The 52,189-nt window shown below is 64.9% G+C and carries 48 protein-coding genes and 1 pseudogene (1 of these 49 cut by a window edge); 34 read left to right on the top strand and 15 right to left on the bottom strand.

From position 1 onward, the window contains the following. Positions 1–77: 77 nt before the first annotated feature. From LB572_RS18220 to LB572_RS18210, 3 genes are all read right to left on the bottom strand, one after another. Positions 78–542, bottom strand: a complete 465-nt coding sequence (locus tag LB572_RS18220) for an endonuclease domain-containing protein (protein WP_224668666.1) — start codon at positions 540–542, stop codon at positions 78–80. A gap of 47 nt (positions 543–589) precedes the next feature. Next, a complete protein-coding gene (locus LB572_RS18215) occupies positions 590–2,086 on the bottom strand; it encodes an FAD-linked oxidase C-terminal domain-containing protein (protein WP_140802183.1) in 1,497 nt (498 codons plus the stop codon). Positions 2,087–2,373: 287 nt separating this feature from the next. Next, on the bottom strand, positions 2,374–3,696 hold the full coding sequence (locus LB572_RS18210) for a DUF3422 family protein (RefSeq protein WP_224668665.1): 1,323 nt from the start codon (positions 3,694–3,696) through the stop codon (positions 2,374–2,376). Positions 3,697–3,904: 208 nt separating this feature from the next. On the opposite strand from LB572_RS18210, the gene LB572_RS18205 reads away from it, so the two are divergent. The 3 genes from LB572_RS18205 (at position 3,905) to LB572_RS18195 (ending at position 6,690) form a co-directional block, all read left to right on the top strand. Next, positions 3,905–4,702 carry an FCD domain-containing protein gene (locus LB572_RS18205; RefSeq protein WP_224668664.1) on the top strand — a complete coding sequence of 266 codons (798 nt, stop codon included), beginning with the start codon at positions 3,905–3,907 and terminating at the stop codon, positions 4,700–4,702. Positions 4,703–4,719: 17 nt separating this feature from the next. Further along, complete coding sequence (locus LB572_RS18200) at positions 4,720–5,859, top strand: alpha-hydroxy acid oxidase (protein WP_318014046.1); 1,140 nt, start codon at positions 4,720–4,722, stop codon at positions 5,857–5,859. 63 nt (positions 5,860–5,922) lie between these two features. After that, positions 5,923–6,690 carry a metallophosphoesterase family protein gene (locus LB572_RS18195; RefSeq protein WP_224668662.1) on the top strand — a complete coding sequence of 256 codons (768 nt, stop codon included), beginning with the start codon at positions 5,923–5,925 and terminating at the stop codon, positions 6,688–6,690. Between the two features lie 39 nt (positions 6,691–6,729). Here the strand turns inward: LB572_RS18195 and LB572_RS34435 are convergent, their stop codons facing one another. Beyond that, on the bottom strand, positions 6,730–6,861 hold the full coding sequence (locus LB572_RS34435; RefSeq protein WP_263498119.1) for a hypothetical protein: 132 nt from the start codon (positions 6,859–6,861) through the stop codon (positions 6,730–6,732). 291 nt (positions 6,862–7,152) lie between these two features. Next, positions 7,153–7,851: a type 1 glutamine amidotransferase gene (locus LB572_RS18190; RefSeq protein ID WP_224668661.1), complete on the bottom strand. Its 699-nt coding sequence runs from the start codon at positions 7,849–7,851 to the stop codon at positions 7,153–7,155. A gap of 85 nt (positions 7,852–7,936) precedes the next feature. Here LB572_RS18190 and LB572_RS18185 point away from each other — a divergent pair, with 85 nt between their 5' ends. The 4 genes from LB572_RS18185 to LB572_RS18170 all read left to right on the top strand — a co-directional run bounded on the left by LB572_RS18185 (position 7,937) and on the right by LB572_RS18170 (position 12,167). Next, a complete protein-coding gene (locus LB572_RS18185) occupies positions 7,937–8,584 on the top strand; it encodes a hypothetical protein (RefSeq protein ID WP_224668660.1) in 648 nt (215 codons plus the stop codon). A 133-nt stretch (positions 8,585–8,717) separates the two neighbouring features. Continuing rightward, positions 8,718–9,452, top strand: coding sequence for a 16S rRNA (uracil(1498)-N(3))-methyltransferase (locus LB572_RS18180; RefSeq protein WP_224668659.1), 735 nt, complete (start codon positions 8,718–8,720; stop codon positions 9,450–9,452). A 206-nt stretch (positions 9,453–9,658) separates the two neighbouring features. Then, complete coding sequence (locus tag LB572_RS18175) at positions 9,659–11,032, top strand: glutamate--cysteine ligase (RefSeq protein ID WP_224668658.1); 1,374 nt, start codon at positions 9,659–9,661, stop codon at positions 11,030–11,032. 103 nt (positions 11,033–11,135) lie between these two features. After that, positions 11,136–12,167 (top strand): DUF937 domain-containing protein, encoded by a 1,032-nt coding sequence (locus LB572_RS18170; protein WP_224668657.1) that lies wholly within the window; start codon positions 11,136–11,138, stop codon positions 12,165–12,167. A 300-nt stretch (positions 12,168–12,467) separates the two neighbouring features. Here the strand turns inward: LB572_RS18170 and LB572_RS18165 are convergent, their stop codons facing one another. After that, the gene (locus LB572_RS18165; RefSeq protein WP_041010015.1) at positions 12,468–12,758 is read right to left on the bottom strand and encodes a DUF1127 domain-containing protein; all 291 of its coding nucleotides are present in this window, start codon (positions 12,756–12,758) and stop codon (positions 12,468–12,470) included. A gap of 236 nt (positions 12,759–12,994) precedes the next feature. Between LB572_RS18165 and LB572_RS18160 the strand changes: the two genes are divergently transcribed. Further along, a complete protein-coding gene (locus LB572_RS18160) occupies positions 12,995–13,951 on the top strand; it encodes a LysR substrate-binding domain-containing protein (RefSeq protein ID WP_140802193.1) in 957 nt (318 codons plus the stop codon). 103 nt (positions 13,952–14,054) lie between these two features. Here the strand turns inward: LB572_RS18160 and LB572_RS18155 are convergent, their stop codons facing one another. After that, positions 14,055–16,265 carry an EAL domain-containing protein gene (locus LB572_RS18155; protein ID WP_224668656.1) on the bottom strand — a complete coding sequence of 737 codons (2,211 nt, stop codon included), beginning with the start codon at positions 16,263–16,265 and terminating at the stop codon, positions 14,055–14,057. A gap of 120 nt (positions 16,266–16,385) precedes the next feature. Between LB572_RS18155 and xseA the strand changes: the two genes are divergently transcribed. Both xseA and LB572_RS18145 read left to right on the top strand, forming a co-directional pair. Continuing rightward, entirely contained in the window at positions 16,386–17,951 is a 1,566-nt protein-coding gene (xseA, locus tag LB572_RS18150) for an exodeoxyribonuclease VII large subunit (protein WP_224668655.1), read from the top strand. 7 nt (positions 17,952–17,958) lie between these two features. Next, positions 17,959–19,077: a P1 family peptidase gene (locus tag LB572_RS18145; RefSeq protein WP_140802196.1), complete on the top strand. Its 1,119-nt coding sequence runs from the start codon at positions 17,959–17,961 to the stop codon at positions 19,075–19,077. 29 nt (positions 19,078–19,106) lie between these two features. Here LB572_RS18145 and LB572_RS18140 read toward each other — a convergent pair whose 3' ends face one another. Both LB572_RS18140 and LB572_RS18135 read right to left on the bottom strand, forming a co-directional pair. Then, positions 19,107–19,358, bottom strand: coding sequence for a DUF768 domain-containing protein (locus tag LB572_RS18140; RefSeq protein WP_140802197.1), 252 nt, complete (start codon positions 19,356–19,358; stop codon positions 19,107–19,109). 380 nt (positions 19,359–19,738) lie between these two features. Continuing rightward, positions 19,739–20,410 carry a FadR/GntR family transcriptional regulator gene (locus LB572_RS18135; protein WP_140802199.1) on the bottom strand — a complete coding sequence of 224 codons (672 nt, stop codon included), beginning with the start codon at positions 20,408–20,410 and terminating at the stop codon, positions 19,739–19,741. A gap of 224 nt (positions 20,411–20,634) precedes the next feature. Between LB572_RS18135 and LB572_RS18130 the strand changes: the two genes are divergently transcribed. The 11 genes from LB572_RS18130 to LB572_RS18080 all read left to right on the top strand — a co-directional run bounded on the left by LB572_RS18130 (position 20,635) and on the right by LB572_RS18080 (position 34,387). Beyond that, positions 20,635–21,513: a fumarylacetoacetate hydrolase family protein gene (locus tag LB572_RS18130; protein WP_224668654.1), complete on the top strand. Its 879-nt coding sequence runs from the start codon at positions 20,635–20,637 to the stop codon at positions 21,511–21,513. Continuing rightward, positions 21,510–22,289: an alpha/beta fold hydrolase gene (locus tag LB572_RS18125; protein ID WP_224668653.1), complete on the top strand. Its 780-nt coding sequence runs from the start codon at positions 21,510–21,512 to the stop codon at positions 22,287–22,289. Before LB572_RS18130 ends, LB572_RS18125 begins: the two co-directional genes overlap by 4 nt. A gap of 52 nt (positions 22,290–22,341) precedes the next feature. Beyond that, positions 22,342–23,682 (top strand): metal-dependent hydrolase family protein, encoded by a 1,341-nt coding sequence (locus tag LB572_RS18120; RefSeq protein WP_224668652.1) that lies wholly within the window; start codon positions 22,342–22,344, stop codon positions 23,680–23,682. Then, positions 23,679–24,728, top strand: a complete 1,050-nt coding sequence (locus LB572_RS18115; protein ID WP_224668651.1) for a branched-chain amino acid ABC transporter permease — start codon at positions 23,679–23,681, stop codon at positions 24,726–24,728. The genes LB572_RS18120 and LB572_RS18115 overlap by 4 nt, the downstream gene beginning before the upstream one ends. Then, positions 24,725–25,753, top strand: coding sequence for a branched-chain amino acid ABC transporter permease (locus LB572_RS18110; protein WP_224668650.1), 1,029 nt, complete (start codon positions 24,725–24,727; stop codon positions 25,751–25,753). The genes LB572_RS18115 and LB572_RS18110 overlap by 4 nt, the downstream gene beginning before the upstream one ends. A gap of 51 nt (positions 25,754–25,804) precedes the next feature. Continuing rightward, positions 25,805–27,046, top strand: a complete 1,242-nt coding sequence (locus LB572_RS18105) for an ABC transporter substrate-binding protein (RefSeq protein ID WP_140802205.1) — start codon at positions 25,805–25,807, stop codon at positions 27,044–27,046. 23 nt (positions 27,047–27,069) lie between these two features. Next, a complete protein-coding gene (locus tag LB572_RS18100) occupies positions 27,070–27,855 on the top strand; it encodes an ABC transporter ATP-binding protein (RefSeq protein ID WP_140802206.1) in 786 nt (261 codons plus the stop codon). Next, positions 27,848–30,067, top strand: a complete 2,220-nt coding sequence (locus LB572_RS18095) for an ABC transporter permease (protein WP_224668649.1) — start codon at positions 27,848–27,850, stop codon at positions 30,065–30,067. Before LB572_RS18100 ends, LB572_RS18095 begins: the two co-directional genes overlap by 8 nt. A gap of 89 nt (positions 30,068–30,156) precedes the next feature. Beyond that, positions 30,157–32,343 carry a flotillin family protein gene (locus LB572_RS18090; RefSeq protein ID WP_224668648.1) on the top strand — a complete coding sequence of 729 codons (2,187 nt, stop codon included), beginning with the start codon at positions 30,157–30,159 and terminating at the stop codon, positions 32,341–32,343. Between the two features lie 66 nt (positions 32,344–32,409). Then, on the top strand, positions 32,410–32,847 hold the full coding sequence (locus LB572_RS18085; RefSeq protein WP_224668647.1) for an SRPBCC family protein: 438 nt from the start codon (positions 32,410–32,412) through the stop codon (positions 32,845–32,847). 10 nt (positions 32,848–32,857) lie between these two features. Beyond that, positions 32,858–34,387 (top strand): SRPBCC family protein, encoded by a 1,530-nt coding sequence (locus tag LB572_RS18080; RefSeq protein WP_224668646.1) that lies wholly within the window; start codon positions 32,858–32,860, stop codon positions 34,385–34,387. A gap of 8 nt (positions 34,388–34,395) precedes the next feature. Here LB572_RS18080 and LB572_RS18075 read toward each other — a convergent pair whose 3' ends face one another. Next, on the bottom strand, positions 34,396–35,283 hold the full coding sequence (locus LB572_RS18075; RefSeq protein ID WP_224668645.1) for a polysaccharide deacetylase family protein: 888 nt from the start codon (positions 35,281–35,283) through the stop codon (positions 34,396–34,398). 45 nt (positions 35,284–35,328) lie between these two features. Here LB572_RS18075 and LB572_RS34730 point away from each other — a divergent pair. The 4 genes and pseudogenes from LB572_RS34730 to LB572_RS18060 form a co-directional block, all read left to right on the top strand. Next, positions 35,329–35,808, top strand: a pseudogene (locus LB572_RS34730) (SDR family NAD(P)-dependent oxidoreductase); the annotation flags it as partial. Between the two features lie 28 nt (positions 35,809–35,836). Then, positions 35,837–36,124, top strand: coding sequence for an SDR family NAD(P)-dependent oxidoreductase (locus LB572_RS34725; RefSeq protein ID WP_412033574.1), 288 nt, complete (start codon positions 35,837–35,839; stop codon positions 36,122–36,124). Continuing rightward, positions 36,121–36,855: an SDR family oxidoreductase gene (locus LB572_RS34720; RefSeq protein ID WP_224668644.1), complete on the top strand. Its 735-nt coding sequence runs from the start codon at positions 36,121–36,123 to the stop codon at positions 36,853–36,855. The genes LB572_RS34725 and LB572_RS34720 overlap by 4 nt, the downstream gene beginning before the upstream one ends. Next, positions 36,852–37,760: a MurR/RpiR family transcriptional regulator gene (locus tag LB572_RS18060; RefSeq protein ID WP_140802214.1), complete on the top strand. Its 909-nt coding sequence runs from the start codon at positions 36,852–36,854 to the stop codon at positions 37,758–37,760. The genes LB572_RS34720 and LB572_RS18060 overlap by 4 nt, the downstream gene beginning before the upstream one ends. Positions 37,761–37,856: 96 nt before the next feature. Here LB572_RS18060 and LB572_RS18055 read toward each other — a convergent pair whose 3' ends face one another. Beyond that, the gene (locus tag LB572_RS18055; protein WP_224668643.1) at positions 37,857–39,164 is read right to left on the bottom strand and encodes a glutamine synthetase family protein; all 1,308 of its coding nucleotides are present in this window, start codon (positions 39,162–39,164) and stop codon (positions 37,857–37,859) included. Next, positions 39,161–40,009, bottom strand: coding sequence for a MurR/RpiR family transcriptional regulator (locus LB572_RS18050; protein ID WP_140802216.1), 849 nt, complete (start codon positions 40,007–40,009; stop codon positions 39,161–39,163). Before LB572_RS18050 ends, LB572_RS18055 begins: the two co-directional genes overlap by 4 nt. Positions 40,010–40,068: 59 nt before the next feature. Between LB572_RS18050 and LB572_RS18045 the strand changes: the two genes are divergently transcribed. The 9 genes from LB572_RS18045 to LB572_RS18005 are packed head-to-tail and all read left to right on the top strand — an operon-like array spanning position 40,069 to position 49,786. Then, positions 40,069–40,887, top strand: a complete 819-nt coding sequence (locus LB572_RS18045) for an N-formylglutamate amidohydrolase (RefSeq protein WP_224668672.1) — start codon at positions 40,069–40,071, stop codon at positions 40,885–40,887. Between the two features lie 3 nt (positions 40,888–40,890). Next, a complete protein-coding gene (locus tag LB572_RS18040) occupies positions 40,891–41,538 on the top strand; it encodes an isochorismatase family cysteine hydrolase (RefSeq protein ID WP_224668642.1) in 648 nt (215 codons plus the stop codon). After that, the gene (locus LB572_RS18035) at positions 41,535–42,845 is read left to right on the top strand and encodes a M20 family metallopeptidase (protein ID WP_224668641.1); all 1,311 of its coding nucleotides are present in this window, start codon (positions 41,535–41,537) and stop codon (positions 42,843–42,845) included. The genes LB572_RS18040 and LB572_RS18035 overlap by 4 nt, the downstream gene beginning before the upstream one ends. Positions 42,846–42,894: 49 nt before the next feature. Continuing rightward, positions 42,895–44,127, top strand: coding sequence for an ABC transporter substrate-binding protein (locus tag LB572_RS18030; protein WP_224668640.1), 1,233 nt, complete (start codon positions 42,895–42,897; stop codon positions 44,125–44,127). 9 nt (positions 44,128–44,136) lie between these two features. Next, positions 44,137–44,871, top strand: a complete 735-nt coding sequence (locus tag LB572_RS18025) for an ABC transporter ATP-binding protein (RefSeq protein WP_224668639.1) — start codon at positions 44,137–44,139, stop codon at positions 44,869–44,871. Beyond that, positions 44,868–45,593 (top strand): ABC transporter ATP-binding protein, encoded by a 726-nt coding sequence (locus tag LB572_RS18020; RefSeq protein WP_224668638.1) that lies wholly within the window; start codon positions 44,868–44,870, stop codon positions 45,591–45,593. Before LB572_RS18025 ends, LB572_RS18020 begins: the two co-directional genes overlap by 4 nt. Beyond that, positions 45,593–46,456 carry a branched-chain amino acid ABC transporter permease gene (locus tag LB572_RS18015; protein ID WP_224668637.1) on the top strand — a complete coding sequence of 288 codons (864 nt, stop codon included), beginning with the start codon at positions 45,593–45,595 and terminating at the stop codon, positions 46,454–46,456. The genes LB572_RS18020 and LB572_RS18015 overlap by 1 nt, the downstream gene beginning before the upstream one ends. After that, positions 46,456–47,433, top strand: coding sequence for a branched-chain amino acid ABC transporter permease (locus LB572_RS18010; RefSeq protein ID WP_224668636.1), 978 nt, complete (start codon positions 46,456–46,458; stop codon positions 47,431–47,433). Before LB572_RS18015 ends, LB572_RS18010 begins: the two co-directional genes overlap by 1 nt. A gap of 19 nt (positions 47,434–47,452) precedes the next feature. Continuing rightward, complete coding sequence (locus LB572_RS18005) at positions 47,453–49,786, top strand: penicillin acylase family protein (RefSeq protein ID WP_224668635.1); 2,334 nt, start codon at positions 47,453–47,455, stop codon at positions 49,784–49,786. A gap of 81 nt (positions 49,787–49,867) precedes the next feature. Here LB572_RS18005 and LB572_RS18000 read toward each other — a convergent pair whose 3' ends face one another. The 3 genes in view from LB572_RS18000 to LB572_RS17990 are tightly spaced (at most 8 nt apart) and all read right to left on the bottom strand, a layout consistent with a single transcriptional unit that may run on beyond the window. Further along, the gene (locus LB572_RS18000; RefSeq protein WP_224668634.1) at positions 49,868–50,644 is read right to left on the bottom strand and encodes an SDR family NAD(P)-dependent oxidoreductase; all 777 of its coding nucleotides are present in this window, start codon (positions 50,642–50,644) and stop codon (positions 49,868–49,870) included. A gap of 8 nt (positions 50,645–50,652) precedes the next feature. Further along, positions 50,653–52,170 carry a sugar ABC transporter ATP-binding protein gene (locus LB572_RS17995; RefSeq protein WP_412033571.1) on the bottom strand — a complete coding sequence of 506 codons (1,518 nt, stop codon included), beginning with the start codon at positions 52,168–52,170 and terminating at the stop codon, positions 50,653–50,655. Further along, on the bottom strand, positions 52,167–52,189 hold the 3' portion of the coding sequence (locus LB572_RS17990; protein WP_224668633.1) for an SMP-30/gluconolactonase/LRE family protein. Its footprint extends 1,093 nt past the window's final position; the window shows 23 of its 1,116 coding nt (coding positions 1,094–1,116); its start codon lies off the right edge, out of view — the gene reads right to left on this strand; its stop codon occupies positions 52,167–52,169. Before LB572_RS17990 ends, LB572_RS17995 begins: the two co-directional genes overlap by 4 nt.

Genomic DNA, 52,189 nt, shown 5'->3' with positions numbered 1-52,189 from the left:
GGCTCGTAGAGGGTGACGCCGGTGAGGCGCGAGAGGTCGAGCGTGTGCTCGGTCTGCAGCGGACGGCCGGGGGGCCATCATAGAGCGCTGTCTCCGATCTTCTTAGCCGCAAATACAGACCTGAGGTCGGCAGCAGCCACATCTTCAGCAAGCCGCCCTTCAAGTGCGGCAAGTATCGTCTCGCAAACATTCCTCGTGTTCTTCAAAACATCAAAATTCCAGAACCGCAAAACCGAAAAGCCTTCACCACGCATGAATTCGTCGCGTCGCCTGTCATATGGACTGTCCGCATGCTGGCTGCCATCCAGCTCCACGATCAGTTTTTTGCTCCTGCAGGCGAAATCCCCGAAATACGGGCCGATGGGCATCTGGCGAACGAATTTGTAGCCGCCCAGTTTCTTCGCCTTGAGCTCGTTCCAGAGGGTCGCTTCCGCTTGATTGTCACCGTGGCGAAGCTCGCGGGCACGAGCAATTTTTTCTGGCGAGCGGCGGCTTGGCGGAGAGGGCGTTCCCCTCTCCGTCTCGGGCTTCGCCCGAGCCACCTCTCCCCCGCTTTGCGGGGGCGAGGAACTTTTGTCCCACGTCCCCATCAAAACCTCGGAATATCCGGAAACGCCACCTGTCCCCGATGCACATGCATCCTTCCCAGCTCCGCACACCGGCGCAATTGCGGAAAAACCTTGCCGGGGTTGAGCAGGTGGTTGGGATCGAAGGCGCATTTGACGCGCATCTGCTGATCGAGGTCGATCTGGTTGAACATTTCCGGCATCAGGTCGCGCTTCTCGACGCCGACGCCGTGCTCGCCGGTCAGAACGCCGCCGACCTCGACGCAAAGCCGTAATATGTCGGCGCCGAAGCTTTCGGCCTTGTCGAGCTCGCCCGGCACGTTGGCGTCGTAGAGGATCAGCGGGTGCAGGTTGCCGTCGCCGGCGTGGAAGACATTGGCGACGCCGAGGCCGTATTTCTCGGAAAGATCGCGCATGCCGGCGAGCACGCGCGGCAGTTCCTTGCGCGGGATGGTGCCGTCCATGCAGTAATAGTCCGGCGAGATGCGGCCGACCGCCGGAAAGGCGGCCTTGCGGCCGGCCCAGAAGCTCAACCGCTCCTGCTCCGACTGCGAGATGCGGCAGGTGGTCGAGCCGTTCCTATAGGCGATCGCCTCGACGAGGCCGATCAGGTGGTCGACCTCGACGCCCGGACCGTCGAGCTCGACGATGAGCAGCGCCTCGACATCGAGCGGGTAGCCGGCATGGACGAAATCCTCCGCGGCGTGGATCGCCGGGCGGTCCATCATCTCCATGCCGCCAGGAATGATGCCGGCGCCGATGATGTCGGCGACGCATTGGCCGCCCTCTTCGCTGGTCGGGAAGCCGATCAAGAGCGCGCGCGCCGTCTCAGGCTTCTTCAGGATGCGCACCGTCACCTCGGTGACGACGCCGAGCAGGCCTTCGGAGCCGGTCATCACGCCGAGCAAATCGTAGCCTTCCTGGTCGAGATGGCTGCCACCGAGCCGAACCACCTCGCCATTCATCAGCACCATCTCGATGCCCAGCACATTGTTGGCGGTCAGACCGTATTTCAGGCAGTGCACGCCGCCGGAATTCTCCGCGACATTGCCGCCGATCGAGCAGGCGATCTGGGAGGATGGATCGGGGGCGTAATAAAAGCCCTCCTGCTCGACGGCTGTGGTGATCCCGAGATTGGTGACGCCGGGCTGGGCGACGACGATGCGGTTCGGATAGTCGATCGCCAGAATGCGGTTGAAGCGGCTCATGACCAGCAGCACCGCATCCTCGAGCGGCAGCGCGCCGCCCGAGAGCGAGGTGCCGGAGCCGCGCGGCACGACGCGGATGTTGCGCTCGTTACAGTATTTCAGCACGCGCGAGACCTGAGCCACCGTTTCCGGCAGCACCACGACCAGCGGCAGTTGCCGGTAGGCGGTCAGGCCGTCGCTCTCGAAGGCACGCATCTCATTGGCCGCGTCGACGACCCCCTCGCCCGGCACGATGATGCGCATGTCGGCGACGATCTCGGCGCGCCGGCGCATCGTCTCGGCATCTGGCTTGGGCATGGCTAGGCCGGACATCGGGCATCTCGCTTGACTGGTCAAAATCTTTTACCAGCCTGGCGGTTTTGTTGCAAACGCTGCTTTCGCCAGATGCGCCGGCGAGCGTAGTGCCAAGCTTCCGCAGCGGCAATCTGCCGCTGGCGCTCGAATCTCCCCCCTTGAGGGGGAGATGGCCGCGAAGCGGTCAGAGGGGGTCGTCTAACGTAGATCGCCGACTCCGCCTGGCGTAAAGGAAGGCGCTGGAGCTTCACGCGCAGCGACCCCCTCTGTCGCCTTCGGCGACATCTCCCCCTCGAGGGGGGAGATTACTCGCCCGGATGCTTCGCCGGCTCGGAATGCATCTTCCGCACCCGGCGCACGCCCCACCATACAAGCAGGATGGCGACCGGGACGGACGCGGCGGTGACGACTTCGGGCGCGAAAGCGTGACCGAAGATCGAGGCGCCCTTGGCGACATAGCCGATCAGGCCCACGACATAATAGGACACGGCGGCCACGGACAGCCCTTCGACGGTCTGCTGCAGGCGCAGTTGCAGCCGGGCGCGGTTGTTCATCGAGGCGAGCAGGTCGCGGTTCTGCTTCTCGACCTCGACGTCGACCCAGGTGCGCAAAAGCGTGGTGGCGCGGGTGAGTTTGCGCGAGAGGTTGGCCTGGCGCTCCTCGACCGAACGGCAGGTGCGCATGGCCGGCGCCATGCGCCGCAAGAGGAAGCCCGCCCAGGTGTCAAAACCCTGCACCGGCTCTTCATCCAGCGCTTCGAGCCTTTCGGTGACGATGCCGTCATAGGCGCGGCTGGCGCCGAAGCGATAGAGGCTGGATGCGGCGTCGGCCTCGAGCTCGGCGGCGAGCTCGGTGAGGTCGGCGAGCAGCGTCTGGCTGTCTCGGGTTTCAATCGCCTTCATTTCCAGCGTGGTCTGCGCCAGGCGGTCCTCGATGCGACGGGCGCGCCCGGACAGCGTCAACGCCATCGGCAGGCCAAGCATGGCCAGCGTGCGATAGGTCTCGATGTCGATCAGCCGCTGCGACAGAGCGCCGGTGCTGGCCGGCGTCAGGCCGCGATCGAGCACCAGCATGCGGGTCAGGCCGTCGCCGTCCTGGCGGAAATCGGTGATGATGGCGGCAGCGCCCCGCTCGACCAGCGAATAGCACAGGCTGGTCGGATCGAAGCCGGCGACCAGCTTTTCGCTCGCCTGCGTCCATTTGCGGATTTCGAGGCGGATGCCGGAAATCACCGTGCCGGACGGCGAGAAGCCATTGCCGAAGGGCGAATCCTCCTGGCCCCGGCCGTTTTCGGCCAGCGGGCCTTCCCACAGATAGGTCGAGAATTCCGTATGCCGTTCCCAGCGCAGCGTGCCCTTGCCCCACTTCATGGCATGATGGCGCGCGTAGCGCTCGGGCGCGGCAATGCCCAGTCGCCGCGATAGTTCCGAGAGCACGGCATGGTCGACCGCGGCGCCGCCCTCGGTCATGAAGGAAAGCTGGATCAGCACCCGCGGCTTGTCGATCAACGGATGCGGGCGGGCATGGACCTCGCCCAGCGCGCCAGGTCGCCCCTCATGCGCCGGGAAGCCCATGACACTGCCTTGGGCGCGCGGCTGGAATTCGAGCTTGGACGTCTCGTCCGACACGGCTGGTCCCCCTGATTTCGACCCATCGTGCAATCCGGTCGTCTTGCGGCAATCGGCGGGACGCGTAAACAGCAAATATTGGCGTCCGGCGGCGATGACGCGCGGCAGGCAATGCCCCCGGACTGGGCTAATTGGATAAATAATTTGACCAGTTGGCGAGGGACGCTTTAATCTGGGTTACTTCCATCCCGTTTATCCAGGCGTCCCTTTGAGCGACATTTTCTCCAGGATCGAGCATTCGCGCACCGCCGACGAGGTGGTGCAGCAGATCGAGAGCCTGATCCTGGAAGGCGTGCTGCGCACCGGCGACCGGCTGCCCGGCGAACGCGAGCTCGCACGCCAGTTCGACGTGTCGCGGCCGATCCTGCGCGATGCGCTGAAGGCGCTGGAAGGCCGGGGACTGCTGACGACCAAGGCTGGCGGCGGCACGCATGTCGCCGACGTCATCGGGCAACTCTTCACCAAGCCGGTGACGGACCTGATCTCCACGCACCGCAAGGCGGTGACCGACTATCTGGAATACCGGCGCGAGATCGAGGCGGTGGCGGCCGAATATGCGGCGCGACGGGCGACGCCGGAGGATCTGGCCCTGCTCGACCGCATCATGGCGCGCATGGACGAAGCGCACCGTACAGGCGATTTCGACGACGAGGCGGAAATCGACGTCGAGTTCCATCATGCGGTGTGCGAATGCGCGCACAACATCATCCTCCTGCACACACTGCGTTCCTGCTATCGGCTGCTGTCGGAGGGCGTCTTCCAGAACAGGCTTCTGGTGTTCAGCGTGCCCGGCGCGCGCGAGGCGCTGCTCGAGCAGCACCGGGCGATCCATGCCGCGATCAAGGCGGCCGACCCGATCGCGGCGCGCAAGGCTGCGATGGACCACATCACCTATGTCGAACGCTCGATGGCGGAAGCCGAGCGCAGCGGCGACTGGCAGCGCGTGTCCAGGCTGCGCCTCAGACAACGCTCGGACGACATCGAACCCACACGCAAACGCTCCTAGCCATCAGCGGGGAATCCATCATGAGCGAAATCCTCACCATCGCCGACCTCAAGGACCTGGCACGCCGCAGGGTGCCGAAGATGTTCTTCGACTACGCCGATTCCGGCGCCTGGACGGAGAGCACCTACCGCGCCAACGAAGAGGATTTCGGCAAGATCAAGTTCCGCCAGCGCGTGCTGGTCGACATGAGCAACCGCTCGCTGGAATCGACCATGATCGGCGAGAAGGTGGCGATGCCGGTGGCGCTCGCGCCGACCGGGCTGACCGGCATGCAGCATGCCGACGGCGAGATGCTGGCGGCGCGGGCGGCGGAAGAGTTCGGCGTGCCGTTCACGCTGTCCACCATGAGCATCTGCTCGATCGAAGATGTCGCCTCGGCGACCAAAAAGCCGTTCTGGTTCCAGCTCTATGTGCTGCGCGACAAGGATTTCGTGCTCAACCTCATCGACCGCGCCAAGGCGGCGAAATGCTCGGCGCTGGTGCTGACGCTCGACCTGCAGATCCTGGGCCAACGCCACAAGGACCTGCGCAACGGCCTTTCGGCGCCGCCCAAGATGACGCTTGCCAACATCGTCGACCTGGCGCTGAAGCCGCGCTGGTGCCTGGGGATCGCCGGCACGCCGCGCCGCACCTTCCGCAACATCGTCGGCCACGCCAAGGGCGTCGGCGACGTCTCTTCGCTGTCATCCTGGACGACGGAGCAGTTCGATCCGCAGCTGTCGTGGAAGGATGTCGCCTGGATCAAGGAGCGCTGGGGCGGCAAGCTGATCCTGAAAGGCATCCTCGACAAGGAGGACGCGCTGATGGCGGCGAAGACCGGAGCGGACGCGATCGTGGTCTCCAATCATGGCGGGCGTCAGCTCGACGGCGCCGCCTCGTCGATCTCGGTGCTGGAAGAAATCGCCGATGCTGTCGGCGACAGGATCGAGGTGCATATGGATGGCGGCATCCGCTCCGGCCAGGACGTGCTCAAGGCGCTCTGCCTCGGCGCCAAGGGCACCTATATCGGCAGGCCGTTCCTCTATGGCCTCGGCGCGATGGGCAAGGACGGCGTCACCAAGGCGCTCGAAATCATCCGCAAGGAAATGGACATCACGCTGGCGCTCTGCGGCAAGCGCCTCGTCACCGACATGGGCAAGGAGCAGTTGCGCCGCTAGGGGCTTGTTCACCTGCCTGCGCTAGCTTCGCCCCGATATCCCGCACGGGGGAAGAGACCCGCCTTGACCGAAACCGGCATCCATTATCTCGACGCAAGCGGGCCGGAAGGCGTGCGGCTTTACGCTATCGGCGATGTGCATGGGCGCCATGACCTGCTCGCCGCCATGCACCGGCGTATCGAGAGCGAACTGGAATATGCGCCTGGGTCCGACTGGCGCATCATCCATCTCGGCGACTATGTCGATCGCGGTCCCGATTCAAAAAGCGTCATCGACTTCCTGATCGAGGCGCAGAAACGCGATCCGCGCAACGTCATGCTCGCCGGCAACCACGACATCGGCATGCTCGAATTCCTTGCCAACGGCGAGCCGGACGGCCTGTTCCTGAATTATGGCGGCGTCCAGACGGCGCAGTCCTATGGCGTGGATCTTCTGCGCGACGGCCATTGGTTCGGCAAGGCGGACGCGATCGCACGGGGACATATGGCCCTGGTGAAAGCGGTGCCGCGCAGCCATGTCGATTTCCTGCAATCGCTGGCTTTTTCGGTCAGTTTCGGCGACTTCTTCTTCTGCCATGCCGGGATCAGGCCGGGCGTGCCGCTCGACCGTCAGAGCCGGCAGGACCTGATCTGGATCCGTGACGCCTTCCACGACTATCCGGGGCTGTTTTCAAAGGTGATCGTGCATGGGCACACGCCCGTTGCCGAAGCGGACGTGAGGGCCAACCGCGTCAATGTCGACACGCTCGCCTGGAAATCCGGAACGCTGAGCGCGCTCGCCGTCAATGGCGGCGACAAACGCATCCTGACCGTCCAGGGCAAAGCGCTTTAGGCGCGCCCGGCGCAGGCCTGTTCCGATTTTTGATTGGGTTTAGTCCAGCGAGGCGGTGACGCCGTAGCCGTCGACGGCCCGGTGATTGGTCGCTGCGTCGGCGGCATAAATGCCCAGGCCGCAGAGCACGATGGCAGACAGCATGACAAAAGACAGGAGAGCTGCTTTCATGGACGTCATCTCTGGTTAAGCTTTCTGCATCTGGGCACGAGGCGGTTACCAATGCGTTGAAACGATAAAATGCGTCTCAATGTTTCGACGATTTCGCGCTTCTAAGCAGATTCTGTATCGCCGGTGTGTCGGCTAGATCACACAAAAGGTTCATGGCGGTTGCATCGCCGATACAAGGCGCGCCCTCTTAGGCGAGCGGCCGGACACAAACCAAGGATGAAGAGCGTTTTCCCCAGGCGGAAACGAAGAGGCGTGCCAAATATGCCACGCTGTGCTCGGTTGGCCGGGTAATCAGATGGTCGCCACCCAGGCGCGCGCAATCGCCAGCCCGGCGGCGTCGGCGTCGGCGCCATTGCGGGCGAGCTCGTCGTCGAGGCGGTCGTTCCAGTCGGGATGGCGCGCGGCGATCGTCGCCGCGAAGGACGTGCTCCAGTCGCGCACCATCGGGGTATCCGCCTCGAAATGGAACTGGAAGCCATAGACGGCTCGGCCGAGGCGGAAGGCCTGGTTTTCGGCGACCGCGCTGCCGGCCAGCCGCACGGCCTTTTCCGGCAGGCCGAACGTGTCGTCATGCCATTCGAAGATCGGGAATTTCTCGGGCAGCGCCGCCAGGACCGCGTCCGATTTGGCGGCCGGCGTCAGTGACACCTTGTGCCAGCCGAACTCGGTGGCGCCGCCGATCTGGTTGGTGCCGCCGAAGGCCCGCGCCACGAGCTGGCTGCCAAGGCATATGCCGAGAACCGAGCGATCCTTGTCGGCGAAATCGCGCGTCAGGTCGAGTAAATGGGGGAAGTAGGGGCAGATTTGATCGTCGAGCGCATTCTGGGCGCCGCCCAGCATGACCATGGCGTCGTGCCCGCTGCTGTCCTGCGGCAGCGCTTCGCCGTTGTAGGGCTTGCGCAGATCGATGTCCGCGCCGGCTTCCACCAGGGCAGCACCGATCTGGCCGAGGCCCTCATTGTCGAAATTCTGGACGACCAAAACCCGCATCGAAACCCTGCTGACATGAAAATGCTGGGTCGAGCGATATCATGCGGCCCGTGTTTCAGCCAAGATGCGCCGCGGAGAGAAAGCTATGCCACTGCAGAACCGGGTCGATCCCTTCGGCGCCATCCATACCGTGCCGGAACGCGGCCTGTTCACCGGCAATCGCGGCATCATCCATGATCCGGAGACCAGGACGCTGCTGAGGAAGCGCTGGGCCTTGCCGGCCTGGATCATCTGCGTGTGCCAGTTCCGCAATGTGCGGCGCGAGCCGATGGGCCGCAACCGGCCAGGAGGAAAAGCCGGCTGGACCGAGCTGTTCTTCCTCGACGAGGTGACGGCATTGGCCGCGGGCCATCGGCCCTGCTTCTTCTGCCAGCGCGAACATGCGACCGATTTCGTCGGCCGCTTCGGTTTGGCTTTTGGCTTCGATGAGCCGCGCGCGCCGATGGTCGACAAGCGGCTGCACAAGGAACGGATGGCTTCGGGCGGACAGCCGCCCCTCGTCACCGTGCCGGAGCTTGGCGGCCTGCCCGATGGAACGATGATCGCGCAAGGCGACGTTGCCTATGCGCTGCGAGCCGGCACGGCACGCAAATGGTCATTCGCGGGCTATGCAGAACCCATTGCCTTCGATCGCCTTGCCGGCTGGCCGATGCGCCTGCTGACGCCGGCGACCACCATTGCAGTATTGCGGCAAGGCTTCGCGCCGGTCTGGCATCCGACCGCCGATACTTGACGACGCAGCCGGCCTCGCTCATTGGTCGGCAGATATTCGTGGGACATCCCACGAATATCTGCCTAGATTGCCTTGTTTTTCGCAGGTTCTGATCGCAAAACCGCGGGACACTTTTGCGGAACCTGCTTGGGCCATGCGCGCCAACTATAAAATGCAGCGGCTGTTCGTGCCGGACGATCTTGGAAGCGGCCTCGAATTCAACGCCGGCCAGCAGCAGAGCCATTATCTCGCCCATGTGCTGCGGCTCGCCGAAGGCGCCGAAATTCTGCTTTTCAACGGCCGCGACGGCGAATGGTCGGCTTCGATCGCCGCGAAGTCCAAGAAGGCGGTCCGGCTGAAGGTGCTGGAGCTGCAGCGGCCGCAGCCGCCGCTGCCCGATCTCGTCTATTGCTTCGCGCCGCTGAAGCAAGGCCGGCTCGATTACCTTGTGCAGAAAGCGGTCGAGATGGGCGCCGGCATCCTGCAGCCGGTCATCACCCAGCACACGCAAGTGGCAAAGCCCGGCATCGACCGGCTGCGCGCCAATGTCGTCGAGGCGGCCGAGCAATGCGGCATCCTGGCGGTGCCGGAAGTGCGCGAGGCGGAGAAGCTGGAACGGCTGCTTGCCAATTGGGACGAGGAGCGGCGGCTGATCTTCTGCGACGAGGATGCCTCGACCAACAATCCGCTGCCGGCCTTGCAAGCGGTCAAAGAGAAGAAACTTGCGCTTCTGGTCGGTCCGGAAGGCGGGTTCTCCGAGGACGAGCGCAAGATGCTGAGGGCCTTGCCTTTCGTCACCGCCGTCCCGCTCGGACCCCGCATCCTGCGCGCCGACACGGCGGCGGTGGCCGCACTTGCCGCGATCCAGGGGACGATCGGCGACTGGTGATCAAATCCTGTTGAGGCCTGGCTCAGGATTTTTTGCTTGATCGGCTGCCAGCATTTCGTCCATCTAGCGCCGGCGGCCGTCCGGCCACTGCAGCACCGCGCCTCCCTTTCGTGGAGCAAAGGGCGCTGTAAAATTTAAAGTCTTGCGCAGGACGTCCAACGGAAATCGGTGCCGGTTTTCGGAGATCATGCGCACGGAGGGGCGAGATGGCGCGCGACACAACCGATACCCAGCCGATAGAAGGCATCGACGAACTGGTGGGCTATCTGGCCGCCGGCAACAAGCCGCGCGAAAAATGGCGCATCGGCACCGAGCACGAGAAATTCCCCTTCTATGTCGACGGCAACGCGCCTGTACCCTATGGCGGCGAGCGCGGCATCCGCGCCATCCTCGAGGGCATGCAGGAAAAGCTCGGCTGGGATCCGATCATGGATGCGGGCCGCATCATCGGCCTTGTCGAGCCGACCGGCCAGGGCGCGATCTCGCTGGAGCCAGGCGGCCAGTTCGAGCTTTCCGGAGCGCCGCTGGAGTCGATCCACCAGACCTGCCGCGAGGGCAACGCCCATCTGGCGCAGGTGCGCGAGATCGCCGAGCCTATGGGGATCCGCTTCCTCGGCCTCGGCGGCAGCCCGAAATGGTCACTGGCCGACACGCCGAAAATGCCGAAGTCGCGCTACGAGATCATGACGCGCTACATGCCGAAGGTCGGCACCAAGGGCCTCGACATGATGTACCGCACCTGCACGATCCAGGTGAATCTCGACTTCGAGAGCGAGGTCGACATGCGCCGCAAGATGCAGGTGTCGCTGAAGCTGCAGCCGCTGTCGACGGCGCTGTTTGCCAACTCGCCCTTCACCGAGAGCCGGCCGAACGGGCTGCAGAGCTGGCGCGGCGACATCTGGCGCGACACCGACAACCAGCGCTCCGGCATGCTCGAATTCTGCTTCTCGCCCGATTTCGGTTTTGCCGACTATGTCGAATGGGCGCTCGACGTGCCGATGTATTTCGTCATCCGCGACGGCCACTATCACGACATGACGCGCTACACGTTCCGCCAGTTCATGGCGGGCGCGGCCCGCAATGAAATCCCTGACGGCCTGCCGACGATGGGCGACTGGGCAAATCATCTCTCGACGCTGTTCCCCGATGTGCGACTGAAGCGTTTCCTGGAAATGCGCGGCGCCGACGGCGGGCCGTGGCGGCGCATCTGCGCCCTGCCCGCCTTCTGGGTCGGGCTGCTCTATGACGAGCAGGCGCTGGACGCCGCCGAGGCGCTGACCGCGAGTTGGACCTACGAGGAAGCGCTGGCGATGCGCAACGCCGTGCCGGAGCTGGGCATTGGCGCGCCGTTCCGCAACGCCACCTTGCGCGACATCGCCCGCGACGTGCTCGCCATCTCGCGCACGGGCCTGAAGAACCGGGCCAGGAAGAACCGCGACGGCTATGACGAGACGTCCTTCCTCAACACGCTCGACGAGGTCGTGGCGCGCGGCACCACCAGCGCCGAGGAGATGCTTTCGGCCTACCACACGCGCTGGGGCGGCTCGATCGAGCCGGTGTTCATGGAATATGCCTATTAACCGTCCGGGGTTCCGCGTGACGGTGGCGCGACGAAAGCCGCTTCAATCAGGAATGGAAACGAACTAGGTTTCTTCCACGAGGATGTTCTCGGAGGAGATGCCAATGCCTTCCCTGTTCGACATATTCGCCCAAGCCCAGAACGGCGCCGGCATGCAGGCGCTGGCCCAGCAGTACGGGCTTTCGATGCAGCAGACCCAGGCCGCGGTCCAGGCGCTGCTGCCCGCCTTCTCGCAGGGGCTGCAGCGCAACACCGCCGACCCTTACGGGATGGGCGCATTCATGACGGCGATGGCGAGCGGCCAGCACGCCAAGTATTTCGAGGACGCTACCAGAGCCTTTTCGCCGCAAGGCATCAATGAGGGCAACGGCATTCTCGGCCATCTGTTCGGCTCGAAGGATCTGTCGCGCGCCGTGGCGAGCCAGGCCGCGCAGGCGACGGGACTGAGCCAGCAGGTGCTGCAACAGATGCTGCCGGCCATGGCTTCGATGATGATGGGCGGGCTGCTCAAGCAGACCAACAGCCAGATGCAGGCCGCCGGCGGTTTCGGCGGCGGCAACAATCCGCTCGGTGAGATCATCGAGGAGATGATGCGGCAAAGCGGCGTCGCGCCGACCCCGCAGCAACGCCAGGCGCCGCAGCCGGCGCCCAGTCCCTATGGCGAGAACCCGCTCGGCAAAGTGCTGCAGGACATGTTCGGCGGCGGCGCTCCGCAGCCGCAGCCGCAAAGCCAGCCCCGGCAGGCCCCCAATCCTTACGGTGAAAATCCCCTCGGCAAGGTGCTGCAGGATATGTTCGGCGGCGGCGCTCCGCAGCAGCCCCAGCAGACTCAACCGCAACAGACGCAGAGCCCCTATGGCGACAACCCGCTCGGCAAGATCTTCGAGGAGATGTTGCGCCAGGGCGGCGGGGGTTTCGGCCTGCCTGGCGGGCAGCCGGCGCCGCAGCCGCAACAGCGCCAGCCGCAGCAGAGCGCGCCGCAACAGCCGCAGACCAATCCGAGCGGCCGTCCGCGAAACCCGTTCGACGATATCTTCGGCAAGATGTTCGAGACCGGCGCGCAGCAGCGCGACGAGTATGAGAAGAACGTCGGCACGATCTTCGACCAGTTCAAGCGCGACATGGACCGGCGGTAGGTTTTTCACCGATCCAAGGTGTGTCGAGATTCAGGTCAGGCCGAGTCGAAAACGGCGGATTCCGAGAACCGGAGCGGAGCGTACTTGAGTACGTGAGCACCGGAAGCCGCCGTTTTCAGGCCGGCCTCACCTGAATGGCGGCACAGCTTAAAAAAATGCCCGGTCCTGGAGGAGGAACCGGGCAATGTGCAGGCTGGCCGGCGGGGAACCGGCAGGGAGTGTGGGAGCCTGCATGAAACTTGGTCGCGCCGGGTCCTAAAAAGGTTCAAACGCGACCGGAAATCCAGACAAGCCGACCGTTCAGGCGACCTGACGAGCGAGGTCCTCGATCGTGTCGGCGCGCTCGCTGGCGATCGCGCGCAGCTTCACCGTCGGATCGCGGCCGAACGGCACGGCCACGGCGACATGGAGGTCGGCGCGGGTCAGGCCGATATCGGCAAGCTCGGCGTCCGACATCTCGCCCAGGCGATAGAAGGCGCGGCGATTTTTCCAGGCGACATAGGCGTTGGCGAGAGCATTGAGCACGCGCGTCGCAACGGCCGGACGCGTGGTGATGCGCGGGGTCTCGGAAGCGAATTCAATCGTGGTCATGTCAGTCTCTCCTTCCAGGAGTCGAGCGGACGAAACCAGGCAATCGGCGCCTTGGGAGAAGCGCCGTTCCGGTCTCGATACTGTTAAAGTGATGCATGTCGCCCCCTAAATTGGGGGCCACTTTTGGGCGACATGCAGTGCCTTCATGTGGACAATGCCAATTTGCCATCGCGCGATTGATTAATCCAACGAATGTTTTTAATCTCTAGTATCAACATCAATGATGGGTTGGACCGATGAAAGCGCCGCTTGACCTCGATCAGTTGCAGACCTTCATCTCGATCGCCGATACAGGAAGCTTCACCCGCGCGGCCGAGGAGGTGCACCGCACGCAGTCGGCCGTGTCGATGCAGATGCGCCGGCTGGAGGAGCGGATCGGCAAGCCGCTGTTCGAGAAGGACGGCCGCACCAACAAGCTGACCGAGGAGGGCGACAGGCTGCTTTCCTATGCGCGGCGGCTGATCTACCTCAACCGCGAGACCTTGGCCGCCTTCGACGACCAGCGGCTCGAAGGCACGATCCGCATCGGCACGCCGGACGATTACGCCGACCGCTTCCTGCCGGAGATCATGGCGCGCTTCTCGCGCTCCAACCCGCGCGTCGAGCTGACGGTCGTCTGCGAGCCGACGCCCGGGCTGGTCGAGCACATCAAGCGGGGCAATCTCGACCTGGCGCTGGTGACGCATAACGACACGCGCGGCCAGTCGGAGGTGGTGCGGCGCGAGCCGCTTTTGTGGGTGACCTCGGCCAACCACGCCACGCATGAACAGGAAACCCTGCCGATGGCGTTCGGCCGGCCGAACTGCATCTGGCGCCGCGCCGCGGTCGACGTGCTCGACCGGCAAAAGCGCGACTACCGCATCCTGTTTTCGAGCTTTTCGGCTACCGTCATAACCGCCGCCGTGCTTTCGGGCCTGGCTGTCTCGGTGCTGCCGGAATGCGCGCTTCGGCCCGGTATGCGCGTGCTCGGCGAGGCCGACGGCTTCGGCCAGTTGCCGGACTGCCGTATCGGCATCATGCGCGGCCAGACCTCGCAGCCGGAGATCGTCGATGCTTTGGCCCGCCACATCGCGGAAAGTCTCGACAACATCTCGGTGCCGATCAGCGAAGAGGCCGGAAGCTTCGACTTCGCGGCACTCGCCTTCGCCAAGATGAAGCGGGTCAAGGCAAACCAGATCATGCCTGGGTGGTAGGCGAGAGCAATTCCCGGAAAAGTGTGACGCGGTTTTCCATCTGGAATTGCGTCAAAACAAAGAGATAGAGCGGTTCGCCGTTTCCGCGAAATGGCGAACCGATCTATGCGCGAGCAGCGGAACGTTCCCGGTCGGCTGACGAAAGGCCCGGCAGTGCAAGCAATTGGCCGGGCTCCAGCGGCGGCGACAGCAGATAACCCTGCAACTGGTGGCAGCCCATGCCGACCAGCAAGGCCTTTTGCGTGTCGGTCTCGACGCCTTCGGCGGTCACCTCGACCTTAAGCGCCAGCGCCAGCTCGATCAGCGTCTTGGCGATTGCGCGGGCGCTTTGGTCCTCATCGAGCAGACGCACGAAAGAGCGGTCGATCTTCAACTTGTCGATCGCCTGGCGGCGCAGATAACTCAGCGAGGAATAGCCGGTGCCGAAATCGTCGAGCACGATGCGCACGCCGGACTGGCGCAGCGCGGCAATCACGGTGCCGATCGTGTCATTGTGCTCGAGCAGCACGCTTTCGGTGGTCTCGAGCTGCAGGCGGGACGGGTCGAGCCCAGTTTCTCTCAGGATTTCGGCGACCTCTTCGGCAAAGCCGATATCACGCAGCTGCATCGGCGAGATGTTGACTGCGATCCACGGCAATTCGGTCCCGACGGCGAAGCGGCAGGCTTCGCCGAGCACCCATTTGCCGAGCTCACCGATGAGGCCGCGCTCTTCGGCAATCGCGATGAATTGCGCCGCGGGCAAGGCGCCATGCACTTCATGCCCCCAGCGGATCAACGCTTCGGCCCCCAGTATCGCGCGGCCGTCGGCGGCGAAAACCGGCTGATAGGCGAGCTTTGTGCCACCTTCGCCGTCGAGCGCCTTGCGGAGTTCGGATTCGACCTTGCGCTTGCGCAACAACAGATCATCCATGTCGCCGGCGAACACCTCGTAGCGGCCACGACCGTTCTTCTTGGCCTCGTAAAGCGCGATGTCGGCCTTGCGCAGCAGGTCGTCCGCGTCGATGTCCGATCCGGACGACAGCGCGATGCCGACGCTCGCGCTGACGAAGACCTGGTCGTCGATCAGCCGGAACGGCTCACGCAACTTCAAGAGCAACCTTTCGGCGATGTCCTCGGCGCTGCCGACATCGGGAACGTCGAGCAGGATGATGGCGAACTCGTCGCCGCCGAGCCGGGCGACGGTGTCGACTTCACGGATCGTGTGCTTGAGCCGCGCCGCCGTCTGGCGCACGAGCTCGTCGCCGGCCGGATGGCCGAGCGTGTCGTTGACATGCTTGAAGCGATCGAGGTCGAGGTAAAGCAGCGCCACGCGTGTCTTGTCCTGGCCGGCGAACAGCAACGTGCGCCGTAGGCGGTCATCGAACAGCGCCCGGTTGGGCAGGCCGGTGAGCATGTCGTGGAAGGCGAGATATTGCGCCTCGTCCTGACTTGTCTGCAACGCGGCCGAGGCGCGACGCAACCTGCGCAACAGGAACACCAGCACGCCGCCCGCCAGGAGCAGCGCGATCGCCAGGGCCGGCGCGATCTTGCGCACCAAAGCAAGGCCGGGCCGCAATTGATCCCAGCCGATATAGCCGAGGATGACGCCGCGCGAATCGACCAGCGGCACCGCGGCCAGGCCGGCCGGCTCGGACAGCGGCACCAGGCGCGCGCCCTCGAGCAGATATTTTCCGGCGAGCTTGCCGATCACGGCGTCGTTGATGAATTCGACCGAGACATGCAGGTATTCGGTGCTCGGCGCCTGGGTAACCCTGTCCGAGCTCGGCACCAGCGGCATGACGCTCAATATCGCCGGCTTGCCGTCGAGCGACACCAGGTCCTCGGCAGCCAACCTCACGGGCTGGCCGGACATGTCGGCTTTGGGCGGTCGCGCGAGCATGCCGCGCAGTTTTTCGATGGTGGGGAGAAGGGCGGGCTGATCCTGGCTATAAGCGGACGGGTCGACCACCTTGCCTTCGCGCATGACGTGGATCGGATGGTTGGCGCTATCGAGAATGTAGACCCGGTTATGGCCGTAATAGGTGTACATCCAGACGCTGAGATTGTCGGCCATCCAGGCTTGGTTGCCGGCCTTTGCGTTGACGACGGAATCGTCCCAGACCGAAACGCTTTCCTGCTCCCGCTCAACAGCCGCGATCTGGTCCTGCAGGCCATCGGCGATGAACATCTTCTGCCGTTCGAGCGAGGCGTTATCGGCCTGGCCGGCGGCGTAGAAGCCGAAGCCGACGACGATGGCCAAAGCGAAAGCGGCGAGCGTCAGCACGGTCAGCGTGACCTGACGCGTCAACGGGCTGCTGTCGTGGCGTGCGCTCATCACGTCCCTGGCCTGCTCTCCTGCTGCCAGTCAAAGCAAATCGGGTTTAAGATCGCGTTATAATATTAGCGCCGTTTCTCCGTGCTTGACGCGCGCCGATAAGCGCTCCCCAATCGCCACATGAGTGAAACAGCAACCGAATCACGCAGCAACGCCACCGAATACACGGTGAGCGAGATTTCCGGCGCGCTGAAGCGCACTGTCGAGGACGCCTTCGGCAATGTGCGGGTGCGTGGCGAGATTTCCGGCTATCGCGGCCCCCATTCGTCCGGCCACGCCTATTTCGCGTTGAAGGACGACCGCGCTCGGATCGACGCCGTGGTCTGGAAGACCACCATGGCGCGGCTGAAGTTCCGCCCCGAGGAAGGCATGGAGGTGATCGCCAGCGGCAAGCTGACGACCTATCCCGGCAAATCCAACTACCAGATCGTCATCGACAATCTGGAGCCGGCGGGTGCCGGCGCGCTGATGGCGCTGCTGGAAGAGCGCAAGCGCCGGCTGCAGGCCGAAGGCCTGTTCGACGCCGGCCGCAAGCGGCGGCTGCCGTTCATGCCCAAAGTCATCGGCGTCGTCACCTCGCCGACCGGCTCGGTGATCCGCGACATCATCCATCGCATCAAGGACCGGTTTCCGCTTCATGTCCTGGTCTGGCCGGTCAGGGTCCAGGGCGAGACGACGGCAAGGGAAGTCACCGCAGCCGTCAACGGCTTCAACGCGTTGACATGGGACGGCCCCATCCCCCAGCCCGATCTGTTGATCGTGGCGCGCGGCGGCGGCAGCCTCGAGGACCTCTGGGGCTTCAACGACGAAGGGCTGGCGCGCGCCGTCGCTGCGTCCGGCATCCCCGTGATCTCGGCCGTCGGCCACGAGACCGATACGACGCTGATCGACTTCGTTTCCGACATGCGCGCGCCGACGCCGACGGGCGCGGCCGAGATCGCCGTGCCGGTCAGGGCGGATCTGGAGGCAACCTTGGCCAGCCTCGGCGCGCGGCTCAACGCCTGCGCCTCGCGGCATCTGGAGCGCAAGCGTCAGGCGGTGCGCGCCGCGGCACGCGCGCTCCCCTCGCCCGACCAGTTGCTGGCGCTGCCGCGCCGCCGTTTCGACGATGCTACCAGCCGCCTCGGCCGCGGGCTGACGGTGAATATCGAGCGCAAGCGGGCGACACTGGAGCGGCAAAGACTGACGCCGGCGACCCTGTCGCGGCGCCTCAACGAAGCGCGCACGCTGACCGGCCGCGACATTGCCCGGGCGCGAGCCGCGTTCTTCGCCATCGTGCGCGAACGGCGCGCGCGCTTCCAGCGCACATCGACACGCCTGTCGCCGGCGCCGATCGCCAGGCGGCAGAAGCTGCAGTCCGACGCGCTGGCCGGACTGTCGCGCAGGCAGGACCAGGCGCTGGCACGGCGGCTCGACCGGCTGCGCGCGGCGCTGACCCAAGCGGACCGGCTGCTTTCGACGCTGTCGCACAAGGCCGTGCTGGCGCGCGGCTTCGCGCTGGTCAAGGACGCCGACGGCGCCGTCGTCAAGCGGGTCGCGGAGCTTGCGCCGGGCGCGGCGCTGCAGCTTGAATTCGCCGACGGCAATGCCGAAGCCATCGCCACCAGCGGCGGGGCGCGGCCGAAGCTGGCCGCGAAATCGCCCGCTAAGGCCAAGGAGCCGGGCAATCAGGGCTCATTGTTCTGAGGTTTGCATGGGCAGCCACGATCCGCATCTTATCACCCCGTCGGGCAAGCCGCGCCTGCGCTCGTTCGGCATCGCGCTCGACGGCACGCCCGGCCGTTTCAACGCCATCACCGATGTGCCGGGCGTGTCGGTGGGCTACACGACGCTGATTTCCGGCGAGGGTCCGCTGCAGGTCGGCAACGGCCCGGTACGCACCGGCGTCACCGCGATCCTGCCGAGGCCGACCGCCGATCTCGCGACGCCGGTATTCGCCGGCGTGTTCAGCCAGAACGGCAATGGCGAGTTGACGGGAACGCATATCATCGAGGAAACCGGTGCCTTCAACTTGCCGGTCACCATCACCAACACGCATTCCTGCGGCGTCACCCGCGACGGCACGCTGCGCTGGATGCACAAGGTGCTGCCAGGCGCGCTCGATACAGGCTGGGGCCTGCCGGTGGCGGCCGAGACCTATGACGGCTTTCTCAACGACATCAACGGCCACCATGTCGGCTTCGAGCATGTCGCCTCAGCGCTCGACAGCGCCAGCCGCGGGGCCATCGACGAAGGCAGCGTCGGCGGCGGCACCGGCATGATCACCTTCGGCTTCAAGGCCGGATCGGGCACCGCCTCGCGCATCGTCGAATGGCAGGACAGGCGTTATACGCTGGGTGTTTTCGTGCAGTCCAATTTCGGCCAACGGCGCAATTTCACCATTCGTGGCCGGCGCATCGGGCCGGAGCTTGCCGACCCGGCGATCCGCGAGGCGACGGCGCGCGCCGAAAAGGGTTCGATCATTGCCATCGTCGCCACCGACGCGCCGTTCCTGCCGCATCAAATGAAGCGGCTCGCCAGGCGCGTGCCGCTCGGCATCGCCATGACCGGCGGCTATGGCTACCACAGTTCGGGCGACATTTTTCTTGCCTTCTCGACCGCCAATCCGGAGGCCGCCCAGGCGGCTTCCGGCCGCATCGCCCGCGCTGAGTTCATCCCGGACGTCGACATCGACCCGTTCTTCGACGCGGTCGTGCAAGGCGTCGAAGAAGCGATCCTCAACGCATTGGTGGCGAATGAGGATATGACCGGACGCGGCGGCAATTTCGTGCCGGCGCTGCCGAAGGAATGGCTGAAGGAAAAATTTGGATAGAACGCCGGCGGCCTGTGGCAGGCGGGTATTTATTCCGCCGGCTTGTCGGGCTTCGCTTCGCTGGTGCCCTCTTCGGCGGCTTCCTCGAGGCGCGACGCGATCAGTTCCTGGATATCGCCGACCTCTTCCTGGATGTCCTCAAGCAGAATGCCCGCCTCGGCGGCCTTGGCACAGCACTCCCTGGCGAGGGTCTCGGCCTGCTCGATCTTGATCGGCGAGTGCTGGCATTGGACTTTCTCGCCAATCCATCCGCGCAAGAACTCGATCGCATGTTCACTCATACTGCTTCTTCCCTGGCGGCAAAGCCGGTTGGTAGCCATGAACGTCGGCACCCCGCAAAGGATGCATGCCCCATTCGAGCCGAGTCGGCCTCGACCGGCAAGACATCTTGCCCGTGGTACGCGAAACCGAAGGAATGGAAAGGTTCGAGGTGCACGTTCAGATCGTTGAGAATGATGGGATTGTTGGCCGGGATCGAGAGAAGGCCGTCGTCATTGTTTTTGTTGGCTTTTTTCTATCTTTGACAGCGCATTTGTATCACGATGGGTAGCACAGACTGTGTCACAGCTTTCCGGTCAACGCTGCCTCGGCCCGCGCCGAAGCAGGCGCTATATAGTGGCATCCTCATGCAATGTCGACTCGGGGTCCTTCATCGGGGCGACTACCTCCCCAGAAGATTGCGCTCGACGGTCCTCAGATGCGTCAGCATGGCGTTGCTGGCGCCCTCGGAGTCGCGTGCCAGCAATGCATCCAGGACGACCTGGTGCTCGCTGCAATAGGTGGCGCGGCGCTCCTCCGAGAAGGAACGCTTCTTCATCTCGAACCACGGCCGCTGATTGCGCAGGATGCGCATGAGATTGTGGATCTCCTTGAGGAAGTCGTTGCGCGAACATGCGAAGATGCGGTGATGGAATTCCGCGTCCCAGTGCTCGAACGTCGGCATGTCCTGGGACGCGCAGGCGATCTTGTGCGCCTCGCGCACCGCGTTCAGTTCGCCGGCGCTGGCATTGGTCGCGGCGAAGGATGCCGCCGCCGGCTCCAGCAACTGCCTGATCTCCATCATGTCAGCCGGGCTGGTCCCTTCCATGCGCGCGACGGTCGCGGCCATGGAAGCGGGATTGGCTGCCGTCAAAAAGGTCCCACGACCGACATGTCGCACGACCGTGCCGTCATCCTCGAGCAGGCCGACGGCGCGACGCACCGTGTTGCGCGCCACGCCGAACTCGCTCGCCAGGTCACGCTCGGGCGGCATACGGCCGTTTTCCATCCATTCGCCCAGCGAAATCCGTTTCTTCAAGGCGATGGCGATGTCGTTTGCAACCAGCTTGGGCATGTTTGGCAGCGTTTATCTGATCCAATAATGAACCATTCATAGCAGCTTTTCGTGCGCCCGTCCATCATGCTAGCCTGCAAATGGGTCCGCATTTACATGGCTGCGAGCATTGGAACTATTTCATACAGCCAATTCGAATCCGGCTTGCGGCCTAAGCCAATTGGCGCTAGCGTGTTTCAAAAGAGCGGAAAATTGGCTCAAAATTGGTTCACGGGAGGAACTTCATGCGGGTCGCGACTTTCTCGCTCGCCGGCGAAAGGCGGGTCGGCCTGGTCGATCTTGCCGCCCAGACCGTCGCCCCCTTCGATTTCCCGGTCGAACGCGCCGAAGCCGGTCTGCTGGCGCTGATCGAACGCAATGGAGCCGGCCTGCCGCGCACCCTTTCCCCGATCCCGTTGGCGGGGGTAGAGATCGAAGCTCCGATTCCACAGCCGCGCCGCAACATCTTTTGCGTCGGCAAGAACTACCATGAGCACGCGCACGAGTTTGCCCGCTCAGGCTTCGATTCCAGCGCCGGCGCCGGCGCGGTGCCGAAGCACCCGATCATCTTCTCCAAAGTGCCGGAATCGGTCGTCCCCAACCACGCCAGCGTGCTGATCGATTCCACTGTCTCGACGGCGATCGACTATGAGGCGGAGCTCGCCGTCATCATCGGCAAGGGCGGGCGCGGCATCTCGAAGGAAGACGCCCTCGACCACGTCTGGGGCTACACGATCGTCAACGACGTTACGGCGCGCGACCTGCAAGGCAAGTACAGCCAGTGGCTGATCGGCAAATCGCAGGACACGTTCTGTCCGATGGGTCCATGGGCCGTCACCCGGGACGAGTTCGATCTCGCCAGTGCCGGCATCCGCTGTTTCGTCAATGAGGACCTGCGTCAGGACTCGCGGATATCGCTGCTCATCTTCGATATCCCGACCATCATCGCCACGCTGTCGCAAGGCATCACGCTCAAGCCCGGCGATATCATCGCCACCGGCACGCCCGTCGGTGTCGGCATCGGCTTCGATCCACCCAGATATCTCAAGCCCGGCGACGTCGTGCGCATCGAGATCGACGGCATCGGCACGCTGGAGAACCGTTTCGTGGAGAGGCCGCAATGACGACCGTGACTGTCGGCCAGGTCGTCGCGGAAGCGACTGGCGAAGGCGCGGCCGTGGTGATGATCCACGGCCTCGGCGGAACCTCGAACATGTTCCAGCCGCAGATGGGTGCGCTCTCGGGTTACCGCGTCATCCGGCTCGACCTGCCGGGGTCGGGCCGCTCGCCGCGGCCGATCGAGCCGCTGACCATCGAAGGAATGAGCGAAGCCGTGATCCGCGCCATGGCCGGCATGGGCGTGACGTCAGGGCATTTCGTCGGCCATTCGATGGGCACCATCGTGTGCCAGCAGATCGCGGTGACGCAGCCCGCGCTGGTCGCCTCGCTGACGCTGTTCGGCGCCTTGGCAGAACCGGGCGAGGCAACCCGGCAGGGGCTCGGCAACCGGGCGCGCCTGGCACGCTCCGGCGGCATTTCCGACATCGCCGATCAGATCGTCGCCAATGCGATCTCGGTCCACACAAGGGAGACATCTCCCGCGGCGGCGGCCTTCGTGCGCGAATCCATCACCCGCCAGGACCCCGAATCCTATGCCCGCACCTGCGAGGCCCTGGCCAAAGCCGCCGCGGTCGATGCGCGCCGGATTTCGGCGCCGACCCTGCTCGTCACCGGCGATGCCGACACCGTCAATCCGCCGGGCGTCGCCCAGGCGCTTGCCGACAAGATCAAGGGAGCCATATTCTCCTCGCTCGATCGGTGCGGACACTGGGCCACGGTGGAAAGTCCGCGGGAAAGCAGCTCCAGGCTCGCCGATTTTTTGAGACGGGTTGATAGGTGAGGATTTCGGATCGGGCGTAGACTTACGCGCTCGGCAAGTTGGGAGGCTTGTTATGGCAGACGAAAACTGGGCCGGAAACGGGTCGGGAAGCACGCTCTTCACCAATGTGCGCGTGCTCGACGCATCAGGTGAATACCCCTACACCGGCGAGGTGCTGGTGCAGGGCAACCGCATCAAGCAGATCACCAAGGGCTCGTCTCGCTTCGGCTCCTCGTCGTCGTCTTCCTACAACGGCGGCGCGCCGGGGGGCGCAACCGTGATCGACGGCATGGGCGCGACGCTGATGCCCGGCATGATCGACGCGCATCTGCATCTGTCCTGGAACAACGCGCCCGGCATCGATCCCATCCAGATGATGGAGATCGAGGAGCACATGCTGGTCACCATGGAGATGGCCAAGCTGGTGCTCGACGCCGGCTTCACCGCCGGCCGGGGCGCGGCCGCCGCCAAGCCGCGGCTCGACGTCGTCGCCAAGAAATTCATCAACCAGGGCCGGTTTCCAGGCCCGCGTTACCTCGCGGCCGGGCCTGAGATCACCACGGTCGGCGGCCTCGGCGATTCCGCGCCCTCGCATATTCCGCATGAGGGCCTCAATCTCGGCATCGTCGTCTCCGGCCCGGAGGAGATCCGCCGCACGGTGCGCCAGCTGATCAAATACGGCGTCGATTCCATCAAGCTCAACCTCTCCGGCGAGAGCATCACCGGCATGGGCGCGGAAGAGACCCCGATGTCCGAGGAAGAGGTCGCGATGGCCGCTTCCGAGGCGCGCTGCCGCAACAAGGTGCTGTCGGCGCATGCGCGCTCGTCCGGCTCGGTCAAGCAGTGCGTCCGCCACGGCATCCAGAACATCTACCACGCTTCCTTCGCCGACGAGGAAGCGCTCGACATGCTCGAGGCGGTCAAGGACAAGCATTTCGTCGCGCCGGGCATCGCCTGGCTGATCAACACCGCGCGTTACGCGGAGCAATGGGGCATCAAGCCCGGCTCGCCGCTGTCGCTCGAATATGAGCGCGAGCTCGAAATGTGCATCGACACGATGAAGAAGATGCACCGGCGCGGCATTCGTGTGTGCATCGGCGGCGACTACGGCTTCGCCTGGACGCCGCAAGGCACCAACGCCAAGGACATCCAGACCTTCGTCGAGATGCTCGGCTTCTCGCCGATGGAGGCGATCCAGGCCGGCACCAAATATGGCGGCCAGATCATGAACATGGGCGATGAGCTCGGCCTGATCAAGGAAGGCTACCTTGCCGACATCCTTTTGATCGACGGCGATCCGATTTCGGATGTGCGCATCCTGCAGGACAAGAACCGCATCCTCGCCATCATGAAGGACGGCAAGTTCCACAAGGCGCCGCGCATGAACGAGCAGCGCCGGCGGCTGACCGCATGAGCATTCTCGACCAGCCATCGTCCGCTTCGCTGTCGGGCGGCGGCGTGACGCGCCGCCAGGTCTGGGGCCTTGTCGGCCTGTTGGCCGCGGCGATCGTCGCCTGGCTGGTCTTCGCTATCTGGCCCGCCTGGCTGAATGCGATCCTGATCTCTAAGAAGGCGTTCGTCAGCGCCATCCTCAACGGCCTGACGCTCGCCGGCCTCTATTTCCTGGTCGCCAGCGGGTTCACCCTGATCTTCGGCCTGATGCGCAACATCAACCTGGCGCACGGCTCGCTCTACCTGCTCGGCGCCTATATCGGCTACGAGGTCACCAGCCGCACCGGCTACTGGCTGCTCGGCGTCGCCGCCGGCTTCGTCGTCATGGCCATCATCGGCGTCGTCATGCAGGTTTTCGTCTTCCGCCGCCTGGAGGGCGACGACCTCAGGCAGACCCTGGTCACCATCGGCATCTCGATCGTCGCCGCCGACCTTATGCTGGCGGTCTGGGCCGGAGGCACCTACCAGATCGCGACGCCGGAATGGCTCGACGGCGCCCTGACCTTGCCCGTCATCACCGCGGTGCGCTCGAACGGCGCCTCGGTCTTCCTGACCTATCCGCTTTACCGCGTGGTCGTGCTGGCCGCGGCGATCGTCATCGGGGTCGGGCTGTGGCTGATGCTCAACAAGACGCGCGTCGGCATGATGATCCGCGCCGGCGTCGACGACCGCGCCATGCTGTCGGCTTCGGGTGTCAATGTGCATGCGGTGTTCGCCATCGTCTTTGCGGTCGGCGCCGGGCTTGCGGGTTTCGCCGGCGTCGTCGGCGGGTCGGCGCTCTCGGTCGCGCCGGGCGAGGACGTGCGCTATCTGCTCGCCTCGCTGGTGGTGGTCATCGTCGGCGGCATGGGCTCCATCACAGGCGCGGCGATCGGAGCGCTGCTCATTGGCCTCGCCGAGCAGATCGGCCTCGTCTACTTCCCGACCTATGGCGTGGTGCTGACCTTCGTCATCATGGTGATGACGCTGGCGGTGCGGCCGCAAGGCATCATGGGGAAGGCGCGATGAGCCTGGCCACAGCCGCCGACGGCGCGGCGCCGCAGCAGAACTGGCTGGACAGGATCGGCGCGGGTCACGTCATCCTGGCCGTCGCGCTCCTTCTCTATCCGCTGGTGGCATCGGATTTCTTCCTGACGCAGATCGCCGGCTATTCGATGATCTTCGGCGTGCTGGCGCTGTCGCTGATGCTGCTGGCCGGCTATGGCGGAATGCTCAGCCTGGCCCAGATCACGGTCGCGGGCATCGCCGCCTATGCCGTCGCCATCCTCGGCAGCAACACTTCCAACGTGCTCGGCTTCGGCTGGCCGTGGTGGATCGTCGTCCCCTTCGCGGTCGCCGCGGCAGCGGTGACATCGGCGCTGATCGGCTGGATCTCGGTGCGCACGGAAGGCATCTACACGCTCATGATCACGCTGGCGATCGCGACGGCGACCTTCTACTTCGCCCAGCAGAACTACGCGATCTTCAACGGCCATTCCGGCTATGCCGGTATCCACGCGCCGGTGTTCTGGGGCATCGACTGGCGGGATCCGAAACCCTTCTATTTCCTCTGTCTCGGCCTTGCGATGCTGTCCTACGCGGCGGTGCTCTACGGCTCCCGCTCCACCTTCGGCATGACCTTGCAGGCGATCCGCGACAACCCGCGAAGGATGCGGGCGCTGGGCTACCATGTCACCGCGCACAAGGTCTTCGCCTGGTTCCTGGCCGGCATCCTCGCCGGGCTCGCCGGCGTGCTTCTGGTCTGGTTCAACGGACGCGTCTCGCCCGGCACGATCGGTGTCGACGTGGCGATCGACATCCTGATCATCGCCGTCATCGGCGGCCTGCGCCACCCGATCGGGCCGTTCGTCGGCGCGATCGTCGTCATACTGATGCAGACCTTCGCCATCGACATCGTCGGCGCCGAGCGTTTCAACACGCTGATCGGGCTGGTGTTCCTGGCGATCGTCTTCGTCTCGCCGGATGGAATTCTTGGGTTGTGGGGGAGGATCAAGCCACATCTTGCCCAGGGATCCTTGCGCGCCGGCCCCTAGCGGCTGGCGCGGATGAACGACTGCTGACCAATCAAACGGGAGGAACCGAAAATGCACAGACGTACACTTCTGGCCCTGGCGCTGTTCACCGGGCTGACCGCGCCTTCGATGGCGCTCGCCGCCGACGACACGATCAAGATCGGCCTGCTCGCCACTTTCGAGGGACCGTTCACGGTGCTCGGCGAGGACGGCGAACGCGGCGCCATGACGGCGGTCGCCGAGACCAACGGCACCGTCGCCGGCAAGAAGATCGAGATCGTCAAGGGCTCGTCCGACGCCTCGCCCGACAGCGCCGTGCGCGCCGCGCGCAAGCTGGTCGAGCAAGACGGCGTGAAGGTGCTGGTCGGCCCGCTTTCGGGAGATGAAGGCCTCGCCGTCAAGGATTACGCCAAGACCAAGCCCGACGTGACGTTCATCAACGGAACCTCGGCCGCGCAGGACACGACGCTGCGCAATCCGGCCGAGAACTTCTTCCGCTTCTCCACCGACGGCGCGCAGTGGATGGCAGGCCTCGGCACCTATGCCTTCAACGAGAAGGGCTACAAGAAGGTCGCCACCGTCGCCGAGGATTATTCCTTCCCCTACACGCAGGTCTTCGGCTTCATGGCCGAATTCTGCAAGGCCGGCGGGCACGTGCCGTCGAAATCCTGGGTGCCGATCGGCAACAAGGACTTCTCCTCCGTCATCGCGGCGATCCCCGAGGATGTCGACGCCATCTATGTGGCGCTCGGCGGCGCCGACGCCGTCAACTTCCTGACCCAGTACCAGCAGGCCGGCGGGTCGGCTCCGCTGATCGGCGGCTCGATCACCGTCGACCAGACCGTGCTGACCTCCAAAGGCAAGCTGCGCGACGTGCTCAAGGGCACGCCCTCGGCTGGACCGACGGCCGATACCAATGACGCGCCGGCATGGAAGGCGTTCGTCGACGCCTACAAGAAGCAGCCGGGCGCCTTCCCCTCGCCGTCGCTCTTCGCCCATGGCTATTATGTGAACATGAAGGCGACGCTGCTGGCGCTCGACCAGGTCGGCGGCGACGTCTCCGACGGCGGCAAGAAGTTGCGCGAGGCCTTGTCGAAGCTGTCCTTCGACACGCCGACCGGCAAGGTGTCGCTCGACAAGAACCGCAATGCCGTCGCCGACATCTTCCTGACCGAGGTCACCGAAGGTTCGGACGGCAATCTCCTGAACAAGCTGGTCAAGGTCGTGCCGCAGGTCAATCAGACGCTCGGCATTCCCGAAGACGAGTTCATGAAGCTCGGGGCGGTCAACCGCGACAATCCGAGCTGCCCATAACAGCACCTGCAAGAGCATCGTCAGTGACCGAAAACCTGGCCGCGAACCGTCTGCAGAGCTCCGGTGCCTACGCGCTGGAGCTCGATGGCGTTGCGCGGCATTTCGGAGCGCTGGTGGCGCTTTCGGGCATCGACATGAGGATCGCGGCCGGCGAGCGGCGCGCGGTCCTCGGCTCCAACGGCGCCGGCAAGACCACCCTGTTCAACGCCGTGACCGGCGACTTCCTGCCCACCGCCGGCCGCATCCGCTTCTTCGGCGAGGACATCACCGACCTGCCGCCGCATGAGCGCATCCGCCGCGGCCTGCGCCGCACCTATCAGATCTCGCAACTGTTCAAGGGACTGTCGGTCCTCGATTCCATCTTTCTCGCCTGCCGGGGCGTCTCGCGCCGGCGGTTTTCGCTGTTGAGGCCCGCCGACGACGACGTCAACATGGTACAGGCGCGATCGATACTCGAGGCCGTTCATCTCGAAGCCCATCGCGACGCACTGGTGGCGACGCTCAGCCACGGCCAGCAGCGCCAGCTCGAAATCGCGCTGGCGCTCGCCGGCGCGCCGCGCTTCATACTGTTCGACGAGCCGGCGGCTGGTCTTTCGCCGACCGAGCGGCGCGACCTCGTCGCCATCCTCAACGCGCTGCCCAAGCATATCGGTTTCATTATCATCGAGCACGATCTCGACGTCGCCCTGCGCGTGGCGGACTACGTGTCGATGATGCACAATGGGCACCTGTTCAAGGAAGGCACGCCGCAGGAAATCGAGGCCGATCCGGAGGTCCAACAGATCTATCTCGGAGGCAAGCATGGCTGAACGCTCCGCCGGCAAAAGCGCCAGGGCGGTGCTGAAGATAGAAGACCTGCAGGTCTTCTATGGCGAAAGCCATGCGCTGCAGGGGATTTCGCTGACGCTGGAGAGCGGCGTGCTTTCCGTGGTCGGCCGCAACGGCATGGGCAAGTCGACGCTGTGCAACACCATCGTCGGATTGAAACGCGCGCGTTCCGGCTCGATCCGCTTCGACGGCCGCGAGATCACCGCGCTCGAGCCGCACGAGATCCACCGTCTCGGCATCGGTTATGTCCCGCAGGGGCGGCGCGTCTGGCCGAGCCTGACGGTCGACGAGCATCTGCGGCTTGCCGCCGGCAACCGGCGTGACGCCGCCTGGACGGTCGAGCGCGTCTACCAGACCTTTCCGCGCCTAGCGGAGCGGCGGCACAATGGCGGGTCACAACTGTCGGGGGGCGAGCAGCAGATGCTCGCCATCTCGCGCGCGCTGCTCAGCGAGCCGAAGCTCCTGGTGATGGACGAGCCGACCGAGGGCCTGGCGCCGATCATCGTCGAGCAGGTCGAAAAGATGCTGGTCAACCTTGCCGCGGAAGGCGAGATGGCGGTGCTCGTCATCGAGCAGAATATCGGGGTGGCGACCGCCGTCTCCAGCCAGGTCGCGATCATGGTCAATGGCCGGATCAACCGGCTGATGGACGCGGCCGCGCTCGCCGCCGACCGCGACCTGCAGCAGCGGCTGCTCGGCGTCGGACGCCACGCCGAGGAAGCGCCTGTCACGCCGACGGAAGCGGCGCAGGCAAAGGAGCAACTGGCGGCCGTCTATCGCGTGGACCGCGCGGCCGCCGGATCCATCGAACCGGCGGGGGGCGATGGCGTCTACCGGCCCGTCACCCAATTGCCCAACCGCTGGAACGTGCCTGTCACCGAACTGAGGCAGGCGGCCGTCGACAAGACCGCGCCCCAGGACGACCCGAGGAAGGTCTTCGCCATACCTTTCGCCGAGCGCATCGGCAAAACCGTGCTGGTCGTCGGTACCTTCGACACCAAGGGCAAGGAATTGCGCTTCGTCGCCGATCGGCTGAAGTCGCTCGGGCTGCCTGTCCGCACCGTCGACCTGTCGACATCGGGAAAGCCGTCCAGCGCGGACGTGCCCGCCATGCAGGTGGCCGGCATGCACATGCGCGGATCCTCAGCCGTGTTCACCGACGATCGCGGCGGCTCGGTCAGCGCCATGGCAGAGGCTTTCGCGCGGTGGATCGAGCGCGAGCCGCGCATCGGCGGCGTCATCTCGGCGGGCGGCTCCGGTAGCACCACGCTGGCGACATCGGGCATGCGGGTCCTGCCGGTCGGCATCCCAAAGCTGATGGTCTCGACGGTGGCCGCGGGCGACGTCGCCAAATATGTCGGCGGCGCCGACATCATGATGTTCCATTCGGTCGCCGACGTTCAGGGGCTGAACTCCATCACCGAGCAGGTGCTGTCCAACGCCGCCCACGCCATGGCCGGCATGGTCGCGCAATTGCCCAATGCGGAGGCGTGGGACGCCAGACGCAAGCTGGCGCGCCCTGCCCTCGGCATCACCATGTTCGGCGTCACCACGCCGGCGGTGCAAGCGGTGACGAAGCGGCTTGAAGCCGATTATGACTGCCTCGTCTTCCACGCCACCGGTATCGGCGGGCGCGCCATGGAGAATCTCGGCGATTCCCGGTTGCTGTCGGCCTTCCTCGACCTCACCACGACCGAAGTGGCCGACATGATCGTCGGCGGCGTCTTCCCGGCGACCGAGGATCGTTTCGGGGCGGCGATCCGCACAAGGCTGCCCTATGTCGGTTCGGCCGGCGCGCTCGACATGGTCAATTTCGGCCCGCGCGAGACGGTGCCGGAGAAGTTCCGCGGCCGCAAATTCGTCATCCACAATCCCAACGTCACGCTGATGCGCACCACCCGCGACGAGAACCGCGCCTTCGGCGAATGGATCGGCGGGCGGCTCAACGCCATGGACGGGCCGGTGCGCTTCCTGCTGCCCGAGGGCGGCGTTTCGCTGCTCGACGCGCCCGGCCAGCCCTTTCACGATCCGGAAGCCGACAACGCATTGTTCGAAGCGATCGAGAAGACCGTTCGGCGGACGCCGCAACGCCATGTCGAGCGGGTGCGCGCCAACATCAACGACACGCCTTTCATCGACGCGGTGATCAGCGCTTTCCACGCGATCGGCCCAAAGCTGCAGAGGCGGGCATGAACAGTTGGACTTTACCGGACGGCGGACGGATCTTCGAAATTGGTGCCGGGCGCCTGGCACTGACCGGATTGTGTAGGGGAGAATAAATCATGGACGCGCAGAGCTTTGGCGCCTTCCTGTTGTGGCTGATCGTTGCCGCGGTCGTCGTGGTGATCGCCGTCTACATCCTGCGGTGGCTCTATCGCCGCTCAACCAAGGAGACGGCGTTCGTGCGCACCGGCTTCCTGGGGGAGAAGGTGGTGGTCAATGGCGGCGCCTTCGTCATTCCGGTGCTGCATGAGATCACTCCGGTCAACATGGGTGTGCTGCGCATCGAGGTTCGCCGCGAGGACGCACTGGCGCTGATCACCAGGAACCGCATGCGCGTCGACCTCATCGCCGAGTTCTTCGTGCGCGTCGGCGCGAGTCGCGAGTTCGTCGCCGCCGCGGCGCAGACACTCGGCCGCCGCACGCTGCAACCCGACAGCCTGCGCGAATTGCTGGAAGGCAAGTTCGCCGGCGCCATGCGCACCGTCGCCGCGCAGATGACGCTGGAAGAAATGCACGAGCTGCGCGGCGACTATGCCAACAAGGTCCAGGCCCTTGCTTCGGATTCGCTGGCCGCCAACGGGCTCGAGCTGGAAAGTGTCGCCATCGTCGACCTCGACCAGACCAGCCTCGAATATTTCGATCCGTCCAACGCCTTCGATGCCGAAGGCCTGACGCAGCTGACGGAGTCCATCGAGACCAGACGCCGCATGCGCAACGAGATCGAGCAGCGCACTCTCGTCGACATCCGCAACCAGAACCTCGACACGCAGCGCAAGGTGCTGGAGATCGAGCGCGACACCGAATATGCGCGCCTGGAGCAGGAGCGCGAAGTCGAGATCCGTCGCGCGGCGCAGCGCTCCGAGCTCGCCAGGGAGCGCGCCGTGCGCGACCAGGAGGCCGAACAGGCGCAGCTTTCCGCGCGCGAGGCGGTGGAGAAATCGCGTCTCGCCCAGGAGCGGAGCATCACAGAGGAACGCATCCGTAGCGAGGAGGACACGCAGCGCCGCGAGATCGCGCGCCGCCGCGCGCTCGACGAGGCCGAGATGAAGATGCGCGAATTGACCGAGCGCGAGCAGATCGCGCTCGGACTCTCGCTGGAGAAGGCGCGCATCGAACGCGAAGGCGCGCAGAGCGGGCTTGAGATCGAACGCAAGAAGTCGCTCGAGATCGCCGAACTCGAACGCCAGATCGCGCTGGCCGAAAAGGCGCTTGAAGTGACCAGGGCGGAGGCGGAGAAGCGCCGCGCCGAGATCGTCGAGAACCAGGCGACCGAGACCGCGAGGATCGAGCAGGAACGCGCCGTCGATGAGGTGCGGATCGACAGGGAGCGCCATCTCGAAGCCTTGCAGATCGCCAAGCGCCAGGCCTTCGAGGAAGCCGAGATCTCGGCCGGCGAAGAGGTCGAGCGGGCCCGCATCACCACCGAGCGCGGCATCGAGGAGGCTCGTCTCATCAAGGAGCGAGACATTCGCCAGCTCGGCGTCGACCGCGATCAGAAGATCGAGATCGCTGAAATCCAGAAGGCTATCGACATCGCCAAGAAGACGCAGGAACGCTCCTCCGCCATCGCCGCTTCGGAAGCCGTTCGCGCCAAGGCCATCCAGGCCGAGGAACAGGCTTTGACCGCCCGCGAGCGCGAGATCGCCGAGCGCCGCAAGCTGACCGACCTGATCGCCGCCCAACGCGAGGCGGAGCGCGAGGCCCTTCGTGTGACGGCCGCCGCCGAAGCCGAGATGAAGGCCGCGAAGAGCCTGGCGGAGGCGCAGAAGATCGCGGCCGTCGCCGCCGCGGAATCGGAAAAGATCCACGCGCTTGCCGCGGCCCAGCGCTACGAAGTCGACGCGACCGGCCACCGGCAGATCAACGAAGCCGAGAACCTTCTCTCCAGCGAGGCGCGCGCCGGCCGCCTGCGCGGCAAATTGCTGGATCACATGGAAGGCATCATCCGCGAGAGCGTCAAGCCGATGGAGAAGATCGACGGCATCAAGATCCTGCATGTCGACGGCATCAATGGCGGGCCTGGCGGTAACCGCAACGTCACCGACGAGGTGATCGATTCGGCGCTGCGCTACCGAGTGCAGGCGCCGATGATCGACAATTTGATGAAGGAGATCGGCATCGAGGGCGGTTCGCTCGGACGGATGACCGACGTACTGCGCGACGCCAAGGACATTTCGAATCTCGCCCGCGACAAGAAGGGCAAGGGCAAGACCGCCAAGGACGACGATGACGACCGCGACCATTGACGAGATGTCCGCAAGGTCGTTTCCCGAGGGCGGACGACTCCGTAGTTATCTCGGCGGTCGCCCGGCATGACCAAGGTCTATGTCTCCTCGGTCATCCCGGCCCCGGCCGCGGACGTCTGGAAGGTCGTGCGCGACTTCAATGGCTTGCCGGGCTGGGCGCCTTTCGTGGCCGAAAGCCGCATCGAGCAGAACGCGCATGCCGACCGGATCGGCTGCATCCGCAGTTTCACGCTCAAGGACGGCGGACGCATCCGCGAGCGACTGCTGGCGCTGTCGGACTACGACCTCTCCTGCAGCTATGCGATCCTGGAGAGCCCGATGCAGGTGGAGAACTATGTCGCCACTCTGTCGCTGACGCCGATAACCGACGGCAATCTGACCCTGGCAGAGTGGCAGGCCGAGTTCGACTGCGCGCCCGGGCGCGAGGCGGCGCTGACGCAGCAGATCGGCAGCGGCGTGTTCCAGGCCGCGCTGACGGCGCTGAAGCAGCGCTTCGGACGCTGACCCGCCGCGAATGGTCCAGGTTCGCCAGAGCACGATCATCGATGCCCCGATCGAGGAGGTCTGGGCGATCCTGCGCGACTTCAACGGCCACGACCGCTGGCACCCGGCCATCGCGGCGAGCGAGATCGACGGCGGCGAGCCGGCCGACACGGTCGGCGCCGTTCGCCATTTCCGCCTGGCCGACGGCGGGGAATTGCGCGAGCAGCTTCTGGCGCTCTCCGACAAGGAGCGCCGGCTGAGCTACTGCCTGCTCGAGGCGCCGCTGCCGTTGATGGGCTATGTCGCATCGATACGGCTGAAGCCGGTGACCGACGGCAACGCCACCTTCTGGGAATGGCGCTCTGAATTCGATCCACCGGCGCATCGCCGCGACGAACTGGTGAAGCTGGTCGCCGAAGACATCTATCGCGCCGGCTTTGCCGCGATCCGCACTCTCCTCGCACGCCGCGACGCCGCCATGCCGGCCGAGGCAAGGCCGGCCATCATGCCGTCGAGGCCGACAGGCGCCGCACCCATTTCGATCCCCGCGCGGGCGATCCTCGCACCGTCCCTCGACACGCGAGAAACGACGCGCGCGATTCTTGTTGAGCGCTATGGCGGACCGGAAGTGCTGGAGCTGAAGGAAATCGCATTGCCGCCGCCTGCGCCCAGCGAGGTGCGGGTCCGCCACACGGCGATCGGCGTCAACTTCATCGACGTCTATTGCCGCACCGGCTTCTTCGATCTGCTGCGGCTGCCCGGCGTTCCAGGCATGGAGGCGGCAGGTGTCATCGAGGCGGTTGGTTCGGCGATCTCCGGCCTGTCGATCGGCGATCGCGTGGCCTATGCCTGCCCGCCGGTCGGCGCCTATGCCGAGCGCCGCAACATGGTGCCCGATCTGTTGGTGCGCCTGTCGGACGACATATCGGACGAAACCGCCGCCGCGAGCCTGCTCAAGGGCGTGGCGGCCAGTTTTCTCCTGCACGACGTCCATGCCGTCAGACCGGGTGAAGTCGTGCTCATCCACGCCGCCGCCGGAGGCATCGGCCAGTTGCTGGTGCAATGGGCACGACATCTCGGCGCAACTGTGATCGCAACCGTGTCGAGCGACGACAAGGCGCGCATCGTCGAAGGTCTCGGCGCGCATCGCGTCATCGTCTATTCGCGCGAGGATTTCGCGGAGGCGGTCATGCGGCTCACAAACGGCGCCGGCACGGATGTCGTCTATGATGCCGTCGGCGCCGACACGTTCGGCGGCTCGCTCGCCGCGCTCGCCGTGCGCGGCCATCTCGTCAGCTTCGGCCAGGCATCGGGACCGATCGGCAACTGGGACGTCGGCCGTTTCGCCTCCAAGTCCATCACCGTTTCGCGGCCCAATTACGGGCACTATACCGACGCGCCCGAGAAGCTCGCGCCGCACGTCGACCGCTTTTTTGCGGCATTGCGCCAGCGCGCCGTCAGGGTCGGGCAGCCTGCGTCCTACGATCTGGCCCAGGCCGCGGACGCCCATCGGGACCTGGAAGCCCGCAGGACCAGCGGAGCACTCGTCCTGTTGCCGTAGCCAGCCGGTCAGAGCGATGAGAAGCTGTTGACGCCGGTGCGCATCGGGTTTTCCGACTTCCACTTTTCGAGCGGGTTCTCCGATTTCCATTCGGCGGCATAAGCGCCGAGCGTGGTGAAATGCACGCCCGCGCAGGCCTTCATGCGCTGGATCAGCCGGTCGAGCATCATGATGCGGTGGCCGCGGCCGATGAATTCGGGATGCATGGTGAGCGTGTAGATGCCGCCCTTGCAGTTCTGAAGCGCATACTGGAAGTCATCCCACCAGATTTCCTCGATGTCGCGCGGATTCGAATAGCCCTGGTTCCAGCCGGCGACGACCTCGAAGGCCGGGTAGTCGTCCAGCCCCCAGGTCACGGGAAGCTCGACGATATCGGTCGCAGGGCCGAATTTGTAGGGCTCGTCCAGGCCCCACTTGTCGTGCTTGCGCAGATAGTAGGGATGAAAATCATGCGCCATGCAGCTCGAATCGTAGAGGAAGCCGAACTCTTCCAGGAGTTCGACTGTGTTCTCGCTGAAATCCCAGGCGGGAGAACGGTAGCCGGCCGGGCTGATGTCGAGCTTTCGGTAGGCGGCGAGGCCATTCTCGATGATGCGGCGCTCATCGTCCCTGCCGAACTTAGCTGGGTTCTCATGCACCCAGCCGTGATGGCCGAATTCGTGGCCGTCGTCGCGGATCGCCCGGACGAGATCCGGGAAAGCCAGGATGTTGTGGCCGGGAATGCAGAAGGTTCCGGGAATGTCGTGCTTCTTCAGGAGCGAAAGCACGCGCGGCGTCGCTACCACCGTGAACTCGCCGCGCGACACCATGGAGGGATTGCGGCTTTCCATGGTCCCGATCCACGCCGAAGGGCCGTCGACGTCGAAAGTGAGGGCCACCGAGAGGTCGTTTTTCATGGCTTTGCGGCTCCCGGAAGGAAATGTTGAATTTCTGATATTTTGATGCAAACTATGGAAATATGTAAAAAATTCAAGACTGCTTTTCCGAGGAGATCCGAGATGCGATTCAAAGGCAAGCGCGCCGTCGTCACCGGCGCGGCGAGCGGCTTGGGCCTGGCCACGGCGCAGAGGCTTCGCGCCGAAGGCGCCGATGTGCTCTCCGTCGATCGCAATGCCGATCTGGCCGACGCCATGGCCACGCCCAGGCTGCTGATCGACATCGCATCGAAGGAGGCACCGGAAGCGATCGTGCGGACAGCGATGGATAAGCTCGGCGGCATCGACTTCCTGGTCAACAATGCCGGCCTTGGCCGTCTCATCACGCTCGAGGAGAGCGACGACGACTATATCGACGACACCATGGCCATCAATCTGCGCGCCACGATCCGCCTCACGCGCGAAGCGCTGCGCGTGATCAGCCGGCCGGGCGGCTCGATCGTCAACATCGCGTCGATCTTCGGCGAGGTTGGCTTCCCGCGCTCGGTGATCTACGGGCACGACCAAGGGCGCGATCGCGCAGTTCACCCGCAACGTTGCGGCGGACGTCACCCAGCATGGCATCCGCGTCAATGCGATCGCGCCGGGGCTCATCGAAACGCCGAGCAATCGCGAATTCGTCCAGAACGACCCCTGGTACAAGCGCAACATGATCGACACCATCCCGGCCCGCCGCAGCGGCCAGCCGCCGGAAATCGCTTCGGTCGTCGCCTTTCTCTGCTCGGACGATGCGTCCTATGTCAGCGGCCAGGTGCTGGCCGTCGACGGCGGCTGGCTCGGCACGCGCGGGGTTTACGCATGAGCGGCGAACGGGGCGAGCTTGAAGGCCGCGTCGCCATCGTCACCGGCGCCGCCGGCGGGATGGGCGACGCGATAACCCAGGCTTTTCTGGCGGCAGGATGCCGCGTCGTGGCCACCGACCTGAAGCCGCAGCAGCTTCCCGAAGCCGGCGACGCCCTGTCGCGCCTGTCGCATGACGCATCGAGCGAAAGCGACTGGCACATAGTCGTCGCGGAAGCGGTCGGCCGCTTCGGGCGGATCGATATCCTGGTCAACAACGCCGCTTATTTCGAGCCTGCATCCTTCGTCGACACGTCGGCAGCGGACATGGATGCGCATTACCGGGTGAACCAGCGCGGCGTGCTGATCGGCATGCAGGCGGTCCTGCCCGCCATGCGATCGGCGGGACGCGGGACGATCGTCAACATCTGCTCGGTGGCGGCGCTCAGCGGCTCGACCGGAGCCTTCGCCTATATGTCGACCAAATGGGCGATCCGCGGCATGAGCCGGGCGGCCGCGCGCGAGCTCGCCCCACTCGGCATCCGCGTGAACGCCATCATGCCGGGGCTGATCGACACGGCGATGATGGCGTGCAACCCGCCGGAGCGGAATGCCGGCATCATCGGCGCCATCCCCGCCGGCCGCGCGGGACGATCCGAAGAAGTCGCCGAGGCAGCACTTTATCTCGCGAGCGACCGCTCCGCCTATCTGACGGGCTCAGAGATCGTCGTCGACGGGGGCCTCTCCGCATGAGGATCCGGGAGCGCCTGACGAGCGAGGATTTCGTCTTCACCAATTCGGAGAAGAAGGTCGTCCGCGAGCTCCTCAACAACTATCCCTCCGCCGCGCTGGTCTCGGCATCGCATCTGGCGCGCTGCGCCGGCGTCAGCGATCCGACGGTGGCGCGGCTCGCCAACAAACTTGGCTACGAGCGCTTCGCCGACATGCAGCAGGCACTGCTCGACGAGGTGGCGTCCCACCTCAATTCACCGATGACGATGCTGTCTTCGTCGAGCCGGTCGCTCGGCAGCCGCGAGGTCTGGCAAGGCTACCTGCAGGCCGTGGCCCGCGACCTTGGCGTGATGGAGCGGGAAATCCTCCCGGCCCAGTTCGCCGATGCGGTCGACCTGATCAGCGACCCCAAGCTGCGCCTGAGTTGCCTTGGCGGCCGCGTCAGCGGCTTCCTCGCGGCGATGCTGCAATGGCATTTGCAGCAGATCCGGCCCGGCGTGCAATTGTTGACCCACGACCGATCGCAACTTGCGGACCGGCTCGTGGATTTCGGCAAGCGCGACCTTCTGGTCGTCTTTGACATCAGGCGCTACGAGATCGACGTCGTGCAGTTTGCGGAAGCCGCCGCGGGGCGCGGGGCGCAGATTGTCCTCTTCACCGATCGCTGGCGGTCCCCCATCGCGCAAAGGGCGACGATCGTCTTTTCGGCGCCGGTCGAAACCGTGTCGCCTTTCGATACGATGACGCCGTCGCTCGCGCTGATGGAAGCGCTGATCGCGGCCGTCGCCCGCAAGCACGGCGATTCCTTCGCCAAGCGGATGGAGCGCATCGAAGCGACGCGCGCGCCCTACAATATCACCGTCGACCAGAAACCGCTCGCGACCGCCACGCCAAGCCGCCGCGGTCGCAAGCCGAAAGGGGTTTAGGGCGTTTCACCGTTTTACGAAAACGGCGAAACGCCCTATCTCTTGTTTTGACGCAATTCCGGACGGAAAACCGCGCACACTTTTCCTGGAATTGCTCTAGTAAACCGCCTCATAGGCTTTGCATTGATCGAGCACGCTGCGGTCGCCGAGGAACTTCAACTCGCCGCGCTTGTGGTCGCGGTAGACCTCGCAAAAGCCGGCGGGGAACCAGCCGCGCACGGTCTCGTTGGCCATCATCCGCTCGATTGCCTCGCCAAGCGATTGCGGCAACCGGGTGAAGCCGCGGGCCGCGAGCGCCGCGGGATCGAGCAGCGAAAGATCTTCCTGCGTCGCCTGCGGCGCCTCGAGCTTTTCCACAATGCCCTGCACTCCGGCATGAACGATAGCCGCGAGCGCCAGATGCGGCGATGCGGCGGCGTCGGCCGCGCGGAATTCGATGTTGTATTGCCTGGCCACGCCCTCCGGATCGCGCGCGGTGGTCGGGCATATCCGCACCGACGCTTCCCGGTCGCGGACACCGAGATTGTTGAAGGCCGCGCTCCAGCGATGCGGCGTCAGCCTGAGATAGGAAACCGACGACGGCGCCGTGAAGGCGACGATGCTGTCGAGATATTTCAGCACGCCCGCGACGAACCCTTGGGTGATCGCGGACATGCCGTGCGGACCGCTCTCGTCATAGGTCGCGGGGCGGCCGCTGGAGTCCTCGAAGCTGAGATGGATATGGACGCCATTGCCGACACCGTCGGGATGGCGGATCGGGGTGAAGCTTGCCTCGTCGTCGAAGCGTCGCGCCGTGGCGCGGACCATCTCGCGCAGGACAAGGCCGGCATCGGCCACGCGCACGCCGCGCTCCGGGCTGATCGTCACCTCGTATTGACCGACGCCGTATTCTTTCATCACCGTGTCCGGCTTGAGGCCGGCCGTCTTGATCGCGGCCATCAGCGTTGCGGCGAATGCCGCCCGGTTGCGGTAGCCCTCCATCGAATAGGCACCGCCGCCGTCGCTGGCCTTGAGATGGAACTCGTGTTCGAAGGCACCGATCAACCGGACACCCGCGACGTCGTCCAGCTTCTTCAGCGCCGATTTCAGGATGGAGCGCGTGCAGCACTCCCAGGGAGCGCCGTCGAGGGTCAGGATGTCGCCGAGCATGAAGTCCTCGGCGGGGCTGCCATCCTCGAAATCCACCGTCACGCGGCTGTCCCGGTCGGGCACCAGCAAGAGATCACCAAGCGAACCATACGGGCTTTCAGCAATCGCATCGAAGCAGGTGATCTGTACGTTGGTGGGCGTCCAGCCCACGCCGCGCCCTGCCCGCTTCTCAATAAAATCGAGAGGAAATGCCTTGCCCCGAACACGCCCCGAAACGTCGCATGTCGCGACGAAGAGCAGGGGTTCCCTTATCATTTTGTCGACTTCCTTTCCTTGTCCAGCCGCAAGGCGTCCCAGGCGCGGATGCGGCTGCTAGTGGAATTCCAATCCCGTTCGGAAATGTGGGTGATCATCGCATCGACCGTGACCATGGCGCCGATGTAGGTGTCCCATGCCGTTCCGTTGTCGATCGAGAGCGCGATGACCTCGGTCGCTTCGCTCGAGGCCGGCGACAGCCATTTGTCGGTGAAGAGCAGGACTTCGATGCCGCTCGCCTGCCTGGCCGTGCGCACGAGCTGCTCGAGGCGCGGCTGGTAGCGGCGAAAATCGAACACCACGAAGACGTCGCGCGCCTTCATCCGCAGGATGTATTCCGGCCAGACTTCCGGATCGGGCGGGATGTGAAAGACGTCGCGCCGGATCTGGCGCAGATGGCGCGAAAAATGCTGCGCCATGGGGTCGCTGATGCGGCCGCCGATCAGATAGATTGCTCGCCTTTCGTCCGCCACCATGCTGCAGATGCGCTCGAACTGCACCTGCGTCAGCGCGGCGGGAACCGCGCGCACCAGTTGGCTCGCGCGTTCGACATAGGCTTCGAGGAAATTCGCGCCGTGGGAGCTTTTGCCGTGCAGCTCCACCGGCGAGCGATGCCACTCCTTGAGCTCGCCGATGAGCTTGTGCTGGAAATCCTGGTAGCCTTGGCAGCCCAGCTTGGCGACGAAGCGCGTGATCGAGGGGGCCGATACACCGGTCTTGTCGGCGAGCGTCTGGATCGTCTGCAGCCCGGCAAACGGATAGTCTGCCAGCAACGTCGAGGCCAGCTTCCGCTCGGCCGGCGTCAATGCGCTCTCAAGCTCTTCGATCTGTGCCCTGAGTTCCATTCCCACCTTCCTCCCACGCAGAAAAAATTTAGTCAATTGTCATTTTAGATTTGACATTGATGAAAATTTTTCATCATCCTTGCCCAGACAGAGAAGGCATTATGAATATTTCCAATCAACCACAATCGACGCTTCTCGGCGCTTCCGATCCCTCCCCCGTGGAGATCGTCAATCCCAACGGCAGCGGCGATGTGCTCCTCGTCTGCGAACATGCCGGCCGAGAGATCCCATCCTCCCTGGGAGACCTCGGCATCGCGGCGAGCGAGATGGACAGGCATATCGCCTACGACATCGGCGCGCGCGATCTTGCCTTGATGCTCTCCAAGCGCCTCGATGCGCGCCTCGTCGCGCAGCGATACAGCCGGCTGGTCATCGATTGCAACAGGCCGACGGAGGCCGACGACTCCATACCGCCGGTCAGCGACGGGACGGAAATCCCGGCCAACAGGAACCTGGACGCCCGGGAACGGGCGCAGCGGGCCACCGAGATTTTCGAGCCGTTCGACCGCGCGCTGGCGCAGGCGATCCGGGACCGCAGGCCGAAGGCCATCTTCGCGATCCACAGCTTCAATCCGGTGCTGCGGGGCGTGTCGAGGCCGTGGGACATCGGCTTCCTTTACAGGAAGGACGCGCGGACTTCGCCTGCGCTCAGACAATATCTCCTTGTCGCCGCGTCGGATCTTTCGATCGGCATGCAGGAGCCTTACACGATCAGCGATCGATCCGATTGGTTCGTACCGGTGCATGGCGAGCGCAACGGCATCGCCCACAGCCTGATCGAGGTGCGAAACGACAACATTTCTCACCCTGAAGGGGTGGCGCGTTTCGCTGACCTTCTCGCGGGCGCGATCGACGGTTTCACGAAGAGAGGCGACTAAGGAATGGAACTGACACGCAACGTTCCGCTGGTGCCGGAACAATCCTGCATCCTGTTCATCGATGTGCAGAATTTCTCGGCGCATCCGGACGGCGGCGAGTTCAAGGACCTCGGCAAAGCCGAGTTCGAGGAAAAGTACGGCTGGTTCTTCAAGCGCATCCAAGGCGAAACCATCCCGAACATGAAGCGTCTTCTGGATGGCTTCCGAGCCGTCGGGATCGAGGTCATGCACACCACGATCGAAAGCCTGACCAAGGACGGCCGCGATCGCAGTCTGGATTACAAGATCACCGGCTTCCACGTGCCGAAGGGATCCTGGGACGGCAAGGTCATCGACGAACTGGCACCCGCGGATGACGAGATCTGCCTTCCCAAGACCTCCTCCTCGGTCTTCGTCTCCACGCATATCGACTACATCCTGCGCAATCTCGGCGTGCGCCAGTTGGTGATCTCCGGGCTTCTGACCGATCAGTGCGTGGAAAGCGCGGTCCGCGACGCCTGCGACCTTGGATATCTCGTCACCCAGGTGACCGATGCCTGCGCGACCTATTCGCAGGAGCGCCACGACAATTCGCTCCGCACCATCAAGGGCTATTGCCGCCAGGTGACCACCGATCAGCTTCTCGATGAATTGAAGGGGCTCGCGAAATGAGCGACACGATTTCCGCCGTCTGGAAGGCGGTCGAAGAGGACCGCGACTATGTCGTCGGGCTGACCCGGGATATCGTGCGGATACCATCCGTCAATCCGAAATTTCAGGCCGATCCCGCGATCAACCGCGAGGCCGACGTACAGACCCGTCTCGCCGGCGAACTGGAAGCGCTCGGCTTCGGGATCGACCGTTGGGACGTGTTTCCGAACCGTCCGAACCTGACGGGCGAATGGGCGGGCAACGACGAGAAAAGCCTCATTCTTTGCGGCCATGTCGACGTCGTGCCGGTGGGCGATCAGTCGAAGTGGGATTGCGATCCGTTCGGCGGCGACATCAAGGACGGCCGCATCTGGGGCCGCGGCGCTGTCGACATGAAGGCCGGCGTCGCCGCCTGCGTGGCGGCGGCCCGCGCGGTCCGCAAGGCAGGGGTCAAGCTCGACGGCCGGCTCGCCATCCACACCGTGGTCGACGAGGAGGCCGGCGGCTTCGGGGCGATGGACCTCGTCAAGCGCTCGCGGCTGGCGAAAAGCGCTATCATCGCCGAGCCCACCTGGGGCAACATCGTGCCGGCCGAAGGTGGCCTCACCTGGGTGCGCGTGACAATTTTCGGCAAGCAGGCGCATGCCGGCTGGCGGTTCAACTCGATCTGGCCGCAGCCGCATGTCGAGGGCCGTCTCACGCCCGGCGTCAATGCGATCGAGCTGGCCACACGCTTCCTGATGGCGCTGCGCGATTTCGAGACCTCGCGCTGCCGCGACAACTGGCATCCGCTGGTGCCTGCCGGCCTCGCCACGATCAATCCGGGCGTCATCCGCGGCGGCGCGGGCATAGGCCCCGACGGCACGCCAGCGATCATGACCAACGCGGCCATCATCCCCGACATCGTCACCATCGATCTCGATTACAAATTCATGCCGCAGGAGAAGTTCGAGGACGTGAAGGCGGAGTTCGAAAACTTCGTCCACCATTTCGCCGCCTCCGACGCCTGGATGCGGGATCATCCGCCAGCGATCGAATGGGACCTCTTCGGCCTCAACTTTCCGCCGATGAACACGCCGGTCGACGCGCCGATCGTGCAATCGCTCAACAGGCGCGCCATGGAGGTGCAGGCCAAGGCGCCCCTGATCAAGGGTTTCGAAGCCGTCACCGACGCCGCGCATTACGCCGGCGCCGGCGTGGTGCCGGTGATCTACGGACCGGCCGGCGATGGCTTCCACGGCGACAATGAATGCGTGGAGATCGACAGCCTGGTCGAGACCACGAAGGTCATCGCCGCGGCCATCATCGACACGTGCGGCACCGCCTGAACAGACCGACCAGAAATCCAACAAAGCAAAAATATCAAGGGGTAACGAGATGATCACCAGACGCGTTCTTATGGGAGCAGTATCGGCCGTGGCGCTCTTTTCCACGTCCGCATTGGCCTATGCCGACACCATCAAGCTCGGCGTGCTGGCGCCGCTCACCGGCCCGGCCGCCGCCGACGGACAGGAAATGGTCAACGGCGCCAAGCTTGCCGTCGACGAGCTGAATGCCGCCGGCGGTATAGCCGGCCACACTTTCGAAGTCGTCGTGGCCGATGTCGGCGACGGCAATCCCGACAAGGTCGCGACGGCGGTCGAGCGGCTGCTCGGCGACCACGACATGGGCGGCGTATTCACCAACTATGCATCGAGCACCAATTTCGAAATCGAGATGCTAGCCGAGCAGGACATGGTCTACATGATCGCCGCCAACTCGCAGCAGACCCACGATATCATCGCGCCAAACCCCGAGAACTTCCCCACCGTGTGGTCGCTGACCCCGTCCTATGACGGCTACAACACCGAGATCGTCCCGGTGATCAAGGAACTGTCGGAGACGGGCAAGATCAAGCTGCCGAACAAGAAGGTCGCGATCATCTCCTCCGATAACCCCTACTCCAAGGGCATCGCGGAAGGCATGGCCAAGGCCTTCGGCGCCGATGGCTGGGAAATCACCCAGAACGATCTCGTGCCCTTCGGCGAAGTCAGCGACTGGCGCGCCTTCCTCGGCAAGGTGCGCAAGGACCCGCCGGCGCTGCTGATCAACACCGACTATCTGTCGGCCAATGCCGCGACCTTCATGACCCAGTTCATGGAGAACCCGACCGACAGCCTCGTCTTCATCCAGTACGCGCCGTCCGTTCCCGAATTCCTGAAGCTGACCAAGGAGAAATCGTCCGGCGTGGTCTACAACATGCTGGGCGGCCTGCTCTTGTCGCCGAAGAACCCGCGCGCGAAGGAAGTGCTCGACAAGTACAAGGCCAAGTACAACATCGAATCCGGCGGCGCCGGCGCCCTGACCTACGAAGAGGTCATGATCTACGCCGACGCGCTGACCAAGGTCGGCGACCCGGCCAAGCGCAAGGAAATCGGCGAACAGATCGGCAAGACCGACAAGCAGACCTCGATCGGGCGCATCACCTTCGACCCGGCGACGCATCTGTCGGTGCAGAACACCGAAGGCGTTCCGCTGCAGTTCTACCAGATCCAGGACGGCAAGCGCGTCCTCTTCTATCCAGGCAAATATGCGACCGGCGACTTCGTCCAGCCGGCATGGATGAAGTGACACGGTCCGATGAACGACACGATCCTTGAGGTCGTCGACGCCAGCAAGCACTTCGCCGGGTTGAAGGCCGTCAACGGCGTGAGCTTCGGCGTCACGGGCGGCGAGATCCTGGGCATTGCCGGCCCGAACGGCTCGGGCAAGAGCACGCTGTTCAATCTCATCACCGGCGTTCCCTTCGGCCCGACCTCCGGCGAGATACGCTTCCAGGGCCAGCGGATAGACCGCTGCCCCGCCCACAGCATCGCCCGCGCCGGCCTCGCCCGCACGTTCCAGAAGGATGCGGAATTTCCCGATCTGACAGCCGACGAGACTTTGCTCGTATGCGGCACCTATAACGGCCGGCTCGGCCGCGCCGCGGCGCTGACGCGTTCCGACGAGGTGCTCGGTCTCGTGGGGTTTACCGACGCGCGGCGCGGCATCCCCTCGCGCAACCTGTCGGTCTATGAAAAGAAGCAACTGATGATCGCCTCGGGGTTGATGTCGCGCCCGGCCGTGCTGATGCTCGACGAACCCGCGTCCGGCCTCACCAAGCCCGAGATCGAGAGCCTGGACAGGCTGCTCGTGGCGGTCAACGCCTCCGGCGTGACCGTGCTCTTGATCGAACATGTCCTCAGCCTGCTCCTTTCGATCTCCCAGCGGCTCATCGTCCTCAACCAGGGCTCGGTCCTGGCCGAGGGCAATCCGGCCGAGGTCGTCCGCAACGAGGAGGTGATCACCGCCTATCTCGGAGGGCGCAAGCAATGACACCCCTCCTTGACGTCAAGGACGTGCAGGCCGGTTATGGCGATATGCGCGTGCTGCACGGCCTTTCGCTGCACATCGGAGCGGAGGAATCGATCGGTCTCTTCGGCCCCAACGGCCATGGCAAGACGACCTTGCTCAAGACCATTTCCAGCCTGGTGCGGCCCACGGCAGGCTCGATCACCTTCGACGGCATCGACATCACCGGCCGCAAGCCGCCGGCCATCGTCGAGGCCGGCCTGATCCACGCGCCGCAGGGCAACACGCTGTTCGGCAACATGCGCATCGCGGAGACGCTCGAGCTGGCCGCCTTCAGCAAGCGGGCAAGCAATGGCGCCCAGAAGCGCCTCGACGAGGTCTACGCCCTCTTCCCGCGCCTCGCCGAACGCAAGGCGCAGCTCGCCAAGACCTTGTCGGGCGGCGAGCGGCAGATGCTGTCGATCGGCTGCGCGCTGATGTGCGCGCCGCGCCTTTTGATGCTGGACGAGCCGACACTCGGCCTCTCCCCTCGCCTCAAGGAGGAGCTCGGCGCGGCAATCGGCGAGATTTCCAAAAGCGGCGTGCCGCTCATCGTGGTCGAGCAGGACATCGAATTCCTCCTCTCTCTCACCGACCGGCTCTATCTGGTGGAGCATGGCGTCGTCGTGCGCGAGATCGACCGCGCGAGCGCGCCCGACCATGAAGAGGTCATGCGGCTCTATTTCGGCGAAGGAGGGACCCACTGATGGATACTCTCCTCGCCACGCTGGTCTCCGGCCTGGTGCTCGGCTCGCTCTATGCCCTGATGGCGAGCGGGCTCAGCCTGGTCTGGACGACGCTCGGCGTCTTCAACTTCGCCCATGGAGCGCTGATGATGGTCGGCGCCTTCATCGCCTGGACGGTGAGCGAAGCGGTCGGGGCCGGTCCCGTTGCGGGCGTCGTCGCCGGCACGCTCGGCGCCGGCCTGATCGGCATCGTCATCGAGCGGCTCGTCATCCGGCCGTTTTACGCCAGCCGCAACATGCTGCTCGTCACGGCCATGACAACACTCGCCGTCACCATCATCCTCGAGCGCGGCGCGCAGATGATCTGGGGACCGCGCCTGAAGCAGCTTCCGCCTCTCGTCGATGGCGAGATCAGGCTGTTCGGCAACGCGATCTCCGCGCATGAAGCCTTGCTGCTGGTGGCTGCGCCCGTGATCCTCATCGCGCTGTGGCGCTTCACGGTCTCGAGCAAGATCGGACGCAGCCTGCGTGCCGTCGGCCAGAACCAGGATTCGGCGGCGCTGATCGGCGTCGACGTGCCGAAGGCCTTCGCGCTCGCCTTCGCCATCTCGGCGGCGCTCGCCGGCCTCACCGGAGCGCTTCTCGGCTCGATCCGCTTCATCACGCCCGCCATGGGCAGCGAGCCGCTGACCAAGGCGATGATCGTCGTCATCTTCGGCGGTCTCGGTAGCCTCGGCTCGACGGCCGGCGCGGCCTATCTGATCGGCTTCATCGAGGCCTTGCTGGTGCTCTGGGTCGGCCTCTACTGGACGCCCTTCGCGCTCTTCCTGCTGATGATCCTCGTCCTCTTGCTCAGGCCGAACGGAATATTCGGAAAGAGATGATGACCAGAAACAACCTCCTGCTGCTTGCGCTCTTCGTGGTCCTGGCTTTCGTGCCGCAGGTCTTCACGGACGGCTATGTCAGGCATCTCTTCATCATCGCCTTCATCTACGCGATCATCGCGTCGAACTGGAACCTCAGCCTCGGTCATTGCGGCATCTTCAATTTCGGCCACATGACCTTCTTCGGCATAGGCGTCTACACGGCGGCCATCCTGACCAAGACCGCCGGCGTCAATCCCTGGCTGGCAATTCCCGCCTGCGCGATCACGGCGGCGATCTCAGCCGTGATCATGGCGGCGCCGGTTGCCCGGCTCAAAGGCATCTATGTCGTGCTCGTCACCTTCGCGGTCAACCAGCTGGTGATGCAGCTGGTGCTCAGCCAGGCCGACCTGACGGGCGGCGCCAAGGGCCTGGTGCGCCTGCCGTTCCTCACCATCGGCGACTACAGTTTCATCCGCGACTACAAGCTCGGCTACTACTACCTGGCGCTGATCCTGCTCGGCCTGTCCACGGCCTTCCTGATCCTTGTCGCCGGTTCGCCTTTCGGCAAGTCGCTCAAGGCGGTGCGCGATGCCGAGGACTATGCGACCGCGCGCGGCATCTCGGTGGCGCGCACGCGAATTTCGGTGCTGGTGCTGAGCGCCATCTTCACCGGCATCGCCGGCGGCTTCTACACCGTCTATCTGCGCGTGGCCTCGCCCGAGGTCTTCGGCTTCAGCACGATGTCGCTGGTGCTTTCGATGGTGCTGATCGGCGGCATCAACAGCGTGCTCGGCCCGGTGATCGCCGCGCTGGCGCTCACTTTCGCCAGCGAAGCCATGGCGGGGATTGGCGGCTTCGAGGATGCGCGCTACATCGTGATCGCGGTCGCCATGATCCTGGTGCTGAGGCTCGCACCGGGCGGCCTGATCCAGATCCTCGAAAGGCTGATGCCGACAGGGCGAAAGCCCGCAACGCCGACGAGGAGCCCAGCCTGATCCGGGAGCATCGATGGTCATGAACCAGGAAGAATTCGCCGTCCAGGGCCTGAGCTCGGCAGCCAGCATCGTCGTCGACCGCTGGGGAATCGCCCATATCCGCGCCGAAAATTTCCTCGACATGTTCTTCGTCCAGGGCTTCAACGCGGCGCGCGACCGGCTCTGGCAGATCGATCTGTGGCGCAAGCGCGGCCTCGGCCTGCTGGCGGCGGATTTCGGCCCGGGTTACCTCGAACAGGACCGCGCCGCCCGGCTTTTTCTCTATCGCGGCGACATGCAGGCGGAATGGGACGCCTATGCCCCCGATGCGGAGGCGATCTGCCGCCATTTCGTCGCCGGCATCAACGCCTATGTCGAGCTTTGCGGACACCAACCGCAAAGGCTGCCGCCGGAATTCGCCGCCCTTGGCACCCGCCCGGCGAAATGGCAGCCGGAAGACGTCGTGCGGATCCGCAGCCATTCGCTGATGCGCAACGCCGTTTCGGAGGTGATCCGCTCCAACATCCTTGCGGAACTCGACGCCGAACTCGACGCGCTCCGGCAGAAGCTGGAGCCGCCGCACGACCCGCTTGCCGGCCGCGATCGCCCCGCCCCGCTGCCGCTCGACTGCCTCGATACGTTCAAGCTCGCTATCGCGCCCGTCACCTTCGGCAGCGAAAGACTGGCGGCCGGCATCGGCGATGCCCGCGCCTGGCGCAAGATGACGCCGCTCGGCGACGTCGTGCGGGACACCAGCCTGCAGGGCTCCAACAACTGGGTGGTGTCGGGCGCGAGAACCGCCAGCGGCCGGCCCATATTGGCCAACGACCCGCACCGCACCCATGCGGTGCCGTCGCTGCGCTACATCGTCCACATCGCCTCGCCCGAATTCAACGGCATCGGGGCCGGCGAGCCGGTGCTGCCGGGCATTTCGATCGGCCACAACGGCCACTCGGCCTTCGGACTCACGCTCTTCCTCGGCCATGACCAGGAAGACGTCTATGTCTACGAGACGCATCCGGAGGATCCCGGCCTCTACCGTTACGGAGACGGCTGGGAGGCGTTTCGCGACATCGGCGAGACCGCCACGGTCAAGGGTTGCGGCGAGGCCGCGCTCGCCCTGCGTTTCACCCGCCACGGACCGGTGATCGCCGAATATCCTGACCGGCGTCTGGCGGTGGCGATCCGCACCGTCTGGACCGACCCCGGCACCGCGCCCTACTTCAAGAGCATCGCCGCCATGCGCGCGACCAGCTTCGAAGCGTTCCGCGGCCATATCGGCGGCTGGGGCGTGCCGGCCGTCAACCAGGTCTATGCCGACGCCAACGGCGACATCGGTTGGGCCGTCGGCGGGTTCAGTCCCATACGCCCCAACTGGGACGGACTTCTGCCCGCATCCGGCGACGGGCGGCATGAATGGCAGGGCTTCCTGCCCGGTCATGCGCTGCCCTTCAGCCACAATCCGGCGAAGGGCTATTTCGCCACCGCCAACGAGTTCAACCTGCCGGCCGATTGGCCGACGGACCGGCCGATCGGCTATGAATGGCTGGAGCCATCGCGCGCCCAACGCATCGATGGCGTGCTGGCAGCCGACGAACGCCACAGCGTGGACGCTTCCCGCAGCCTCCAGACCGATGTGTTCTCGGTGCCGGCGAAACGGGTTGTCGGCCTGGTGTCGGCGCTGTCCGGACGCAACGAAGCGGAGACGGCGGCCATGGGGATACTCTTCAGCTGGGATTTCCGGCTGACCGCCGACAGCCCTGGCGCCGCGCTCTACGAGCTCTGGTGGGCGAACCGGTTGAAAGCGGCCGTCATCGCTCATGCCGTCGCCAAACCGGAGCTGAGGCCGCTGCTCGCGCCCGGCGACACCGCCGGCATCCTCGATCGGCTTGAAGCCATGGCGGCCGATGCCCCGGAGGAGTTCGCCGCGCTGACGCTGGGCAGTCTGGCGAAAGCCTACGACGCATGCCGGCAGATGCTCGGCCCCGACACGAGGCAATGGGCATGGGGCCGCCTGCACGAGGCGCTTTTCGAGCATCCGGCGGGAGCGGTCGCCGATGCCAGGGGTCGATGGGATGTCGGCCCCTTCCCCTTCGGCGGCAGTGACAGCACCCCGATGAACGGCTCCTACCGGCCCACCGACTTCCGGCTCACCATCGGCGCCTCCTTCCGGATCGTCGTCGATGTCGGCGATTGGGACAACAGCGTCTGCATCAACACGCCGGGCCAGTCCGGCGATCCGCGGTCGGAGCACTACGGCGACATGGCGCCGCTCTGGGCCGTCGGCGACTACGTGCCGCTGGTCTATACCGACAAGGCCGTCGAAGCCGCGGCAATGCTGACCTGGACACTGGTGCCACAGAGAGCCGCATAGTCTCGGCGGCGCCATTGAAAGTTACTCGCATTGCCCGCGCCAACGATCTGCACTTGAATGCGAGCAGCCGTGATCGGGAACTCAACGGGCAAGATAGCCGCCGTCGACCGCCAGGACATGGCCAGTGACGATCTTGGCGGCCGGTGACGCCAGGTACAGGACCGCGGCCGCCACATCGGCCGTATCGGCGAAAGCGCGCATCGGCATCAGGTCCAGCAATGTCTTCGACATCTGCGGGTCGTCGAGCAGTGCCTTGGTAAACTCCGTCCGGACCCAGGTGGGGGCGACGGCGTTCACCCGGATGCCACGCGGCGCCCACTCGACCGCAAGGCCGCGGGTCAGGTTGATCAGCCCGCCCTTGCTGGCATGGTAGGAGGCGATCGGGTAGATGCCGCCGCCTGAGACACCCATGATCGAGGCGATGTTGACGATGGCGCCGCCGCCAGCCTTGGTCATTTCCTCCGCCGCCCTGCAGGAGCAGTTGAAAGCGGCGTTGAGATTGACCTCCATGACCTCGCGCCAGACTTCCATGCTGGTTTCCAGGGCCGGCGTCCGGCGCACCAGCGCGGCATTGTTGACCAGGATATCCAACCGTCCGAAATGCGCTACGGCGGCGCCGAAGGCCTGCGAGACCTGCTCCGGGCTTGAGATGTCCGCCGTCAGCGCAAGCGCATTGCCTCCTTGCGCGGTGATCGCGGCAGCCGCATCGACCGCCGCATCGCCATCCCGGTCGAGCACGGCAACACCGGCGCCGGCATTCGACAGAAGCAGCCCCGCCTCCTTGCCGATGCCGCGTCCGCCGCCGGTGATCAGCGCCACCTTGCCCGTAAGCGAAAAGAGTTCCTGGACCGTCATCATTCCTGACCTCAATGGATCGCCGCGTACATGATCTTTTCCTCCGTCGCCTCAGCCGAGGAGAACTCCTCGACGATGCGGCCCTGACGGGCCACCAGGATGCGGTCGGAAAGGCTGAGTATCTCGGGCAGGTAGGAGGATATGACCACCACCGCGATGCCTTGCGCCGCCAGCGAGCGGATGAAGTCGTGGATCTCCTGGATCGCGCCGACGTCGACGCCGCGTGTCGGCTCGTCGAAGAACACGACCTTGGGGTTCTGCACCAGCGACTTCGCCACGACCACCTTCTGCTGGTTGCCGCCCGACAGCTCGATGATCTTGGCACGGCTGTTGATAGCGCGGACCTTCATGCGCTGCACCCATTCGTTGCCGACCCGGGACTGCTCCTTGCGCGACAAAAGCATCGTGCGGCCTTCCGGCGTGGAGATGCGCCCGAGATAGATGTTCTCATCGATGCGCATCGTCTCGAAGAAGCCGTTCAGCTTGCGGTCCTCGGTGATGTAGACGATGCCGTCGGCGACAGCCTGGCGCGGTATGCGATAGCGGATCGGCTTGCCGTTCAGGTAGATCATGCCGCCATAGATGAAATTGCGCTTCAGGACGCCGCTGACGACCTTGGCGATCTCGGTGCGCCCCGAGCCGATCAGGCCGGAGATGCCGGTGATCTCGCCGGCATAGACGGAGAACGACATGTTGCGGACCATCTTGCCCATGATGACGTTCTGGACCGACAGCACCTTCTTCCTGCGGGTGCCGTGCGCCTGCGGCTTGCGGGCGTCGGCGTAGTAGGTCTGCGACAGGTCGCGCCCGACCATGTGCTTGACCAGGATCTCGCGGCTGAGCTCCGTCGTCGGACCGGAATGGACGCGCTCGCCGTCGCGCAGCACGGTGACCCGATCAGTCAGTTCCAGCGCCTCTTCGAGCGCGTGCGAGATGAAGATGATGGCGACCCCTTCCGCCTTGAGCCGGCGGATCAGGTCGAAGAAATGCAGCTTCTCCTCGGGCGTGAGCGTCGCGGTCGGCTCGTCGAAGATGATCAGCCGCGCCCGGTGATGGACGGCGCGGGCGATCTCGACCATCTGCTTCTGCGCGGCGCCCAGCGTCGACACCATGGCGGTCGGATCGACATGGAAATTCATCGACTGCAGGAGCTGCTGGGCGGCGATGTACATGCCGCGCAGCCTGGTCATGTACTTCTCCCGGCCGAGGATGATGTTTTGCGCCACCGTCATGGTCGGGATCAGGCTGGTCTCCTGGTAGACCATGACGATGCCGGCGCGCAGCGCATCCGCCGGCGTGGCGAACGACTGTTTCTGGCCGTCGAACAGGATGTCGCCGGACGACAGCGATATCGCTCCGGCCAGCGCCTTGCACAGCGTCGACTTGCCGGCGCCGTTCTCGCCGACCAGACCATGGATCTCGCCGCGGCCTATGTCGAAGTCGACGCCGCTGATGGCCTGCGCCCCGCCATAGACCTTGGTTCCCTTGACGACGCGCAGCATCGGTTCTTCGCGGTTCTCCATGGTCATTGCGTCAACCTCGCGGTCA

The sequence above is a fragment of the Mesorhizobium sp. BH1-1-5 genome, from assembly GCF_020165615.1.
GTDB lineage: Bacteria > Pseudomonadota > Alphaproteobacteria > Rhizobiales > Rhizobiaceae > Mesorhizobium.
The sequence above is the reverse complement of the archived record's forward strand: the minus strand, read 5'-3'. Positions and strand labels throughout refer to the sequence as shown.

Coding starts and splice junctions, on each gene's coding strand:
- LB572_RS18075 (WP_224668645.1), bottom strand. CDS start 35,283: ATGAAAAACGACCTCTCGGTGGCCCTCACTTTCGACGTCGACGGCCCT.
- LB572_RS18140 (WP_140802197.1), bottom strand. CDS start 19,358: ATGAGTGAACATGCGATCGAGTTCTTGCGCGGATGGATTGGCGAGAAA.
- LB572_RS18085 (WP_224668647.1), top strand. CDS start 32,410: ATGACCAAGGTCTATGTCTCCTCGGTCATCCCGGCCCCGGCCGCGGAC.
- xseA (WP_224668655.1), top strand. CDS start 16,386: ATGAGTGAAACAGCAACCGAATCACGCAGCAACGCCACCGAATACACG.
- LB572_RS34435 (WP_263498119.1), bottom strand. CDS start 6,861: ATGAAAGCAGCTCTCCTGTCTTTTGTCATGCTGTCTGCCATCGTGCTC.
- LB572_RS34720 (WP_224668644.1), top strand. CDS start 36,121: ATGAGCGGCGAACGGGGCGAGCTTGAAGGCCGCGTCGCCATCGTCACC.
- LB572_RS18165 (WP_041010015.1), bottom strand. CDS start 12,758: ATGACCACGATTGAATTCGCTTCCGAGACCCCGCGCATCACCACGCGT.
- LB572_RS18170 (WP_224668657.1), top strand. CDS start 11,136: ATGCCTTCCCTGTTCGACATATTCGCCCAAGCCCAGAACGGCGCCGGC.
- LB572_RS18145 (WP_140802196.1), top strand. CDS start 17,959: ATGGGCAGCCACGATCCGCATCTTATCACCCCGTCGGGCAAGCCGCGC.
- LB572_RS18005 (WP_224668635.1), top strand. CDS start 47,453: ATGAACCAGGAAGAATTCGCCGTCCAGGGCCTGAGCTCGGCAGCCAGC.
- LB572_RS18130 (WP_224668654.1), top strand. CDS start 20,635: ATGCGGGTCGCGACTTTCTCGCTCGCCGGCGAAAGGCGGGTCGGCCTG.
- LB572_RS18160 (WP_140802193.1), top strand. CDS start 12,995: ATGAAAGCGCCGCTTGACCTCGATCAGTTGCAGACCTTCATCTCGATC.
- LB572_RS18125 (WP_224668653.1), top strand. CDS start 21,510: ATGACGACCGTGACTGTCGGCCAGGTCGTCGCGGAAGCGACTGGCGAA.
- LB572_RS18180 (WP_224668659.1), top strand. CDS start 8,718: ATGCGCGCCAACTATAAAATGCAGCGGCTGTTCGTGCCGGACGATCTT.
- LB572_RS18115 (WP_224668651.1), top strand. CDS start 23,679: ATGAGCATTCTCGACCAGCCATCGTCCGCTTCGCTGTCGGGCGGCGGC.
- LB572_RS18185 (WP_224668660.1), top strand. CDS start 7,937: ATGCCACTGCAGAACCGGGTCGATCCCTTCGGCGCCATCCATACCGTG.
- LB572_RS18010 (WP_224668636.1), top strand. CDS start 46,456: ATGACCAGAAACAACCTCCTGCTGCTTGCGCTCTTCGTGGTCCTGGCT.
- LB572_RS18190 (WP_224668661.1), bottom strand. CDS start 7,851: ATGCGGGTTTTGGTCGTCCAGAATTTCGACAATGAGGGCCTCGGCCAG.
- LB572_RS18055 (WP_224668643.1), bottom strand. CDS start 39,164: ATGATAAGGGAACCCCTGCTCTTCGTCGCGACATGCGACGTTTCGGGG.
- LB572_RS18090 (WP_224668648.1), top strand. CDS start 30,157: ATGGACGCGCAGAGCTTTGGCGCCTTCCTGTTGTGGCTGATCGTTGCC.
- LB572_RS18030 (WP_224668640.1), top strand. CDS start 42,895: ATGATCACCAGACGCGTTCTTATGGGAGCAGTATCGGCCGTGGCGCTC.
- LB572_RS18045 (WP_224668672.1), top strand. CDS start 40,069: ATGAAAATTTTTCATCATCCTTGCCCAGACAGAGAAGGCATTATGAAT.
- LB572_RS18095 (WP_224668649.1), top strand. CDS start 27,848: ATGGCTGAACGCTCCGCCGGCAAAAGCGCCAGGGCGGTGCTGAAGATA.
- LB572_RS18035 (WP_224668641.1), top strand. CDS start 41,535: ATGAGCGACACGATTTCCGCCGTCTGGAAGGCGGTCGAAGAGGACCGC.
- LB572_RS18110 (WP_224668650.1), top strand. CDS start 24,725: ATGAGCCTGGCCACAGCCGCCGACGGCGCGGCGCCGCAGCAGAACTGG.
- LB572_RS18155 (WP_224668656.1), bottom strand. CDS start 16,265: ATGAGCGCACGCCACGACAGCAGCCCGTTGACGCGTCAGGTCACGCTG.
- LB572_RS18080 (WP_224668646.1), top strand. CDS start 32,858: ATGGTCCAGGTTCGCCAGAGCACGATCATCGATGCCCCGATCGAGGAG.
- LB572_RS18020 (WP_224668638.1), top strand. CDS start 44,868: ATGACACCCCTCCTTGACGTCAAGGACGTGCAGGCCGGTTATGGCGAT.
- LB572_RS18015 (WP_224668637.1), top strand. CDS start 45,593: ATGGATACTCTCCTCGCCACGCTGGTCTCCGGCCTGGTGCTCGGCTCG.
- LB572_RS18135 (WP_140802199.1), bottom strand. CDS start 20,410: ATGCCCAAGCTGGTTGCAAACGACATCGCCATCGCCTTGAAGAAACGG.
- LB572_RS18050 (WP_140802216.1), bottom strand. CDS start 40,009: ATGGAACTCAGGGCACAGATCGAAGAGCTTGAGAGCGCATTGACGCCG.
- LB572_RS18060 (WP_140802214.1), top strand. CDS start 36,852: ATGAGGATCCGGGAGCGCCTGACGAGCGAGGATTTCGTCTTCACCAAT.
- LB572_RS18040 (WP_224668642.1), top strand. CDS start 40,891: ATGGAACTGACACGCAACGTTCCGCTGGTGCCGGAACAATCCTGCATC.
- LB572_RS18215 (WP_140802183.1), bottom strand. CDS start 2,086: ATGTCCGGCCTAGCCATGCCCAAGCCAGATGCCGAGACGATGCGCCGG.
- LB572_RS18105 (WP_140802205.1), top strand. CDS start 25,805: ATGCACAGACGTACACTTCTGGCCCTGGCGCTGTTCACCGGGCTGACC.
- LB572_RS17995 (WP_412033571.1), bottom strand. CDS start 52,170: ATGACCATGGAGAACCGCGAAGAACCGATGCTGCGCGTCGTCAAGGGA.
- LB572_RS18175 (WP_224668658.1), top strand. CDS start 9,659: ATGGCGCGCGACACAACCGATACCCAGCCGATAGAAGGCATCGACGAA.
- LB572_RS18120 (WP_224668652.1), top strand. CDS start 22,342: ATGGCAGACGAAAACTGGGCCGGAAACGGGTCGGGAAGCACGCTCTTC.
- LB572_RS18025 (WP_224668639.1), top strand. CDS start 44,137: ATGAACGACACGATCCTTGAGGTCGTCGACGCCAGCAAGCACTTCGCC.
- LB572_RS18000 (WP_224668634.1), bottom strand. CDS start 50,644: ATGATGACGGTCCAGGAACTCTTTTCGCTTACGGGCAAGGTGGCGCTG.